This is a genomic window from Nonomuraea sp. NPDC054003 (assembly GCF_055585125.1).
The window spans coordinates 1-55241 of the sequence record NZ_JBVJKR010000017.1 but is presented as its reverse complement, the minus strand read 5'-3'; the positions used below and the strand labels follow the sequence as shown (position 1 = coordinate 55241).

Below are 55241 nucleotides of genomic sequence, written 5' to 3'. Positions count from 1 at the left end.
ACTCTCCCCACCCCGCACCGCCACCCCAACCAGCGACAACCCCTCCACGAAGCACCTGTCATAGGCCCCGCGAAGTGCAAATCCAAAGCCCTCAGCGGGCGTCTCGTGAGGTGTTGGTTCGGAGTTATCGGCGGGTGTCTCGTGAGGTGTTGGTTTGGGGTTATGGGCGGGTGTCTCGTGAGGTGTTGGTCTGGGTTTATCGGCGGGTGTCTCGCGGGGTGTTGGTTCGGGGTTTTCGGCGGGTGTCCCGCGAAGTGTCGGCCCGAAGTCCTCTGCAGGTGTCGCGTGTCGTGCTTGTCGGAAGTCCTCCGCAGGTGGCCTGTTTCTGGCCCGTCCGTCCTCGGCTGCTCCGTACGGTGCCTGCGAGGAGTCCGCCGCCGACGCCTGCCCGTCGTCGGCGATCGTCCGGTGACGCGTCCGTACGGAGTCTGTGGGGAATTCCTCGTCCGGGAGCACAGATTCGGCGAGTGGCAGGGCACGTCCCAGGAGCGCGCGCGAGCGGCGGACCCATCCCGCCACATCCCGCCGCAGTCGATCCTCGTCGCCCAGTTCCCGCAGCAACCCGGCCGCCGTCTCGAACTGCGCCAGCCCGTCGGCGGGCCGATCCAGCTCCACCAAGCACATCCCGAGCAGCCGCCGGCATCCGGCCAACAACCGGTCATGCCCGTCACCGAGCCCGTCGGCCACCCACACGGCCTCCCGCAGCGAGTCCAGCGCCTCCTCAGGCAACCGGCGGAGCAGCAGGTACTCGCCCAGGTCCCGCAGCCGCTCGGCCAGGTCCCGCCCGTGCCGCCCCGGTTCCAGGACGGCCAGCGCCCGCAGGTTCTCCACCGCCTCCCCGGCACTCCGCACCGCGGCCTGGAGATCCCCCCGTTCCCCGTGCACCCGCGACACCAGCCCGGCCGCCCCGGCCAGCACCGCACGCAACCCCGGCTCCTCCGCCGCGATCCCGCGCAGCCGCACGACCGCCTCACCGGCGACCACCACGGCCGCCTCTCCCCGCCCTTGCCGGTCCAGCCGCGACCCCAGCCGGTCGAGCCGCCGGCACACCTCCAGATCGGTGACCGCCACCCCCCGCACGGCCTCGACGACCTCCACCGCCAGCCCGGCCCCCAGCCCGACCAGCCGCTCCTCGTCCAACTCATCCAGCGGCCCCAGCACCCCACCCCCCACCAACGCCCACCCCTCACGAGAGCCAGGCGCGGAACCCCCCAACGACCCGTCACCCCCCGGACGCACCCCTCCATACGGCGAGGAACCACCCGACAAGCCCTCCCCACCCACGGGCGGTGCATCCTCCCCCACACCCAACGGCACACCAGCCCTTCGAGCACTCACGTACGGTGCGCCATCGTCCAGATACACCCTCGCAGCCCTCCCGTACGGCGGAGGGCCACTCGGTGAGGCACCTTCACGCACCCCCGGAGTTCCGTCGTCTGGCGGGGGACCGGTCGGTGGGGCGCCTTCACGTACCCCTGGAGTTCCTCCGTACGACGGGGTACCGGTTGATGGGGCACCTTCGCGCACCCCCGGAGTTCCGTCGTATGGCGGGAGATCGGTCGGGGCGCTATCACGAACCCCAGGAGCTCTGTCGTATGGCGAGGGACCGTTCGGTGGGGCGCCTTCACGTACCCCCGCAGCTTCTCCGTACGACGAGGTCTCGTAGGAAAGGCCGGGAGAGACCCCGGCCGGGTCGGGCAGCACGGAGAGGACCGCTTCCATGTCCCCGGCGAGCAGCACATCCCCGCCCGCGGCCAGGAACGCCGACACCGCCTCCCGCAGCCGCCCCGTCCCCGCCAGCGCGCACGCCAGGTTGTACTGGGCCCGCTCCGCGTGCGCCGCGTACCGCGGATCCTCCTCCACCAGGATCCTGAACCGCGCCGCAGCCTCCCGCGCGGGCCTGACCGCGAGCTCCGGCACCCCCGAAAGCAGCAGGCACGCCGCCTGGTTGAACAGCGCCTCCGCCTGCCCCTCCGCCTGCTCGTACGGGGGAGCGGCCGCGAAGATCTCGGCCGCCTCACCCGCCGCGGCCACCGCCTCGGGCAACCTCCCCGCCGCCGCCAGCCAGGCCGACGCCGTGGACAGCGCCGTGGCGACGTCGGCCCGTTTCCCGCCCCTGAGCCGCTCCACCAGCATCTCGGCCAGCGTCACCCTCAGCGCCCGCACCCCGGGATGCCCCGCCTGCCACGGCGGCAGCGCCGCGACCGCCCCGGCCACCTCCGGCTCATCCCGCAGCAGTTGCAGCACCGCGTTGAGCCGGTCGCCGAGCTGCTCGCCCGGCCCCAAGGCGGCCTCGCACAACATCCTGTCCAGCCGGTGCACGACCAGCGACCGCAGCGCGACCCGTACCCGCCCGTGATCCGCGCAGACCCGCAGCACGTCGAGCATCCGCGCCAGGTGCGCCGCCGTCCGCCCCGGATGATCGTGTACGGCGGTCACCAGCGACTCCAGCCCCGCCGCCTCCTCCAGCACCTGCCCGACCACCACGTCAGGCACATCGATCACCAGCCCGCCGGACAGCCGCTGCCCATCAGAGGCAAGCCGCCCGCTGGAGAACCACCCACCCCGCACGTCGGGGACCCGGCTGCCCTGCGCGTCAGGGGTCTGCTGCTGGGCGAGCCGCTCGTTCTGTACGGCGGGAACCTGCTGTTCGGAGGGCCGCTCGTTCTGTACGGCGGAGGCCTGTTGCTCGGGGGGCCACCCGCTCTGTACGGCGGGAACCCGCTGTTCGGAGGGCCGCCCACCCCGTACGTCCGGCGGGAACAGCCCCGCGACCCACGCCGCGACCTCGGCCCTCCGGTCCTCCTCCAGGCCGGGTACGACGGACAGCAGGGCCCGCAGTTCCCTCGGCGACGGCGCGAACAGCATGGCCACCGCCACCGCCGCGCCCGCCACGCCGTCGTCCGGCGCTCCCGGCGACGCCGACCACCGCTCGCGTTCGCGGTTCAGGAAGCGGTGGACCAGCTCGTTGCCTGGCCCCGCCTCATGGCCGCGCACCCGCATGAGGGCCGCCAGATGGACCCGCAGCGGGACCGCGTACAAGGGGTCGTCGAGCGGAAACGGGCGGATCCGGTCGAGTCCATCACCTGCCCCGGGCCGCGTGGCGAAGGCGCGGATGGCGGCGGCGGCGTGTCCGGCGCGTTCCGGAAGGGTCAGGGGATGGTCCTCCAGGCGGACGGTCGCGCGGATGAGGCGCTTGAGACGGCCGCCGGCGGCGGTGTCGAGCCGACGCCACCAGGCGGCCGGAGGCGGGGCGGCACCCACGGAGGTACGGGCCACCAGCAGGAGACGGATACGCGGGTTGTGCCGGTGGGCGGCCAGGCCGCGCACCAGCTCGGCCACCAGGGCGGCCGACGGCTCGGGGAAGTCGAGCACGAGCAGGGTGGGCCGCGGCGCGTCGAGCCGGACGGCGGGATTCGTCAGCGGTCCCACGAGAGCCGTCGCCGGCAGGAGCCCGGCGTCCCACCCGGCCGCCGACAGCTCCGCGCACAGCTCCACCGCCAGCCTGCTCTTCCCGGACCCGCCCGGCCCGGTGATCAGCGCGGCCGACAGCGGCTCGGGCCCGGCGGCCCAGTTCCGCAGCGCCGTCAGCTCCGCCTTCCTGCCGACGAACGGCACCACCGCGTGCCGCGCCACCGGCAACGACCAGTCCGGGCAGTTCTCCGGAGGCTCTCCCGTGGCCGGTTCCAGCAGGTCGGGGAGCAGGGCGACCCGCTCGTCCCCGGACACGTCCTCCAGCAGCCCCGACGCGGGAAGGGCGTCACCTTCCACCCACGCGCGAAAGGTGTCGTCCAGGAGCAGCGCCTCCACCGGTACGACATCCGCGTGCCCGGCCTCGTACCAGGAGACGACCACCCCCACGAGCTGACCCGTCGGCTCCGCCAAGAGGGCCGCGCCCGAGAAACCGAGCCTGAAGGCACCCGGCGGCGAGCCGGAGAACTCGACCCCCAGAGAAGCGGGCACCGTCCCGGCACCGGCGGCCGCCACCACCGAAACCAGCGGCTCGCCCCGCGAATCCACTCGGGCGAAACCCCGGACGACGCACCGCACCCCGTCCCCGGTCACCCGCCCCCACCGAACCGGCCCCAAGGACCCCTCCCAGGGCATCCCCGAAGCGTCCGACCCCGACGGGTCCGGCGAGCCGGGATCCCCTCCGCCCCCGCCCGCTCCCCGCGCTGGGGACGGGCGGGCCGCGCCACCACTCCCTCCAGGCGCCCCACCCACCGAAAGCCGGGACGGGCCCGACGAGCCGGGGTTCCGCCCGGACGGGGCCGGTGAGGGTGCCGGTGGGGTGGTGGGGACCTCAGGGATGTGGAGCAGGGCCGCGGCGAGGGGGCCGTGGCCGTGCCAGACAGGCTGGGCCCGGGTCCAGGGGCCGGTGCCGCGTACGTGGCAGGGGGCGGCGGGGTCGATCACCTGGGCGGAGGTCAGGATCAGGCCGGGGGCGACCACGTACCCGGAGCCGGTCACGCCCGTGAGGTCGTCGTGGCCGGAGTGCACCTGGACGACCCGCTCTGAGGCGACGCGTGCGGATCCGGAGTCGCGTGGTGGCCTGTCCATGGCGCCGTGTCCTGGAATGCCCTGCCCGGCGTCGATGTCGCCCCGGCTCAGGGAGAATTCCGCCACCCGCTCACTATCGCACTACGGCACCGAAATTTCCGGGCTTGTCAGGCCTTCTCACCTGTGAGCCAGGCCGCCAGCCCCAAGTAGACCAGCCCGCTGCCGATGTCGATCCGCCGCCGGGCCCGCACCGAGCGCCGCACGCGGGTGGCCAGCGCCGACGACAGCAGCGCGTACGTGCCGTCGGAGGCCATGCCCAGCGCCATCCAGAGCAGGCCGAGCACCAGCATCTGCGGCGCGACCGCCCCGGCGGCGGGGTCGGCGAACTGCGGCAGGAACGCCATGAAGAAGATCGCGGTCTTCGGGTTGAGCACGTTGACCACGAACCCCTCCCAGAACATCCGCCGCTTGGACTGCTCCGGCAGCTCGACCGTCTCCTCAGCGGTTCCCCGGGCCAGCAGCTTGCGGAGCCCGAGCCAGACGAGGTAGGCGACGCCCGCGTACTTGACGATCGTGAAGGCGGTCGCCGACGCGGCGAGCAGGGCGCTGACGCCGAGGGCGGCGGCGACCACGTGGACCACCGACCCGGCGTGCACGCCGAGGACCGAGACCAGCCCCGCCGCCCGGCCCTGGGCGACGCTGCGCGTGACGATGAAGATCACCGCCGGGCCCGGCACGAGCAGAATCGCCAGGGTGGCCGCGCAGAAGAGGGCAAGTGTGGAGAGATCCGGCATGTCGTCATCCTATGGAGCCCGTCAACGGGGTTAAAGGCTGTCGCGCAGGGCCGCGACCAGCACCTCGGTGGCCGACGGGTGCGGCGGGTGGCCGTAGACGGCGGCGAACACGTGCCGGGTGGAGCCCGGGACGCGGCGCGCGGTCACGTCCGGATGGCGGTGCGCGCGCAGCGCGAGCGCCGGCAGCACGGTGACGCCTATCCCGGCGGCCACCAGCGCCTGCACGGCCACGATATCGTCGCTGGTGAACGAGATGCGCGGCTCGAACCCCGCCTTGTCGCACAGGTCGAACAGATGGCTCCGGCACCGGTCACACCCCGCGATCCACGCCGCGTCCGTGAAAGCCCCCAGATCGGCCTCCGGCGAACCGGCATCCACGGACACCGGGCCCGGGGTGATCAGGTAGCTCGGCTCGTCCCACAGGTGGATCAGCTGCAGCCCGGGAGCCTCCGGCGCCGTGTCGTCGTACCGGAACATGACCGCGACGTCCACCCGCCCGGCCCGCAGCAGCCGCAGCGCCTCCGGCGGCTCGGTCTCGGTGAGTTCGAGCCGCAGCCCCGGGTGCGACTTCCGCAGCAGGGCAGCCGCCTCGGGGATGAACGTGCCGAGCGCCGAGGGGAACGCCGCCAGCCGCACCCGCCCCGTCTGCAGCCCGACGTGCGCGGCCAGCTCCTCGGCGGCGGCATCGAGCCGTCCGACGATGTCGCTCGCCCGCTCGGCCAGCAGCCTGCCGGCCTCGGTCAGCCGGATGCCGCGCCCGGCCCGCTGGATCAGCTTGGCGCCGGTCTCGGCCTCCAGCCGGGCGAGGTGGTGGCTGACGGACGGCTGCGCGTAGTGCAGCTCCCGTGCGGCCGCGGTGAGCGAGCCGGTACGGGCGACCGCGAGCAGGACGCGGAGCCGGGTGACATCCAGCATTCATCAATCGTATCTATAGGTCGGCTCGAATACTTCTGTTGGACCTATCGATGGTCGGCGCGAGACCGTAGGAAGAGGAAGCCGCACGACCTCGGGAGGATGCATGGACACCGTCACGACCGTACGGCCCGGCCTGGCCGAGCTGGTGGCGGGCGTCGGCGCGCTGACCGCGCGCCGCCTTCCCGCCCGCGACACCGCACTCGCCGTCGCTGACCTGATGCGCGACCGGCTGCCGAGCCTGGACATCCTGACCGCACAGGAGCGGCTGGGCTCGCCCGAGACGTACGTGTCATGGCCCCTGCACGCGCAGGACGACTTCTCGATCGTGGCCGTGGTCTGGCGGCCCGGCCAGGAGACCGCCATCCACGACCACATCTCGTGGTGCGCGTTCGCCGTGCTCAGCGGCAACGAGCACGAGACCCTCTACCGGGACGAGGGCGACCATCTGGTGGAGATCGGCCGCGCCGACAACCGGCCCGGCGACGTCAGCGGCTTCGCCCCGCCCGGCGACATCCACCTGGTGCGCAACACCAGCTCCGAGACGGGGGTGTCGATCCACGTGTACGGGGCCGACATCGGCAGGCTGGGCAGCAGCGTCCGCCGCGTGTACGAGCTGCCGGTCGTTCAGAGGTAGCCGGCGAGCCGGTCGGCCAGCTCCTCCGGCCGCGACAGCATGACGCTGTGGCTGCCGCCGATCTCGTCCGGTTCGATGCCCAGCCGCTCGCGCACCATCGGCCGGACGAACTCGGGCGGGAACCACCGGTCGTCGCGGCAGAGCAGGTAGCGGGTCGGCACGTCCGGCCACTTGTCCAGCGGCCACGGCTCCACGAGCGCCTTCTCAGCGTGCCCCCGCCCGTGCCGCAGCGCCTCGGCCGCGAGGTCGGCGGGCACGTCGTGCATGAACAGCGCGACCGGGTCGTCGATGTCCTTGTCGCCGAAGCCGCTCTTCTCCCACCAGTCGGCGGGCGGCTCACCGGGCGCCGGCACCATGCCCGCCAGCAGCACCAGCAGGTCGGCCTTCGCCCGGTCGCAGACGATCGGGGCGACGAACCCGCCCCATGAGTGCGCGACGACGACGAGGCCGTCCAGGTGTCCCACGGCCTTCCGCACCTCGGCGATCACATGGTCGGCGTGGTCGGTGAGCCCGGCGTCCGGATCGTCCAGCGGCAGGTCCACGGCCACCGTGCGGTGCCCCCGCCCGCGCAGGCAGGTCTCCAGCGGGCGCCACGGCCAGGAGGTGCCGCCGCCCCCGTGGATCAGCGCGAACGTCGCCATCACGCCCCCGTGGGCATCTGGCCGGGCAGGCGGGTCTGGAAGTCCAGCACCCCGGCCCACGTAGGCCGGACGGCGATGCGGGCCATGCGGACTCCCGGCCGGTCGGCCTCGGCCACGTTCCTGGCGCCCTGCTCGGGGCCCGCGTAGCGGTGGTGGGCGAGCGCGTACTCCGGCACGATGCCGTCGACGTCGGTCACCTCGGCCCGGCCGCGGATGAGCAGCACCTCCGGCGGGGTGGCCGTGGTGTCGATGGTGATGGCGACCTCGGGCCTGGCCCGCAGCGCGTTGATCTTGACCGCGCCGGCGAACGTGGCCATGACGACTTCCTCGCCGTTCCAGTGGAACAGCGTCGGGTAGACGCGTGGCGTCCCGTCGGCGGCGACGTACGCCACCCGGGCGAGTTCCTTCGAGACGAGCAGCCTGCGTGCGGTCGGATGCTCCAATAGCCGGACATCTCCCTGTGGAAGGGTGTCCAGAGCGTTCATGTCATGGCTCCAATCACGTGTTGGTCCTAAACTAGGACTAAAACGTACGAATTCGCAAGGATTTTCGATGCGAACCTACGACGACCCCTGCGGCGTCGCCCGTGCCCTCGACCACGTCGGGGAGCGGTGGGCGCTGCTGATCGTGCGCGAGCTGCTGCTGGGCCCCAAACGCTTCACCGACCTGCGCGCCGGCCTGCCCGGCGCGAGCCAGAACGTGCTCTCCCAGCGGCTGCGCGAGCTGGAGGAGTCCGGCGTGCTGCGCCGCCGCAAGCTGCCGCCGCCCGCCGCGAGCCGGGTGTACGAGCTGACGCAACGGGGGAGCGAGCTGGAGCCGGTGGTGCTGGCGCTGGCCCAGTGGGGCAGCCGGATGCCGCTGACCTCGACCGGGCCGCTGAGCGTCGACGCGCTCCTGTACGCCCTGAAGTCGACGTTCGACCCCGGGGCGGCGGACGGCTTCGAGGGCAGCGTCGAGCTGCGGCTCGGCGAGGAGAGCATCCTGGCGACGGTCTCGGCCGGGCAGCTCACCTTCGCCAGGGACGGCGCGGGAGGAGACGCCGTGCTGCGCGCCGACGCCGAGACGATCAGGAGCGTGGTGTTCGCCGGCCGGAACCTGGAAGAGTCCGAGGTGGAGGGGGACCGGCAGGTGGCTGAGCGGTTCGTCACGCTCTTCCCGCGCCCGCCGATGAGTTCCTGACGTCCGCCGGGTCCACTCCTCGCGAAGGAGGAACCACCCATGAAACCGATCACCGAGCTCGACGCCCGCTTCAGCGCGGGCGGCGCCGCCGCCACCACCTGGGAGGAGGCCGCCGAGCTGCTGGAACGCGCCGAGGTCTGGTGGCTGTCGACCGTACGCCGCGACGGCCGCCCGCACGTCACGCCCTTGCTGGCCGTCTGGCAGGACGGCGCGCTCCACTTCTGCACCGGCCCGGAGGAGCAGAAGGCCAGAAACCTGGAAGCCAACCGGCAGGTCGCGCTCACCACCGGCGCCAACACCCTGAGACAGGGCCTGGACCTGGTCGTGGAGGGCGTAGCCGAGCAGGTCACCGACGAGGGCGGGCTGAAGGCGCTGGCGGACGCCTGGGAGGCGAAGTACGGCCCCGACTGGCACTTCGACGTCCACGACGGGGCCTTCCACAACAGCGCGGGCGGGCGGGCCCTGGTGTTCGAGGTCGCCCCCGCGCGAGCCTTCGGCTTCCGCAAGGGCGACTACGCGCAGACCCGCTGGCGCTTCTGACTACGGCTGCGCCAGCTCCTGCAGGAAGAGCGCCTCGGTGGTCACCACCCGGCGCAGCTCCTCCAGGTCGACCCGCTCGTTCGGCGCGTGGCAGGCGGCGTCCTCGTCCTCGGCGCCGAACAGCAGGATCTCCGCCGCGGGGAACTGCTTGAGCAGCGTGTTGACCAGCGGGATCGAGCCGCCCGCCCCCACGTCGCGCGGCGGCCTGCCGAAGGCCCGCTCCATCGCTCTGTTGAGCGCGGCGCGCGCCGTGCCGCCCGAGTCGGCCTGGAAGCCCGAGCCGACCGTGAGGTCGCCGAACGACACCCGCACGCCCCACGGCGCCACCTGCTGCAGGAACTCCACCACCGCGTTGACCGTGGTCTTCGGGTCGCCCGCCGGCGGCACCCGCACCGTCACCCTGGCCCGCGCCACCGGCTGCACGGCGTTGACCGCACCCGAGACCGACGGCACGTCGAGCCCGGTCACGGTGATCGCGTACGAGGCCCACAGCCGGTCGGCCAGCGAGCCGGAGCCGACCAGGGACACGCCGTCGGCCACGCCCGCGGTCTTGCGGAACTCCTCCTCCGTCGGCCCCTGACCCAGGAAGCTGCCACGGGGCAGGCCGGGCACCCGGACGTCGCCGTTCTCGTCGTGCAGCGCGGCGCACATGCGCATCAGCGCCGCCAGCGCGTCAGGAGCGGCGCCGCCGAACGAGCCGCTGTGGAGCGGCTCGCGGAGCGTGCGCACCTCCATGGTGAAGGCCGCCATGCCGCGCAGCGAGGTCGTCACCGCCGGGTCGCCGACGCGCGGGTTGCCGGTGTCGGCCACCACCACCGCGTCGGCCCGCAGCAGGTCGGGGTTGCGCTCGACGAACGCCTCCAGCCGCTCGCCGGCGTATTCCTCCTGGCCCTCGATGATGACCTTGACGCCGACCGGGAAGCGGCCCTGGAAGACGCGGAGCGCGGCGACGTGCGACATGACGCCGGACTTGTCGTCGGCCACGCCGCGGCCGTACAGCTTGCCGTCGATCAGCGTGGGCTCGAACGGCGGCGTGCGCCAGGAGGCCGGGTCGCCCGCGGGCTGCACGTCGTAGTGGGCGTACAGCAGGACGGTCGGCGCGCCGGGCGGCGCGGGAGCCTCGGCGAACACGGCGGGGAAGCTGTTGTCGACCGGGACGCGCTGCACGCGCGGCAGGCCGGTGCTGCGCAGCAGCTCCTCCACCGCCGCCGCGGCGGCGTGCACGGGCTCCTCGGGGTGGCCGGGGAAGGCGACCGACGGGATGGCGGCCAGCCGCTTGAGCTCCTCGACGGTCTGCGGCATCGCAGCCGCAACGGCGCTCTCGATCTGCTCAGGAGTCACGGGACGGTCCCCCGGGGGTCTTCTCGATGGTCGGGCGTTCCATTGGATCACACCACCGCTCACAGCAGGTGAAAGGGTGTGACCACTGCGCCAGGGTACCTGCGGATTTCGTAGTTGTTACCGAAAAGTTCTGCGGATCTCGGTTCACGTCACTGGAGTAGCGACGCAATCCCTTGGCAAAGTGGCTGGTGAGGTTGCACACTGGTGTGCAGATCGAACGAGGGAAGATACACATGACGCAGCCGGAACACGACGTCCTGAAGGCCGCGCAGGACAACCTGTGGTTGCACTTCACCAGGCACAGCTCCTACCAGAAGTCCGAGGTGCCCACCATCGTCCGCGGTGAGGGCTCCTACATCTACGACATCCACGGCAAGCGCTACCTCGACGGTCTGGCGGGGCTCTTCGTCGTCCAGGCGGGCCACGGACGCGGCGAGCTGGCCGAGGCCGCCGCCAAGCAGGCGCAGGAGCTGGCGTTCTTCCCGCTCTGGTCGTACGCGCACCCCAAGGCCGCGGAGCTGGCCCAGCGCCTGGCGAGCCTGACGCCCGGCGACCTCAACCGCGTGTTCTTCACCACCAGCGGCAGCGAGGCCGTCGAGAGCGCGTGGAAGCTCGCCAAGCAGTACTACAAGCTCATCGGCAAGCCGCTCAAGCACAAGGTCATCAGCCGCCAGATCGCCTACCACGGCACCACGCAGGGCGCCCTGTCGATCACCGGCATCCCGGCGTTCAAGCAGATGTTCGAGCCGCTCGTGCCCGGTTCCGTGCGGGTGCCGAACACCAACCACTACCGCGCCGACGAGACCACCGGCGTCCCCGGCATGACGCCCGAGGAGTACGGCTACTGGGCGGCCGAGCGGGTGGCCCGCGCCATCGAGATGGAGGGCCCCGACACGGTGGCCGCCGTCTTCGCCGAGCCGGTGCAGAACGCCGGCGGCTGCTTCCCGCCACCGCCCGGCTACTGGCAGCGGCTGCGCGAGATCTGCGACGAGTACGACGTGCTGCTCGTCTCCGACGAGGTCATCTGCGCCTTCGGCCGCCTCGGCACCATGTTCGGCGGCGAGAAGTTCGACTACGTCCCCGACATCATCACCTGCGCCAAGGGCATGACCAGCGGCTACTCGCCGATCGGCGCGATGATCGCGCACGACCGCCTGTTCGAGCCGTTCAAGAACGGCGACGAGATCTTCGCCCACGGCTACACCTTCGGCGGCCACCCCGTCTCGGCCGCCGTGGCGCTGGCCAACCTCGACATCTTCGAGCGCGAGGACCTGCTCGGCCACGTCACCAGGAACGAGCCGCTGTTCAGGGCTACGCTGGAGAGCCTGAAGGACGACCTGCCCATCGTCGGAGACGTCCGCGGCTCCGGCTACTTCTGGGGCATCGAGCTGGTCAAGGACCGTGACACCAAGGAGACGTTCAACGCCGAGGAGTCCGAGCGGCTGCTGCGCGGGTTCCTGTCGCAGGCGCTGTTCGACGCCGGCCTCTACTGCCGTGCCGACGACCGCGGCGACCCCGTCATCCAGCTCGCGCCGCCGTTGATCGCCGGGCCGCAGGAGTTCGAGGAGATCGGCGGAATTCTACGAAGTGTGCTGAAGGAGGCGTGGGCGCGCCTCTGATCGACAAAATATCCGGTACGGGATCCCGTACCGGATATTTTTTTCTCCGAAAGGACAGACAGCCCATGAAGATCGGCGTACCTGCCGAGGTCAAGAACCACGAATACCGCGTCGCCGCCACCCCGGCCGGGGTGCACGAGCTGGTCGAGCGCGGCCACGACGTGACCGTCCAGCGCGGCGCGGGCGAGGGCTCGCACATCACCGACGAGGAGTATCTCGCCGCCGGAGCGAAGATCCGCGACAGCGCCGACCAGGTGTGGGCCGAGGCCGACCTGGTGCTCAAGGTCAAGGAGCCGATCGCCGAGGAGTACCACCGGCTGCGCGAGGGCCTGGTGATCTTCACCTACCTGCACCTGGCCGCCTCACGGCCGTGCACCGACGCGCTGCTGGCCGCCCGCACCACCGCCATCGCGTACGAGACCGTGCAGGTCAACGGGGCGCTGCCGCTGCTAGCGCCCATGTCGGAGGTGGCGGGCAGGCTGGCGCCGCAGGTGGGCGCGTACAACCTGATGCGGTTCAACGGCGGCCGCGGCGTGCTGCCCGGCGGCGTGCCGGGCGTGGCCCCCGCGAAGATCGTCGTCATCGGCGGCGGCGTCTCCGGGCTGAACGCCGCGCAGATCGCCGTCGGCATGGGCGCGGACGTCACCGTGCTCGACACCAACGTCGACCGGCTGCGCTTCATCGACGCCGTCTACCAGGGCAGGCTCAAGACGCTGGTGTCGACCGCGTACGCGATCGAGCGGGAGGTCCTGGCCGCCGACCTGGTCATCGGCGCGGTGCTCATCCCCGGCGCGAAGGCCCCGACGCTGGTCACCAACGAGCTGGTCGCCCGCATGAAGCCGGGCTCGGTGCTCGTCGACATCGCCATCGACCAGGGCGGCTGCTTCGCCGACTCGCGGCCGACGACGCACGCCGAGCCCACCTACCGGGTGCACGGCTCGGTCTTCTACTGCGTGGCCAACATGCCGGGCTCGGTGCCCAACACCTCGACCTACGCGCTCACCAACGCTACGCTCCCGTACGCGCTCAAGCTGGCCGACCTGGGCTGGAAGGACGCGCTCAGGGAGGACGCGGGCCTCGCGGGCGGCCTCAACACCCACGACGGCGCCCTCACCAACGAGCCCGTCGCCCAGGCCCTGCACCTGCCGCACACCAAAGTCGCCGACGTCCTGGCGGCCTAGAACCCGGGCATGCGGGCGTCGGCGCCGTCACGGGCGGCGCCGGACAGCCCGAGCCTGCCGCGCAGCTCGCGCGCCGTCGACAGCACGTGGGCGACCTCCACCGGGCTGGGCCACGGGGCGCTGCCCGGGCGCAGCAGCGTGCCGCGCACCGACGCGAGGTGCTCGACCGCGCTCGCGTGCAGCCCGCTCCGCGCCACCAGCCAGGCGATCACCTCGCCGTGGTCGAGCAGCGGCCTCGTCACCAGGTCCCAGGTGCCGAGGATCTCGTTCAGCTCCGCCACCTCAAGGGCCACGCCGCCACGGCGATCGGTCGCCAGCGCCGCCAGCTCGGCCCTGGCGGCCAGCTCCGGCTCGGCCGTCCGGTCCCAGACGGGCGGCGGCGGGTCGGTCAGCCACTCCTCGGCCTCGGCGCCCCGGCCCGCCGCCGACAGCAGCCCGGCCAGCTCCAGCGCCGCCCGGTGGTGGCCGGCCAGCGCCGCCTGCCGGAACCAGTGGCGACCGCCCTTCAGGTCGCCGAACTCGGCGATCAGCAGCAGCCCGAAGTTGAACGCCGACTCCGGGTCTCCGGCCGCCGCGCCCCTGCCGAACCAGTGGCTGGCGCCCTTCGCGTCGCCCAGCTCCACGCAGACGAACCCGGCCATCCGCTGGCCCTCCAGCCGCCCCGCGTACGCCGCCTGCTCGTACCAGCCCCTGGCGGTGCGCAGGTCGCGGCGCGACAGCGCGATGGCGCCGAGCTGGACCGCCGCGCCGGGATGCTCGCTCTTGGCGGCCAGCCGGTAGTAGGCCTCGGCGCCCTCCGGGTCGCGCCCGGCCTGCAGGAGCAGGCCCAGGCAGTAGGCCGCGCCGGCATGACCGGCCCGGCAGGCGGTCTCCCACCAGCGCACGGTCTCGGCGTCCTCGCCCGCCGAGTAGGCCAGGAAACCCAGGTCGTGCGCGGACGCGGCGTCGCCGCCCGCCGCCGCCTGCCGGTGCCAGTCACGCGCCGCCACGAGCTCGCCGGTGTCTTCGCAGATCAGCGCCAGCCTGCGCGCCGCCGTCCGGCTGCCCGCCTGAGCCGCGCGCTCGAACCAGATCCTGGCCCTGCCGGGGTCGCCGCGCTGCTCCTGCAGCAGCGTCGCCAGGTTGACCGCCGCCTCGGCGTCACCCGCCGCCGCCGCGCGTTCGTACCAGCCGAGCGCCTCGTCGAGCGTGCCGTGCTTCTCGTGCCACAGGCCCAGGTTGTAGGCGCTGTCGACGTTCCCGGCCCCGGCCGCGGACTCCCACCAGTGGCGGGCCGCGCCGCGGTCGCCGCGCTGGGCGTAGAGCCTGCCGAGCCGGTGCGCGGCCTGGGCGTCGCCCCGCTGCGCGGCCATCAGCAGCTCCGCCTCGTCACCCACGCGCGGCGCCGGGACGGCCGGCCTCGTCGCATCACCTTGCCAGAGCATGCCAGAAGGGTGGCATGTGATCGCCCGATTGCGAACCGTAATCGCCGAGCGCCTCAGGAGAACTTGATTATCCCGGTGAACATGCCCATGCCGCAGGCGTAGCGGAGCGTGCCCGGCGGCTGTGGCGGCAGCCGCACGGTCGCGGGCAGCGCCAGGTCCCGCCCGGCGAACGCCACGGTCTCCGTGCAGCCCCGGTCGACCAGCTTGAACACCACCTCGACCGGCACCCCGGCGGGCGCCTCCACCGCCGCCGGACGGTAGCCGTCGCGCAGCGCCCAGATGGTCACGACAGGGCTCCGCGTGCCGGTCGTGGTCGCGGTGGCGGGCAGCCAGCCCCCGAGGTTGACGCCCGTGCCGACCGTCCACAGCCCCGCCGCGACGGCCAGCACCGCCGCCGCCCTCGCCAGTCTCGTACGGGTGACGCGCCGCAGCAGCCAGCCCAGCAGCGCCAGCGCGGGCGCGGTGCCGAGGACGAACCCGGCCATCACGGCGGCCCCCGACAGCGCCGAGCCGCTGGTGATCGCGACCAGCTCCATGCCGATCGTCACCCCGCACGGCACCAGGATCGTGGCGGCTCCGAGCAGCGGCGGGCCCAGCCCGCCGAACGCGCGGCGCGGCGGCCGGCAACCGGGGCGGCGGTAGAGCCTGACCGCGAACGCGATCACCATGAGGCCCGCCGCCACCAGAAGCACCGCCCGCGCCTGCGGCGGCGGCTTCACCGCCGAGCCCGCGAGCCCGAGCAGCGCGCCCGCCGCCGTGTAGGACAGCAGCCGGCCCGTTAGGAACCACCCCAGCACCACCCGGTCGCGCTCCCCGGTCAGCCCGACGAGCAGGCCGCCCTGCACGGCCGTGCACGACGCGGTCCCCGCCACCAGACCGGCGACGAGACCACTGCCGAACAGGGCCGCCGCCTGCATCATCGTCCCCTCCGCCGAAGGTCTCCTCCGAACGTAACGGCCCTGGCCCGGACGCGGCCAGTGACAGTTCTTTCACCCTCCGTGCCGTTTACCTCCTTTGCTTCCGTTCGCCGTCCCGTACGCCCGAGGATGTGCGTCATGGACTGGCAGACCTGGCACGACGCGTACGACCTCCCTGGTTCGTGGCTGGCGCGGCGGCTGCGGGCCGTCCAGGAGCGGGTCGGGGCGGCGCTGGACGCCTGCGTCCCCGGCCCGGTGAAGGCGATCAGCCTGTGCGCCGGCCAGGGCCGTGACGTCCTCGGCGTGCTGGCCGGTCATCCCCGCCGTGCCGACGTACGGGCGCGCCTGGTGGAGCTGGACCCGGGCAACGCCGCGATCGCCCGGCGGGCGGCCGCGGCGGCGGGCCTGGACCAGGTCGAGGTGGTGACGGCCGACGCCGCCCGCACCGACTGCTACGAGGGCATGGCGCCCGCCGATCTGGTGCTCGCCTGCGGGCTGTTCGGCAACATCACCGACGAGGACGTCCGGCGCACCGTCGGCTACTGCGCGCGGCTCTGCGCCACCGGCGGCACCGTCATCTGGACCCGGCACCGCACCCCGCCCGACCTGGTGCCGCTGATCTGCGAATGGTTCGGCGAGCGCGGCTTCGAGCTCTCCTGGCTGTCGGACCCGGAGGCGGGGTTCGGCGTGGGCGCGCACCGCTTCACGGGGAGCCCCGAACCCTTGCCGCCGGGCGAGCGCATGTTCACCTTCGGGCCGTGAGGGTTCAGAAGACGCAGAACTCGTTGCCCTCGGGGTCGGCCAGCACCGTCCACTCCTCGCGCCGGTCCAGCACGGTCGCCCCGAGCCCGGCGAGCCTTCCGACCTCGGCCTCCCGGTCCTCGGCCTGAAGGTCGAGATGGAGGCGGTTCTTGCCCGCCTTGTGCTCCGGGACCCGCTGGAACCACAGCCGCGGAGGCCCGCCCTCCACCAGGACCGTGGGGTCGTCCTCGGGGTCGTCGATCCCCTGGGCGCGCAGCCTGGCCAGCTCGGCGTCGTCGTACGGAGCCACCTCGTAGCCGTCGAGTGCGGCGGCCCAGAACCGGGCGAGGGAGGCGGGGTGCGCGCAGTCGACCACCACGTCACGCAGTCCGGCCATCAGGCGGCCTGCTCCAGGCGGGAGCGGACGGCGGCGCGGTCGACGCCGAGGTGGTCGATCAGCTCCGCCACCGGGTCCGGGTGGCGCTGGTCGAGGAGGGCGAGCAGGAGGGCGCTCGGCCCGGTGCGGTCCCTGGTCTTGCGGGACGTGGCCTTGACGGCCTGGTTGATGACGGCGCGGGCGCTCGACGTCAGCGCGGTGCCCGGCAGCGACGGGTGCCTGCGCGGCCTGGCGTCCGCCACCGAACCGGGGTCGACGCCGATGGCCCGCAGCGCCGCCCGGTCCAGCTCGTCCAGCGCGGTCCTGGCCGCCTCCGCGCGGACCCCGAGCGCGCCGGCCGGCGGCCCCGACGGGTCGCGCAGCACGCCGAGCAGCAGGTGCTCGGTGCCCATCCGCCGGTCGCCGCGCCGCCTGGCCTCTTCCATGGCGGCCTTGACGGCCACCGCGAACGGGCTCTTCTCTATGCCGAACATGCCTGGCCTCACTTCCCGTACTTGGCGTGCACCGACTGGCGTGACATGCCGAGCGCGTCGCCGATCTGCTCCCACGTCCAGCCCTGCTCGCGGGCGAGCACCACGGAGACGGCCTCGACCTGCTCGGCCAGCCGGTGCAGGGCGCCGACGGCCCTCAGCCCTACGGCGGGGTCATTGGACCTGATGCGCTCAGAGAGTTCTCCCATGTCCACGCTGTCAGGCTAGGCTGACATTCCACGGCTGTCAACCTAGCCTGACGAAAACCTGTCCGGCCTGGTGCCGCTGATCCGCGACTGGTTCGAGGAGCGCGACCGGGTCACAGCCAGCCCGGTTTCACCAGGCCCGACTCGTACGCGATCACCACCAGCTGCGCCCGATCCCGGGCGTGCAGCTTCATCATCGCCCGGCTCACATGCGTCTTGGCCGTGGCCGGGGACATGAACAGCTTCGCCGCGATCTCGTCGTTGGTCATGCCGCCGCCGACCAGGGTGAGCACCTCGCGCTCGCGGTCGGTGAGCTGGTCCAGGTTCTCGGCGGCCAGCGGTTCCTTGGCGCGCGACGCGTACTCGGCGATCAGGCGGCGGGTCACGCTCGGCGACAGGAGCGCCTCGCCGGCCGCGACCACCCGCACCGCCTGGATGAGCTCGGCCGGCTCGGTGTCCTTGACCAGGAACCCGCTGGCTCCGCCGCGCAACGCCTCGAAGACGTACTCGTCCAGCTCGAACGTGGTCAGGATGATGATGTGCGGCCCCTCCGGCATCTGCCGGGTGGCGGTGAGCCCGTCCATGCCCGGCATGCGGATGTCCATGAGCACCACGTCGGGCCCGTGCTCGCGGGCCAGCCGGATGGCCTCCGCGCCGTCGGCCGCCTCGGCGACCACGCCCATGTCCGGCTGGGCGTCGAGCAGGGCCTTGAAGCCCGCCCGCACCAGCGCCTGGTCGTCGGCGAGCAACACCTTGATCATGCTTTCTCCTCGGGAAGGGGCAGGCGGGCCGAGACCCGGAAGCCGCGGCCTGATGGACCGGCCGCCAGCGTCCCGCCCAGCGCGACGGCCCGCTCGCGCATGCCGGGGATGCCGTTGCCGCTGCCCTCTCCGGCCAGCACGGGGGGTGTGGTGGAGCCGCCGTCGGTGACCTCGATGACCAGCTCGCGGGCTCCGTACGCGAGGAGGACCGTCACCGCCGCGCCGGGGGCGTGCCTGGCGGCGTTGGTGAGCGACTCCTGGACGATCCGGTAGGCGGCCCGCTCGACCTGCGGCGGCAGCGCGCGCGAGCCGGCGCGTTCCAGCGTCACGTCCAGGCCGGAGCGCTCGAGCAGCTCGTCGAGGCGGTCCAGCCCGGCGGTGGGGGAGCGGGGCGCGCCGTCGCGCAGCACGTTCAGCACCGAGCGCATCTCGCCGAGCACCTCCTTGGAGGCGGTCTTGATCGTGGCCAGCGCGGTCCGGGCCTGCTGGGGGTTGTCGTCGATGAGGTGCAGCGCGGTCGAGGCCTGCACGTGGATGAGCGAGATGTTGTGCGCCAGCACGTCGTGCAGCTCCTGCGCCATGGTCAGCCGCTCCTCGCTGGCCTGCCGCCTGTTCTCCTCCTCGGCCGCCCGCTGCTGCTGGGCGCGCCGCTCCCTGACGATCCTGGTCAGCTCCGCCACCACCATGAGGAGCAGGACGAACGCGGTCACCGCCAGGTCGTGGAAGAGCCCCGTCGGCTCGCCCGACCGGATGTAGCCGTAGGTGATGAAGACCACGATGGTCACCCCGGCCATCACCCATGCCTTGACCCGCTGCCCCAGAGTGACGAGGGAGAACAGCAGGATGATCGGCGACAGGTAGACGGGCCCGTACGGGTATCCGGACCAGGTGTAGGCGTAGGTGGCCGCGAGCGCGACGACGGCGGTCCCGACCGGATAGCGCCGCCGGAGCAGCACGCCCACCGGCCCCACCAGCAGCAGCGCGACCGCCAGCCAGTCCAGCGGCTCGCGGAAGTCGCGCTGCCCCCAGTACGCGCCGTACGAGAGCACGAGCTGGGCGGCCGCCACCACCAGCGCGTTGTACGGGTCCAGCACTGACTTCTTGCGCACGACCACCACGCTAGGCCCGGGTGTCGGCCGGCGCATCCCCCGGGTGTCGCAGGGGGCCCTACCGCCCGGGGCGTACCTAGGTCATCGTGGAGTCCATGCGCCACGTGATCGTTCCCGCAGCAGCAGTCCTCGTCACCCTGGCCCCCGCCGCCCCGGCGTTGGCCGGACCACATCACCAACCGCAGAAGGTCCCGGTCGCCGAGGGGTACGGAGGCGCGGTCGCGACCGTCGACCTCGACGCCTCCAAGGCGGCCGTCGACGTGCTCAAGAGAGGCGGCAACGCCATCGACGCCGCCGTGGCCGCAGGCGCGGTGCTGGGCGTCACCGAGCCCTACTCCGCCGGTCTGGCCGGCGGCGGCTTCATCGTCTACTACGACGCCCAGCGCCGGAAGGTGCACACCATCGACGGCCGCGAGGCCGCGCCCCGGGCCATGACAGCCACCTCACTGGAGGGCATCCCCTTCGAGGAGGCGGTCACCAGCGGCCTGTCGGCCGGCGTGCCTGGCGCGGTCGCGCAGTGGGACCTGGCCTTACGCCGGTTCGGCACGATGTCGCTGAAGCAGGCGCTCCAGCCGGCCGTCACGGTCGCGTCCAAGGGATTCGTGGTCGACCAGACGTTCCACGACCAGACCGCGCAGAACGCCGCCCGCTTCAAGGACTTCACCTCCACGGCGAAGCTCTACCTGCCGAACGGCGCGCCGCCGCCCGTCGGCTCCGTCTTCAGGAACCCCGAGCTGGCCGCCACCTACCGCGAGCTGGGCCGGCGCGGCACCGGCTGGCTGTACGGGGGAGAGCTCGGCAAGGAGGTCGTGGCCACGGTCAAACGCCCGCCGATCGCCCCCGGAGCCACCAGGAACGTCAGGCCCGGCCTGATGGAGCTGCGCGACCTGCGCGACTACCGCGCGCTGCTGCGCGATCCGACCAGGTCCGGCTACAAGGGCCTGACGGTGTACGGCATGGCGCCGCCGTCGTCGGGCGGCTCGACCGTGGGGGAGGCGCTCAACATCCTGGACGCGCTGCCCGGGACCGGGGTGCACGAGTATCTGGAGGCGTCCAGGCTGGCCTTCGCCGACCGCAACGCCTACGTCGGCGACGTGCCTGGCGTGCCGCTGAAGGAGCTGCTGTCCGACGGCTTCGCCAAGGAACGCGCCTGCCTGGTCGGCGACCGCGCCATCGCGCACCCGGCCGCTCCCGGCAGCCCCGACGGCTCGTACGAGACCTGCCCGGCGCCGCGGGGCACCGCCGCGGAGACCACGGCCGAAGGCCCGGAGACCACGCATCTGGTGGTGGCCGACCGGTGGGGCAACGTGGTCGCGTACAACCTGACGATCGAGTCCACCGGCGGCAACGGCATCGTGGTGCCGGGCCGCGGCTTCCTGCTCAACAACGAGCTGACCGACTTCACCTTCGGCCCGGCGCCGGGGGACCCGAACCTGCCCGCCCCCGGCAAGCGGCCGCGCTCGTCGATGGCGCCGACGCTGGTGTTCGACCACGGCAGGCCGGTGATGGCGCTCGGCTCTCCGGGCGGTTCCACGATCATCACGACCGTGCTGCAGATCCTGGTCAACCGGTACGAGTTCGGCATGTCGCTGCCCGAGGCGCTGGCCGCGCCCAGGGCGACGCAGCGCAACACCGCGCAGACGCAGGCCGAGCAGGGCTTCCTCGACCGCTACGAGCAGGAGCTGGAGGCCAGGGGGCACGACCTGGTGCTGAACCCGGAGATCGGCGCGGCCACCGCGCTGGAGTTCCTCCGCGGGGACCGCGTCCAGGCGGTCGCCGAGCCGTCCAGGCGCGGCGGCGGCAGCGCCCTGGTGGTCCACCAGCGCCGCTGAGCCGCGGGCATGACGAAAACCCGCCACGGTCCGTGGCGGGTGAGCCCCCCCGTCAGGTGAAGGGAGGTCTACCGCAGCAGGAGGAACGCCGCCACACCGATGACGGCGACGACGACGACCACCGCGATGATCGGCAGAACCGGCGACTTCTTGGCAGCGGAGGCGGCAGACTCCTGCTCGGACCGCTGCGCGAACGCGCGGAACTGCTGGGTGTTGCCCGCGGGATCGATATGCTGGTCAGACATGGCCAGCAGCCTAGCGTGATCGCCTGCCGCATTTGCGCGTTTTATCGCCTTCCCTGCGGCGGGCTGATTACGAGACCGGTCACGTGGGCGGATACTTTTAATCCATGCTCAAGACCCTGCTCTCGCCGCGCCTGCTTGGGCTGCACCTGCTCACGATCGGGGTCGTGATCGCGTTCATCATGCTGGGCCGCTGGCAGCTCGGCGTGTTCGAGGACTCGGGGAAGCCGGTGGTGACCACCGACCCCGCCCCGGTTCCCGTCACGGAGCTGGCCCCCCTCGGCGCGCAGATGCAGGGCACCTCCGTCGCCCGCAAGGTCACCGTCGAAGGCGTCTACGAGGCGGGCCGCCAGCTCCTGGTCGCCGACCGGCGGCCCGACGTCGACGCGCCCGGCGGCAAGGTCTCGCGCGACCACGGCTACTGGGTGCTGACCCCGATCAGGCTCGACGACGGCACGCTGATGCCGGTGGTGCGCGGCTGGGTGGCCGACGCCGCCGACCCCGCGGCCACGGCCGTGCCGGCGGGCCGGATGAGCGTGCCGGGCAGACTGCGCCCGCAGCAGGGCAGCGACACCGTCCAGCGCAGGCAGGAAGGGCTGCCCCCCGGCCAGGTGCAGACGGTGGCGACCGGCGAGCTGGTCAACCTGTGGCAGGGCGAGCAGGTGCGCAACGGCTACGTCGTGGCCGAGCCGCCCTCCGGGGCGCTCACCCAGGTCGTCTCGCCGCCGCCGATGGCCGGCGGCGAGGTCACCTGGCGCAACCTCGCCTACGCCGCCAACTGGTGGATCTTCGCGGGGTTCGCCGTGTTCATGTGGTTCCACTTCGTACGCGACGCCGTACGAGCGGATCGGGACCGTGAAGAGTCCCCCGAGATGGTTCTGGAAGGTTAACGGTGGAATCGGCTCTCAAGCCCTTCCGGGTGCTCGCCTACATCGTCGGCGTCATGCTGCTCGTGCTCTGCGGCGGCATGGTGCTGCGCTACGGCTTCGACATCCCCGGCCCGTCGAAGGTGATCTCGCCCATCCACGGCGGCCTCTACATGCTCTACCTGGTCGCGGTGATGAACCTGGGCATGAAGGCCCGCTGGGCGTGGCCCTACATGCTGGGCGTCATGCTCGGCGGCACCGTGCCGTTCCTGTCGTTCTACGTCGAGCGCCGGGTCACCCAGCGGGTGGCGACGGCGGCGGAGGCCTGAGGGCCCCCGCCGGATCGCCTCAGCGGCCGATGCCGCGCCGGCGGGCCCTCTTGAGCCGCTCGCGCTGCGACGGGTCGAGCATGAAGTAGCCGACCACCGGGGCGGCGACCACGCCGAGGACGACGAGCAGGGTCAGCCAGCCCGGAAGGAAGATCCACGAGAACAGGACTGCCACGCCGGCACCGATGGCGTACTTCTGGATTGGCGACATACTCAACATCCTCCGAACGCGGAGCGCACGCCCCGCCTCTCCCACATTCTGCGTCGTGCGGACAACGAGCGAGCCCACCGCCGGGGTTCCCCGATCACGATATATCGCAACGGGCCACTACGTCGAGCAACTGCCGCCGCAGCGCCTCCGGTGTGGGCCGCCCGGCCGGCGGCCCTGATAGCAATCCGACCAGATACGGCGCCAGCGGCCCCGCGCGCATCAGCGACGCGCCGGGAGCGGGCGGCCTGCCCTCCACGGCCAGGAACAACGTGGCCCCGAGCGCCCACAGGTCGCCCGCCGGGCCCGGCACGCCCTCCGGCGGCAGGTAGGCGGGCGGCGGCGCCGGCACCGGCGGCGGGATCAGCGCGGCCCGGCCCTCGGCGTCGATCAGCACGCTGCCCGGCTGCACCCCGCCGTGGTGCTCGCCGCGCCCGTGCCACGCGGCGAGCCGGTCGAGCACCGCCAGCCCCACGGCCGCCACCCGCGCGGGCGGCAGCGGCCCGTCGGCCGCGACCACCTGCTCCAGGGAGCGGTCCGACGCGAGCCGCCGCAGCGTCCACTCCAGCGCGTCCACCGGCGGCATGGCCGGCGTGAGCATCGCCCTGATCAGCGCCCGCAGCGGGTCCGAGGCCTCGGCCGGCGCCTGGCCGGGCGGCCTGCCCTCGACCGCGAAGTGCAGCGTGGCGGCCAGCGACCACAGATCGGCGCCCGGCCGCATCCCCATCGCGGGCAGCCCGAACCCGGTCAGCAACGCCCGCCCGGTCGGCGACAGCAGCACGTTGCCCGGCTGCACCCGCCCGTGCACGATCCCGGCCGCGTGCGCCGCCGTCAGCGCCGACAGCACGTACACGCCCACCCGGGCCGCCTGCCGCACCGGCAGCGGCCCTCGCCCGCGCACCGTCTGCTCCAGCGACGAGCCCTCCGCGAACGCCGTCACCAGCCACGGCTCGCCGCCCTCCACCGGCACGTCGAGCAGCGGCGCTATCGCCGGATGCACGAACCCCACCGTCCGGCGCGCCTCCCGCACCGCCGTGTCCAGGCTCCCCGCGGGGGCGCGCAGCCGCCGCACCACCACGTCACGGTGCTCCACCTCGTCGAAGGCCAGCAACAGCTCACCCCCGCCCAGGGGGTTCAGCAGCCGATAGCGCCCCGCGAGCTTCCCGGTGTCTCCCATGGCCACGTGCACCAGCGATACGCCTCCCGACGAGCTGTGTACCCCGTCAGGCAAGCCACGCCTCATGCGCGGCGTGCAACCTGCCCCACAGCTTCTCCTTCTCCCTGCCGCTCACGTCGTCCAGCGGCAGGGAGAAGACGTCGGCCAGCGCGGCGAAGTAGTCGCGGGCGCTGTCCAGCGTCACCCTGTCGGCCCCCACGCCGAGCCGCGACAGCACCAGCCCGCGCAGGCTGTCGATTCCCCGCGCGTCCCGCCGCTGCACCACCGCGACGCGCACGAACCCCGACTCCGGCGACGTGGTCAGGTGCTCGTGCTTGGCCGCGAAGTCCGCCATCTTGGCCGGTTCCATGCCGAAGTCCATGCGGATGAACGAGCCGCTCGGGTCGTGGTCCAGCCGCCACCCGCCGGGCGCCATGTCCGACGGGCGCAACCCGTACTCGTGCGGGCCCTGACGGTAGACGCCGGCGACCAGCGGGAGCGGCTCGTGCAGCCCGTCGCCCAGCCCCACGTCCGCCAGCCACGCGCCACCCGGGTTGGTCTCGTCCGGCAGCCCTGACACGGTCAGCACCAGGTGGTTGCCGGTGATCCCCGGCTCCTCGCCCCGGCCCTGCGCCCCGCCCACGTGCCGCGTCACCGCGTAGCCGAGCTTCGCCAGCAGCTCGGAGAACGCGCCGTTCAGGTGGTAGCAGTAGCCGCCCCGGCCGCCGAGGATCCGGCCCGCCGACTCCAGCGGATCCACCGTCGTGGGCCTGCCCAGCCAGATCTCCAGCACCTCGTACGCGACCCGTTCCACGTGCGCGGTGTGCAGGGCGCGCAGGGCGGCGGCGGAGGGCGCGGCGTGCTCCAGTCCGGGCAGGCCGAGACGGCGCAAGTATCCAGGGATGTCCACTGCCCAAGTCTGCACCGGATGTGCACGAATTGGGGAGTGCCGTCTGCACACCCCGCTTCTAGGCTCTCGATTGTGACGCAGCGGCGACGCATTCTCGTGGTGGAAGACGACCAGACGATCGCGCTGGCCGTACGCGACCGGCTGGCCGCCGAGGGGTTCCAGGTCAGGACGGCCGCCGACGGGCAGACCGGGCTCGCCGAGTTCGACCGGGCCGAGCCCGACCTGGTGATCCTGGACCGGCTGCTGCCCGGGCTCGACGGGCTGGAGGTGTGCCGCAGGATGCAGGCCGCCCGGCCGGTGCCCGTCCTCATGCTGACCGCGCTCGGCGAGGAGACCGACGTGCTGGTCGGGCTGGGCGTGGGCGCCGACGACTACCTGGCCAAGCCGTTCAGCATGCGCGAGCTGGTGGCCAGGATCCACGCGCTGCTGCGCCGGGTGGAGCGGGCCGGACAGCTCGCCGCCGAGGACACCGTGATCAAGGTGGGGGAGGTGCGCATCGACACCGCCGCCCGCCGGGTCTTCGTCCGCGGCGCCGAGGCCCAGCTCACCCGCACCGAGTTCGACCTGCTGCGCCGCCTCGCCGAGCGGCCGGGCCAGGTGTTCGAGCGGGAACGGCTGCTGTCGGACGTGTGGGGGTTCTCCGAGGCGGCCGCCACCCGGACGGTCGACAGCCATGTGCGGGCGCTGCGCCGCAAGCTCGGCTCCGACGTGGTCCGCACCGTGCACGGCGTCGGCTACGCGCTGGTGCGGCCATGAGACCGCTCGACTTCCTGGGCCGGATCAAGGTCAAGCTCGGCATCGTCATCGTGCTGGCCGTCGCCACCGCGTTCGTGGTGAACGAGGTCGGCATCAACTCGGGGCTCTCGCGCGAGGTGCGCATCGGCGTGGCCGTGGCGCTCGCCCTCATCATGGTGCAACTGCTCGCCATGGGCATGACCAGGCCGCTGCGCGAGATGGCCAGGGCCGCCCAGACCATCGCCAAGGGCCGCTACTCGCTGCGCGTCCAGGCCACCTCGCGCGACGAGGTGGGCGAGCTGGCGCGGGCCTTCAACGCGATGGCCGCCGACCTCGGCGAGGTCGACCGGCAGCGCCGCGAGCTGGTCGCCAACGTCAGCCACGAGCTGCGCACGCCCATCACCGGCCTGCGCGCCGTCCTGGAGAACGTCGTGGACGGCGTGTCCGCGCCCGACCCCGTCACCATGCGCACCGCGCTCGCCCAGACGGAACGGCTCGGCCGGCTGGTCGCCCAGCTCCTCGACCTGTCCCGGCTCGACTCCGGCGCGCGGCTCATCGAACCGGAGGCGGTCGAGCTCCGGCCCCTGGTGGAGCAGGCCGTCCTGGAGGCGGCGCTGGCGCGCGAGGACGTCCGGCTCGCCACCTCGGTCCCCGCCGGGCTCGTGGTCCTCGCCGACCCCGACCTGCTGGCGCAGGTCCTGGCCAACCTGCTCGACAACGCGGTACGGCACAGCCCGCCGGACGGCACGGTCACCGTGACCGCCTCGCCTTCCGGGGCCGGTGTGTGTCTCTCCGTCGCCGACCGGGGGCCGGGCATCCCGGCGCCGGCCAGGGCGCGCGTCTTCGAACGCTTCTCCAGACTCGACGCGGGGCGCACCGCCGACGGCGGGGGCGCCGGGCTGGGCCTGGCCATCGTCAAGGAGATCGTCGAACTGCACGGCGGTTCGATCCGCATCGACGACTGCGCGGGATGCCGCATGCTCGTCGACCTACCAGGGAGGACTGCGATGGCGCCCGGAGAGGCCCGCCCGCCACGTTCCCAAGATCCCGCGCCTTCCCCCATCACGGCATCCGCCTCCACCTCGACAGATCCAGCCACCGCCAACTCCGAACCGGCCGGCGCTGTGTCGGCTCGGGCCGTGCCTGCGAGGTCCGACGGCGTCGATGCCCTGCGCGTCGACTCCACGCTCACGACCGCTGGACGTGCCGAGGCTTCGGATGCCGACCCCGCGCCGCCCACGCGGGCCGGTTCGGAGTACGTCGGCTCGGGGCGGTCTGACGCGTCGCGTGCCGGGTCCGGTCTCGCGCACGCGTCCGGGTCGGTCGGCCCCATGGCGGCGCGTTCGGGGGGCGTTGATGCGCTCGCGGTGGAGGCCGGGCAGGAGGACTCGGCGAGTTCCGGGCGGCCCGGCCCTGCTGGGGCGGGCTCCGCGCTGGGTGGCTCCGGATGGTCTGACGCGTCGCGTGCCGGGTCAGATCTCACACACGCGCCCGGGTTGGCTGGCGCTCTGGCGGCGAGTTCGGGGGGCGTTGATGCGCCTGCGGCGGATGCCGGGCAGGCGGACTCGGTGCTGCCTAGTTCCGGGGGGTCCGATTCCGCGCGGGCGGGATCCGCGCTGGGTGACTCTGGACGGGTCAGCGCGCCGGGTGCCGGGTCTGGTCTCGCGCACGCGTCGTCCGGGCGGGTCGGCTCCGTGCCGGGAGGGGATGCTCTACGCGCCGGTTCCGCGCTCGAGGGTGCTGGGGGCGACCCTTCGGGTGTGGGTTCTGCGGCGGCCGTGCGGGTGGGGGCCGGGCGGGGTGACGTGGTGGGTGTCGGTGGGGATCCGGGGCTTCCTTCGGCGGGGCGGGGTGGCTCCGGGGTGGTGGGGGGCGTGCCGCCGGTGCCGGGGGATGACTCGCCGATCAAGGGGCTGGTCAAGATCGCGGCTGGGGGGATCGTCGGGCTGGCCGTGGGGTTCGTGGCCGGGCTGCTCGCCGCCGCTTTCGCGAGCGTGATCTTCGGGGACTCGGCCGCGGTGGTCACGCTCGTGTGCGTCACCGCGTTGTTCGGGGCCATCGGAGCGTCGCTGGGCGCCAACGCGGCCCGCCGCGCCGCCGAGCACGCTCACCTGGTCGCGACGTACGGGCCGGTCGCGCAGGCGTACGGATCGGCTGGTCCGGGCGGGGAGGCCGGGCCGGGCAGGCGTGCGCAAGCGGGTACGGGCGGGCAGACGTACGCGGCAGCCGGTGCGGGTGTGCAGGGGCACGGCCCGGTCAGTTCAAGCGGACAGGTGCCACCAGGCGGGCCGGCGTCCGCTGGACAGCGCGACACAGGAGCTGCAGGGCAGCTCGGGTCGGGATCCGCAGGACAGCATGGGGCGAGGTCCGTAGGACAGTACGGGGCGGCGTCTGTAGGGCAGCACGGATCGGGATCGGCGGGTCAGTACGGACTGGGATCAGGCGGTGCGTACGGGCCGCCGCCGGTTTATACGCCGCCGCCGCTTTTCCCGCGGCCGGAGCTGCCCGAGACGCCTCGGTGGCTGTTGCCCACGGCCGGAGGGGCGGGGGTGTTCGCGGCGATCGCGCTGCCCGATGCCCAGATCGGGCTGGGGATCGTGCTGGTGTGCGTGGTGCTCGGGGCCGCCGCGCTCCCGGCCGTCGTACGGCGGATGACGCCGTGGACGATCGCGTTCGGACTCACCTCGTACTGGCTGATCGCGATGGCGGCCGTCAGGGACGCCGACTGGCTGGTGACGATCCTGCTCCTGGCGGGGGCGGGGCTGGCGGCGCTGGCCGTGTCGGGTGCGGGGCTCGGATGGCTGGGCGTCATCAGGGGAGGCGCCTCCATCCTGCTCGCGTTCGGCCCGCTGCCCTGGTTCCTGGCCGCGCCGCTGAAGGGCCTGGCGGCCAGGCGGCGGATCCTGCCGACGCTGACCGGGCTCGGCATCACGGCGGTGCTGCTGGTGGTGTTCGGGCTCCTGTTCTCCTCGGCCGACCCGGTGTTCGCCTCCTACGTGGAGCGGCTGACCACCACGCCCGACTGGGCGGAGTCGCTGCCGGCGCGGATCGTGCTGTTCGCCGTGTTCGCGGCGCTGCTGGCGGCGGTGGTGCTGGTGGCGCTCCGGCCGGTCGCCGACCCGGTGGGCCCGGACATCAAGATGCCGGTGAGCAGGTCCATCTGGCTGGTGCCGCTCACCGCGGTCAACCTGCTGTTCGCGGCGTTCGTCGCGGTGCAGATCACCGCGCTGTTCGGCGGCGACGCGTGGGTGCTGAAGACGGCGGGCCTCACCTACGCCGAGTACGCCAGGCAGGGCTTCTTCCAGCTCGTCGTGGTCAGCCTGGCCGTGCTGGGCATCGTCGCGGTGGCCGCCGGCGTGATCAAGACCGAGCGGCGGGAGCGGTGGGTGCTCGCCGGGCAGCTCGGCGTGCTCTGCGGGCTGACCATGGTGGTGCTGTTCTCCGCGCTGCACCGGATGGACCTCTACACCGACGCGTACGGGCTGTCCCGGCTGCGGCTGTCGGTGGAGGCGACGGTCTACTGGCTGGGCGCGCTGTTCGCGCTGGTGCTGCTGGCCGGGGCGGGGCGGCTCGCCGGGCGCGGCTCGGGGTGGCTGCCGCGCACCATCGTCCTGGTGACCGGGCTGGCCCTGGGCGCCTTCGCGGTGGTGAACCCGGACCTGCGGGTGGCGGAGTCCCAGGTGGCGGTGCGCGGCGTGCAGAAGCTGGACTCGGACTACCTCGGCGACCTCGGGGCCGAGGCGGTCCCGGCGCTGGACCGGCTGCCGGAGCCGCTGCGCAGCTGCGTGCTGGCCGACGTCGTGGCGGCGAACGGGCTGGACCGGCCCGACTCGTGGAACGGCTGGAACCTGGACAGGACCGCGGCCCGCGCCCTCCTCGCCGAACGCCCGATCATCGGCAAGGATCTCTCGGACCCGACGCTGACGCGTTCTGACGGGTCGTGTTTCGTACAGGCTCCTGGTGGTTGAATCTTGGGGTGATGTTCGACGTAGTCATCAGCGGCGGGCGGGTGCTCGACGGCACCGGGGCTCCCCCGTACCGGGCGGACGTGGGGATCACCGGTGACCGGGTCACGGCGGTCGGCCGGCTCGACGGCGCCGGGGCGGCCGCCGAGATCGACGCGGCCGGGCGGCTGGTGGCTCCTGGGTTCGTCGACTGCCACGTGCACGGCGACGCGGTGGTGTTCGACCGGTCGGTGCAGCTCGCGGCGCTCCGGCAGGGCGTGACCACGTTCGTGCTCGGCCAGGACGGGCTGTCGTTCGCGCCCGGCTCGGCCGAGACCGTGGCGTACGCGTCCCGCTACTTCGCGGCCGTGAACGGCCCGCTCGGCGAGGGCCCGCTGACCGTGGCCGAGCTGCTCGGCGGCTACGACCGCGCGGTCGCGCTGAACACCGCCTACCTGCTGCCGCACGGCACGATCCGCTACGACGTGATGGGCGCCTCGCCCGCCCACGCCTCCCGCGACGACCTGGCGCTCATGCTGGCGGCGGTCGAGCGCGGCCTGTCCGAGGGCGCCGTGGGGCTGTCGAGCGGCCTGGAGTACCTACCGGGACGTTACGCGGGCGCCGACGAGCTGGCCGAGCTCTGCCGCCCGCTCGGCGGTCTCCCGTACGTCACCCACATGCGCGCCTACGGCGCCAGGGCCGAGACCGGCATCAGTGAGGTGGTGGAGATCGCCACCCGGTCCGGCGCGGCCGTGCACGTCTCCCACCTGCACGGCCCGGCCGACCTGCTGCTGCCGCTGCTCGACCGGGCGCAGGCCGGGAGCGTCGACCTCACCTTCGACACCTACCCCTACCTGCGCAGCAGCACGATCCTGGCCATGGTGGCGCTGCCGCCCCAGGTGCCCGCCGCCGACACCGAGAGGGCCCTGGAGATGCTCCGCTCCGGCGAGCTCGACTCCTGGTGGCCGGAGCTGGAGCGGACCTGGCCGCGGCTGACGGTCTCGCACGCGCCCGGCCTGGAATGGTCCGAGGGCATGACCATGGTCGCCGCGGCGGAGCGCGCGGGGGTGGAGCCGGCCGAGTTCTGCCGCCGCCTGCTCGTCGAGACCCGCCTGGAGGCCGGCTGCGTGTCGGCCCGCCCCGACGAGGGCCCGGCGGGGGAGGAGTCGGTGCGCCGCGTGCTGCGCCACCCGTCGCACACCGGCGGCTCCGACGGCATCTACGTGGGCGGCCATCCGCACCCGCGCGGCTTCGGGGCGTTCGCCCGCTTCCTCGGCCGTCATGTCCGCGAGCTCGGCGACTGGACGTGGGAGCAGGCCGTGGTCCACCTGTCGTCCCACCCGGCGCGGCGGTTCGGGCTGGCGGACCGGGGGCTGCTGCGTCCCGGGTTCGCCGCCGACGTGGTGGTGCTGGACCCGCGCACCGTCGCCGACAGAGCCACGTACGAGGCGCCGCGCACGCTCGCCGCCGGGATCGGCGACGTGCTGGTGTCGGGGGAGCGGGTGCTGGCGGACGGCGAGCTGACCGGGGCCACTCCCGGCAGGGCCCTCCGGCCAAGATCCGCAGGATAAGGTCAGAACCGGGCAGAGGGGGAGTGCGTGCCGGAGATGCTGGGGCGTTCGGTGTTCGGCGGGGAGCTGGGCTTCCCGCTGATGGTCGTGCACCGCGACGCGCTGCACCACAACATCGCCACCATGGCCGCCTTCGCCCGCGACCACGGCATGGAGCTCGCCCCGCACGCCAAGACCCACATGTCACCCGAGATCTCCGCCCGCCAGCTCGACGCGGGCGCGTGGGGGCTGACCGTGGCCACGCCCGCGCAGGCGCGGACGGTGCGCGGGTTCGGGGTCAGCCGGATCATGGTGGCCAACCAGGTCGTGGACCCCGCGGGGCTGCGCTGGGCGGCCGCCGAGCTCGACGCGGACCCCGGGTTCACGCTGATGTCCTTCGTCGACTCCCCGGCGGGAGCCGACCTCCTGGCCGCCGCCGCCGGCTCGCGGCCGTTCCAGGTGCTGGCCGAGCTGGGCCACCCGGGCGGCAGGGCGGGGTGCCGTACGCTCGACGACCTGCTGACGCTGGCCGCGCACGTCCAGCGGACCGACGGGGTCGAGCTGGTGGGGGTCGCCGGGTACGAAGGATCGCTCGGCACGGCGCAAGAAGTCCGGAAATATCTGGATCTGTTGCAGGAAGCCGTCGAACACCTCCGCCTCCGCACCCCCATCCTCACCGTCGGCGGCAGCCAGTGGTTCGACGTGATCGGCCGCCACCTGGTCGCCACCCATGCCAGGGTCATCCTGCGCAGCGGCGCCTACGTCACCCACGACGACGGCTACTACCGCGAGCGCACCCCGTACAACCGGATCGACGGCGAGCTGCGCCCCGCACTGGAGGTGTGGGCGCACGTCCTGTCGACCCCCGAACCCGGCCTCGCGGTGGTGGGCATGGGCAAGCGCGACGCCCCGTACGACGAGGGGCTGCCCGTGCCCAGGCGAGGCGGCGTCACCGTCGTCAAGATGCAGGACCAGCACACGATCGTGCGCGCCGACGGGCTCAAGCCCGGCGACCTGCTCGCGTTCGGCATCTCCCACCCGTGCACCGCCTTCGACAAGTGGCGCGAACTGCCCCTGGTCAACGGCGACTACCGGGTTGCCGGCACCATCACCACCCGTTTCCAGGAGCAGCCGTGAAGAAAGAGCTGAGAACGACCGAGGGCGCCGCCCCCATCGGCGCCTACTCGCAGGGGCTCGTCGTGGGCGACTTCGTCTACACCTCCGGCATGGGCCCGCTCGACCCCCAGACCGGCGAGCTCGCCGGCGACGACATCGTCACCCAGACCCACCAGGTGATGCGCAACCTCGGCGCCATCCTGGCCGCCCACGGCCTCGGCTTCGACGACGTCGTCAAGGCGACCGTCCACCTCCAGCACCTCAAGCGCGACTTCGCCGCCTACAACGAGGTCTACCAGTCCTACTTCACCCAGCCCTACCCCGTACGCACCACCGTCGGGTCGCAGCTGCTCGACATCCTGGTGGAGATCGACTTCGTCGCGCACAAGAGCGCCTGAGGGACGCCCGTCGTGGACAGTTCGGTGTTCGCCTTCGTCGAGGACCTGCGCGGCGAGGGCGTCGAGCGGGTGCTCGACAGGATCAGCGGGTACGGCGCGGCCGGCGTCACGGTCGGCGCCGTCCACCACGCCGCCCGCGACGTCACCCCGCACGGGCTGTCCCGGCTGACCGTGCGCCGCGACGGGGCCCACTTCCCCCCGCCCGGCGACCTGTTCTCCGGCCTGCGGCTGCGGCCGCCGGCCGGACACCAGGACGCCTTCGACGGGCTGCGCGAGGCGTGCGGCGAGCGCGGCCTGCGGCTGCACGGCTGGACCGTGTTCCTGCGCAACGCCACGCTCGGCGAGGCGCACCCCGACGTGACTGTGCGCGACTGCTTCGGCGACCGCGGCTCGCCCGCCGACCTGTGCCCCGCCCATCCTGACGCGCGCGCGTACGCCGTCGCCCTCGCCAGGGCGGTGGCCAGGCTCGGCGTCGACTCCGTGGTGGCCGAGTCGCTGCACTTCAGGCCGCTGCGGGCGGAGCGCTCGTTCGTGCCGCTCGGGCCGATGGACGCCTACATGTTCGGGCTCTGCTTCTGCGACTACTGCATGCGCCGCGCCGCCGACCTGGGCGTGGACGCCGAGGTGGCGCGCGAGGAGTGCGCCAGGATCCTCGGCGGCGTACTCGACGGCGACCCGCCCGCGCAGGGCGAGGTGACCAGGGCCGCGCTCACCGCGTACGCCGGACCCGACGTCGTCGCCTACGCCCGCGCCCGCTCCGAGACCGTCACCACCCTCGTCTCCGAAGTGGCGTCGGCCGTCGGCGACGAGGGGTCGAGACTGGTGTTCGCCGACGCGACCGGCGGCGTCAAGGGCTACCGCGACGGGCTGCCCACCCCCGGGCTGGCCGCCCACGACGCCTGGCAGCTCGGCGTCGACCTGGTGGCGCTCGGCGACCTGGTGCCCGCCTTCGCCGTGCTCGCGTACGCGCGCGACGCCGCCAGGGTGGCCGACGACGTCGGCGCCTACCTGCGCTCGGTCGGCAAGGACCGCGAGGTGCGCGCGGTGCTGCGGCCCGGCTACCCCGACACCGACTCCGCCGACCGGCTGGTCGCCAAGGCCCGCGCGGCCAAGGCGGCGGGCGCGTCGGCGGTCGACTTCTACGCCTACGGCCTCATGCCGCACCCGGTGCTCGACCGCATCCCGGCCGCCCTCTCGGAGATCCGCTGACCTGACGTACGGCACGCTCCCGTCGTACGCGGCCTTCAGCCGACCCCGTCCAGCACCGCCGCGACCGCGTCCCGCGCGAACCCGTCAGGCAGGGGTATCCCCCGGAACACCGACCTGACCCACACCGCCCCGGCCAGCAGGTCGACCACGAGCATCGGGTCGACCGACTCCTTCAGCTCGCCCCGCCGTACCGCACGCTCGAAGATCTCGCGTTCCCTGGCGAACCGGTCGGCGAAGAACCGCCGCGCGTCCAGCTCCGGATGCTCCACCGCCGCGCCCAGCGCGGCCACCGCGACATCCGCGGCCGGCGGCTCCGACAGGAGCCGCACCACCCCCTCCACCAGTGCGACCAGATCGCCGCGCAGGCTTCCCGTGTCGGGCGCCGTGAACCCCAGCAGGTCGGCCTCGACCAGCGCCGCGCCCAGCAGCGCCGCCTTCGACGGCCACCACCGGTAGATCGTCGTCTTGTTCACCCCGGACCGCTCCGCCACGCCCTCGACGGTCAGCCCCGCGTAGCCCTTCTCGGCCACCAGACGCAGCGTCGCGTCGAAGATCTCCTGCTGCTTCCTCGGCGCCATGCGATCATTTTCTCCCGGCGAACGCGGTGGCCACGCCAAGACCGAGATAGACGACACCGCTCACGTACCTCAAGGTCCTGGCCCTGCGGGCGAGCCGGCCGCCCAGAGCGCCCGCCGCGACCGCGTACACGACATCCGAGATCAGCCCGAGCAGCAGCAGCGTGAGGCCGAGCACCACCACCTGCAGCGCCGGCGACCCCGCCGACGGGTCCACGAACTGCGGCAGGAACGCCAGGAAGAACAGCGTCACCTTGGGGTTCAGCACGTTGACCAGCACGCCCTCCAGGAACACCTGCCGCAGCGGCTGCCGGGGCGGCTCCCGCGTCGTCTCGTCGTCCTTCGCGGTGAACGCCCTGATCGCCAGATAGACGAGGTAAGCGACGCCTGCCCACTTCACGATCGCGAACAGCGTCGCCGACTGCGAGATCACGTACGACAGCCCCAGCGCCGCCGCGGCGATGTGCACCAGCGTGCCCGCCTCCACCCCGAGCGCGCTCGCCAGCCCCGCCGACCGGCCCTGGGCCAGCCCCCTGGCGGTGATGTAGAGGTGGTTGGGCCCCGGGACCAGCACCAGGGCGAGCGAAGCGGTGGCGAACAGCAGGAACGTCGTGAGGGAGACCATGCGCTGACTGTACGAGCACGTTTGGTCCCCATATAAGGGCCAATCCGCCCCGCTTGAGGTGGGCCAATCGATTGTCGGCCCCGCATGGCATAGTGACGGCGTGAACGGTTCTCTCGTCGGGCGAGCGACCGAGCTTTCCCGGCTCGTCCGCGTGCTCGAAGCGGCCGCGGCCGGCACCGCCGGGGTCGCGCTCGTCGGCGGCGACGCCGGCATCGGCAAGACCCGCCTCACCACCGAGCTGGTGGCCGAGGCCCGCGAGCGCGGCTTCCGCGTGCTCGTCGGCCAGTGCGCCGAGCTCGGCGACACGCTGCCCTACCTTCCGCTGGCCGACGCCCTGCGCGGCGCCGAGCCCGCGGTGGCCGCGGCCGCCGCCGCCCACCCGCTGCTCGGCCAGCTCCTGCCCGGCACCGAGACCGCCCCGCAGGCCGGCCTCACCCAGCAGCGGCTGTTCGGCTCGCTGCTCGGCCTGCTCAACGAGGTCCAGCCGGTGCTGTTCGTGATCGAGGACCTCCACTGGGCCGACCGGTCCACCCGCGACCTGCTCGTGTTCCTCAGCCGCATGGTGCAGACCGAGCGGGTCTGCGTCGCCGGCACCTACCGCACCGACGACATCCACCGCCGCCACCCGCTCCGCTCGGTCCTGGCCGAGCTCAAGCGCCTGCCGACCGTCACCAGCGTCGAGCTGGGCCCGCTCGGCGCCGGCGAGATGTCCGACTACGTGTCCACGCTCGGCTCCGTCGCCGCCCGCGACCTCGGCCTGATCATCAGCCGTGCCGACGGCAACCCGTTCTACGCCGAGGAGCTGTTCGCCGCCCTGGCCGAGGGCGACGACCTGCCCGACGGCCTGGCAAGTTTGCTGATGTCCCGGGTCGAGGTGCTCTCCGAGCCCGGCCAGCGGGTGCTGCGCGCCGCCGCCGTCGCCGGCCGCCGCGTCGAGGACGAGCTGCTGCGCGAGGTCTCCGGGCTGCCGCTGCCGGAGTTCGAGGAGGCGGTGCGGGAGATCGTCTCGCGCGGGCTGCTCCGCGTCCACGGCCAGGGTTACGCGTTCCGCCACGCCCTGCTGCAGGAGGCGGTCTACAACGACCTGCTGCCCGGCGAGCGCACCCGGCTCCACGCCGCCTTCGCCCGCCTGCTCACCTCGCCCGCCGAGCTGGCCCACCACCACCTCGCCGGCCACGACCTGGCCGGCGCGCTGGCCGCCTCCGCCGAAGCCGGCCGCCAGGCCGAGCGCCTCGGCGCCCCCGCCGAGGCCCACAACCACTACGACCGCGCGCTCGGCCTGTGGGATCGCGTCGACCGCGCCGAGGAGCTGGCCGGCGAGACCCGCGAGACGATCGCCCTCCGCAGCGCCGTCGCCGCCGCCGACAGCGGCGACAACCACCGCGCCGTCACCGCCCTGCGCGCCCTGCCGCAGACCTCCGAGGTGAGCGAACGGCTCGCCTACTACCTCGCCGAGATCGACCACCTCGACGCCGCCGTGGTGGCCGCCGAACACGCGGTCGCGACCGCGTCCGACCAGGTCGCGCTGGCCAGAGCCCTGGCCACGCACGCCCGCGCCCTCCTGTGGACCCCACGCCACGCCGAGGTCGAAGAGCTCGCCCACCGCGCCCTCGACACCGCCCGCCTCGCCGGCGCCAAGGACGCAGAGACGAGCGCCCAGATCATCCTCGCCATCTACACCGAGCTCCACCACGGCCTCACCAAGGCCCACGACCTGGTGCGGCTCGTCACCACCGAGCGCACCGGCGACCTGGCGATGGACCTGCGCGCCCGCTTCCACCACGCCCGCATCCACTACGACCAGGGCCTCATGGCCGAGGCGGCCGAGGTCGCCGACGCCGGCATCCGCCTCGCCTACGAGACCGGCCTCAACTGGAGCACCTACGGCACCGAGCTGCGCTTCCTCCGCTTCCTCATCCACTACGCCTCCGGCGACTGGGACCAGGCCGAGGCGGTCGCGTCCGGCTTCGCCGCCCGCGTCGGCACCATCCCGGAGGCCACGCTGTCGTCGTTCGCCCTGTTCATCGAGGTCGGCCGAGGCAGCCCCGCCGTGGAGAGCCGCCTGGAGTGGCTGAGCCCGTTCCGGCACGACCAGTTCATCGCCTACATGTTCCGCGGCCTGGCCGCCGAGCACGCCCTCTGGAAGGGCGACCCGGCCGCCGCCCTCGACCACGTACGCGCCGCCCTCGACGCCCTGCTCGCCGGCGACGCCGCCAGCATCCGCATCGCCGCCGTCGGCCTCTGGGCCCTCGCCGAGCTCGGCACCACCGACGGCGCCGACGACCTCCTCGCCACCGCCCGCCACGCCGTCGAGTCCGGCATCGTCGGCGAACGCGTCCAGATGGGCCCCGAGGGCCAGGCGTGGGCGCTGCGCGCCGAGGCCGAATGGCACCGCGTCCACGGCCGCCCCGACCCCGAGCTGTGGCGCCAGGTCGCCGGCGCCTTCTCCTTCTTCCCTTACGAGGAAGCCCGCGCCCGCTGGCGCCTCGCCGAAGCCCTCCTCGCCTCAGGCGACCGCGACGCCGCCGAGGCCGAATGGTCCCGAGCCGACGCGACCGCCACCCGCCTGCGCGCCGAGCCCCTGCGCCGCGCCCTCGCCGACCTGGCCCGCCGCGCCCGCTTCGGCGGCGGGGGCACGGACGGCCTGCTCACCGCCCGCGAGCACGAGGTGCTCGGTCTCGTCGCCGAAGGGCTGACCAACAAGGAGATCGCCGCCCGGCTTTTCATCGCGCAGAAGACGGTCAGCGTCCACGTCTCCAACATCCTCGCCAAACTCGACGTCTCCACCCGCACCCAGGCCGCGGCCATCGCCCGCCGCGACGGCCTCATCCCGTGACGAGGTCCCGCACCACCTGGATCAGCTCGGCCGGATCGAACGGCTTCGTCAGATAGGCGTCGACCCCGATCTCCCTGCCCCGGCGCTTGTCGTCGTCCTGCGCCCTGGCCGTGATCAGCACCACCTTGATGTGCCGCGTCGCCTCGTCGTTCCGCAGCCGCGCCGCCGTCGTCCACCCGTCGAGCATCGGCATCATCACGTCGAGCGTGATCAGATCCGGCCGCACCTCCAGCACCCGATCCAGGCAATCCTGCCCATCGGTGGCCGTCTCCACCTCGAACCCCTCAAGGTTGAGATTGACGGCGATGAGCTGACGAATGACCTCGTCATCGTCTACGACCAGAACTTTGCCAAGAACGTCACCCACGGCGGTCAAGCTAGCGGTAGCGGGGCGGTCACGTGGGGTTTTCTGTGGATGTGTTGGCGGACGGTTATCTGGTGCGGAGTGGGTGCGGGATACTGGTAGCCTTGGTTCTCGTTGAGCCCCCTTAGCTCAGGGGATAGAGCACCGGCCTCCGGAGCCGGGTGCGTAGGTTCGAATCCTACAGGGGGCACTCACGATCAGCCGGGCCGGACATTGTCTGACCTGGCTTTTTGCTTTGTTTCCGTATCCATGTGACCTTGCCATCCTGCGACACCGTGAGACGAGATGCGCGAGTCATGGAGCGATTCCTTGATCATCGGTCGTCCTCTCGGGCGCGGTCCATCCGCTCGATCGACACTTCGTCGTAGGCGGCCATGCAACGGTGGTAGAGCCGCTGCAGCACCTCCACGCTGTGCCGGCCCTTGGGCTACCTGAGCCGCGGGCACACCGACAGGAGTCGGCGCAGGTCGTGCCGACCATCGTTGAGCTTGTGGACCGCTGGCGGCGAGTTGGAGGCGACGTTGGCTTGCCCTGATTCGCCAGGTTGCCAGATAACCGGGAAACGAAGCTCCACCCGTCGGCGACGCCGGATTGTGAGGCCGGCGCCGCCGCGGGTGGCCAGGTCAGTCGCGTGTGGAGCCGCCTGTGGCAGACGTATTCAGCTGCGCGCTCGTCCGGCCGGTGAGCTCCTCGAGGGAGACGCTGTGCCGTGACCCGTCCTGAAGGATTGCCGTGACGCTCTTGACACCGCCACGAGGTGAAACTCTCTCGCGCTGCTCCGTCGTCGGCGCGTCCGGCCACCAGGCCGCGAAGTAGCCGCCGGTGACGGTCGCGGTCACACTGCCTTTCGCCTCCGTGGAGAGCTCCAGACCCACCACGTCGGCACCGACCCTGCCGGTCACGGTACGCACGCTCTCCTCACTCGTGCTCATGACCGCGCCGAGGGCGGCCCGCGCCGACTCCGCGGGAACCGGCGGAAGCGGTTGTGCGTCGGGCCCCGGTGTGCTGCCGTGCGAGCCGACGAGGTCGCCATCGTGGAGCAGGCAAGTGATCTCGGCCAGGTAACTGCTGTCGTCGTTGACGTAGACGAGCGTCCACGGCCCCCGGCCCTCGGTCACCACGGGCCGGAAGCCGAGCTCGCGCCCGGTTGTGCGCTTGGCGGTGTCTCGGGCGTTGTCGAGGCACTTCTCCTGGGCGTCGGCGGCCCGGTCACCGCTCACCGTGTGCGGCGTCGCGGTCCACGCTGCCATCGCCGAGCCGCCGCCGAACACGCCGGGCAGCAGCAGCGCTGCCGTGATGCCGACGGCCACCCCTGCGCCGACAGCGGTGAGGCGCCTGGTGGTGAGCAGGCGCGGGCTGCTGGTCGTCGGTACGGGTGCCTCCATCGGGTCGGTGGCCACCACCCGGGCCAGCAGGGCCCGAGCCTTAGGGTCGATGTTGGTATCCAGGTCAGCGGGAGTGACGGCCGGGTCGAAGTCGCGCAGGGCGTGGTCGAGGGTGTCGTTCATCGCATGCTCCGGGAGTCCACGGTGGCGGTTGCCACGGGCTGGGTTGTAGTGGCGGGGGCCGCGTCGGCGTGGCGGCGCAGAGCACGCCGGGCCCGGGTGAGCCGAAGCCGGAACGCGACGGGAGAAATGCCGAGCACCCGCGCGGCCTGTGGGGCTGTGAGGCCGTCCCACACGGCCAAGGCGAGCGCCTCCTGGTGGAGCGGACTGAGCCGCCGCCACGCCTGGACGAGGTCGAGCCGGCGTGCCACCGACTCGGGGTCCAGCCGGGCCGCCGCGGCGCCGGTCAGCTGGCTGTCGGCGATGCGAACGGTGAGCGCCTGCCGCCGCTGGTCGGCCCGCAGCCCATTGCGCAGAGTGAGGTGCGCCACGCCGAACAGCCAGGCCCGCGCCTCCTCCGCCGCCGGCGGCACGTCATCTAGGCGCCGCCAGGCGACGAGGAACACATCAGCGACCACGTCCTCGGCGTGGGAGGGGTGGACGCGACGCTCGACGAACCGCAGCAACGCGGCATACGTCTGCTCGTAGAGGTGGGCGAAGCGCTGGGTGCGCGGCGGCCCCGTGTCGGTGACGTTCATGTCTAGGTCATGTCCGGCAGGCTCACAGGTGTGTCATGACCCGTCACGACGAGGCGTCGGTCACGGCCTGCTCCGTGCTCTCGCCGGTGACATCGTGTGCCGCCCTGGCCGGCAGCGTCGGCCACATCCGGATCGCCATGACGGCCGATAGGGCCGCAAGCACTGAGATTACTTCCTCGCGAACCACTGGCAGTTCTTCCGGGCTCAACACGGCGGCCTGGAAGGGCAGGTCCTGACGGGTCATGGCGCCGATCCCTGTCGGCTCGCCTTGATGGAGAACATCAGCGGGATGCGCGGCCGGCCCTCCGGCAGCCGGTAAACCGGGCCGTAGGCCTCCAGGTTGCCGAAGCGCCTGAAGAGCGTGTGGTCGTGCTCGTGCAGGAAGTCGATGCGCAGCCCGGCCCAGGCCAGTGCGGAGATCACCTCGCCCAGGGTGTGCTGGAACTGGACGGACGTGGTGTTGGCCAGTTCTTCGGAGCCGGTGTAGGTGTACGGCTCGTCCCAGATCTGCGGATCGCTCCTGAAGTAGTCGAACGTGACGGTCGACCCCTCGGCGTCGTCCAGCATGTCGGTGAAGGGGTGGAACTCCGACAGGTACAGGAATCCGCCCGGGTTGAGCAGGGTGGCCACCACCTCGGCCCAGCGCCGCATGTCGGGGAGCCAGACGAGCGCGCCGATCCCGGTGTAGACGATGTCGTAGGCGCCGCCCAGCGCGGCGGGGGCGTCGTAGACGTCCGCGGCCACGAAGCGGGCTTTCAGGCCGCACTCCTCGGCCAGGGCGGTGGCGGTCTCGATGGCCTTCTCCGACAGGTCGAGCCCGCAGACCTGGGCGCCTCTCCTCGCCCAGGCGAGGGTGTCGAGCCCGAAGTGGCATTGCAGATGCGCCAGCGACTTGCCGGCGACGTCGCCGACCTCTTCGATCTCGAAGTCCCGCAGCGGGTCGCCGCCCGCCTTGAATCCGGGGACGTCGTAGAAGTCGCTGGCCACGTGGATGGCCACGCGTTCGTCCCAGTTGGCGCGATTGACGGCCAGGTAGTCGATCTCGCTCATGGCGGTCGAGCCTAGGGTCCCGCCCGGCGGTGACCCAACCGGATATCGCCAGCCTGAGCGCGGTGATAGGGAATGCATAGGACGCCTGGCTACCATCGCGATCATGCAGGTTCCTGGTCCGCACTATTCCCCGTTTCATCCCCACAGCCGGCCGATGCCGCCCCCTGCTCCGCCCGTCAACCGGGCGCTCGCCGGTTCCGCTCTGGATCTCCTCAGTCGTGATCGCGATCGGCGCTTTCCTGCCGTGGAGCAAGATGGGTGCGCGGTTCGGCGATCGAGGAGGTGACCGGGTTCGAGGATGCCGGCGTGGCGCCGCTTTTCGTCGCGTGGCTCGGTGCCATGTTCGCGGTCGCGGCACTGACCGCGGGCAAGACGACGAACGAGGCCGAGGTCGTGCCGGGGGCGGTCGGCTTGATTCTCTGCGGATCCAGTTGGCTCCTCACCGTCCGGAACTCTGACGAGGCTGTTCTCCGATGGGTCAGCGACGGGCTCTTCGTCTCCCTGGCCGGCTCGGTCGCGCTGTTCGTCATCGGCTTCATGGCGATCGTCCATGACCGCCGGTGGCGCAGGGCGGCGGTGACACGGCCGGCTTGACGGTCACGCCGCCTGCCATCGTGGGAAGGGCGCTCGTCCCTGCGAAGGCCGGATGTCGTGGTTGCCGGCGAACAGGCGGGCGGGATCGTACTGTCGTTTGACCGCCGTGAGTCGCTCGCGGACGGCCCTCGGACAGATCGCGGCGCCGTCCTCCTCGGTGGCGGAAACCTGGCGGGAATGAGGGTGGCCGGTCGGACAGTGCTTGTGTATGGACATGTCACTGCGCGCCCGGATACGTGACGGGGATGCCGAGGCGTTCGAGGTGCTCTTCGAGGAGATGGCCCGGCCGGTGTTCAGTCACGCCTTCCGATTGACCGGGAACTGGTCGGCCGCCGAGGACGTGCTCTCGCTGACCTTTCTTGAGGCGTGGCGGCTGCGGCATCGGATCGACGCCGACGGCGGGTCCCTGCGGCCGTGGGTGCTGGGGATCGCGACCAACGTGGCGCGGAATCTGCGCCGGGCGGCGAGGCGGTACGACGACGCGCTGGCCAGGATGCCCAGAGGCGACCCCATCCCGGACTTCGCCGACCAGATCATCGGCCGCATCGACGCTGCCGAGCAACTGGCCGCGATCCAGCAGGCCTACGGCTCGCTGCGCCGCCAGGAGCAGGAGGTGTTCGCGCTCTGCGTGTGGTCGGGGCTTGATCACGCCGAGGCGGCCCAGGCGCTGGGCGTCGCCGTGGGGACTGTCAGGTCCCGCCTGTCCAGGGCTCGCAAGAAGCTGGAGAAACTCGCCGCGGAACGGCAACAGGCCTCCGGGTCGCGACAGGTAAAGGGTGACCACGACAGCGTGGTCCGGTCCGTACGGGAGGAGAACCGATGAACAAGGCCGAGCGCGAGTCCCTGGCCGGGTTGCTGCCGTTCGAGGCGGAACCGCAACTCCCGAACGGCCGGCAGCGTCTACTCAAGGAGTTCGTCATGGTGGAAATCCGCAGGTCGGCCCCTCGGCGGCGCCTGGTCCGTCCCGCCCTCCTGGCCCCCGCACTGGCCCTGGGTGTCGCGGTGGCCGTGGGCGTCCCGGCTCTCCTCGGCGGTGGGACACCCGCGTACGCGGTGTCGAAGAACGCTGATGGGACGCTCACCATCACCATCAACCAGGCCAAGGACCCCAAGCCGCTGGAGGCCACGCTCCGAGGCATGGGAGTGAACGCGGTCGTCGACTACATCCCGGGAGGGAAGCGATGCTCGCCGCAGCCGCGTAGCACGAGCTTCCTGTCCCGGCAGGAAGCGCAGAACCCGGCCGACGGCAGGCCGTTCCACATCTGGCCGCCCAACATGGACGAACCGGGGTTCCGCATCGACCCGGCCGCGATCAAGCCCGGGCAGACGGCGGTGCTGGAGTTCAGCGTCTCCGCCGACGAGAAGACCGCCGGCATCTGGGCGAACATCTCCAACGGGCCCGTCGCCGCCTGCACGCTCGTGGACAGCGACGAGGCGCCGCTCGGCCCCCCGCCCGGCTGGGACGACTGACCGGGGGCACACACGATCAGCCAGGTCAGATGCCGTCTGACCTGGCTTTTTGCTTGTTTCCTCAGTCGTGCCTCGCCATCCTGAGACGCTGCCGGATCCTCGCGGCGATCAACGCCGTGCACACCACCACCCGGGACGTCCGCGAGACCAACTGGCGGGCAACAGTGCCGGTGGACAGGTCGCCCAGTACGGACACGGTCCGGCGGGCTCGGCCGGTACAAGCGCGATGTAAGGATACGGACCATGTCAGATGCCACGCAGTACCCCCTGGAACCGGGCCCGGAGCAGGTGCGCCTGATGGGCGAGGCCGTGCTGGCCTTCGTCGAGGACTTCCTGCGCGACCTGCCGGAGCTGCCCGCCTTCGACCCGGCTCGCTCCGCCGCCCTGGCGGGGGCGCTGCGGGAGCCCGCCCCTGAGCTGGGCAGCCCGCTGTCCGGCCTGCTGTCCACGCTGCACACGGCGGCCCGCGACGGCGCCGCCAGCGCCGGGCCCGGCTATCTCGCCTACGTGCCGGGCGGTGGCCTGTACGCCGCCGCGCTCGCCGACTTCCTGACCGCGGCCATGAACAAGTACGTCACCGTCTGGCAACTGGCCCCGGCCTGCGCGCAGATCGAGGCCACGGCCGTCCGCTGGCTCTGCGACCTGTTCGGCTACCCCGAGGAGGCGCGCGGCATCCTCACCTCAGGCGGCTCCATGGCCAACTTCTCGGCCATCGTGACCGCCCGCGTCGCCCGGCTCGGCGAAAGCTTCCTCGACGGCACCGTCTACGTCACCGACCAGACCCACGCCTCCTGCGCCAAGGCGGCCCTGCTGGCGGGCCTCCCGCGCGCGCACGTACGGGCCGTGCCGGCGGGCACGGACCTGGGGATGGCCCCGGACGCGCTGGCCCGGATGATCGCGGACGACCGGCGGGCCGGGCTGCGGCCCTTCCTCGTGATCGGCAGCGCGGGAACGACGAACACCGGAGCGATCGACCCGCTCGCCGAGCTCGCCGCCGTCGCGAGAAAGGCCGGGGCGTGGTTCCACGTCGACGCCGCTTACGGTGGCCCGTTCCAGCTCACCGAGCGCGGACGCGCCCGGCTGCGCGGCATCGAACTGGCCGATTCGATCACCCTGGATCCGCACAAGGCCCTGTTCCTGCCGTACGGGACCGGCGCGCTGCTGGTGCGCGACGGCGCCCTGCTGCGCCAGGCCCACCACATGGACGCCGCCTACCTGCAGGATCTCGGCGACGAGGACGACATCCCCAACTTCACCGAATACTCCCCTGAGCTGACCCGCGACTTCCGCGGCCTGCGGCTGTGGCTGCCGATCAAACTGCACGGCCTTGACGCCTTCCGCCAGGCTCTGGACGAGAAGCTCGACCTGGCCGAACTGGTGCACGACACGCTGCGCAAGAACGGCTTCGAGGTCCCGTGGCGACCGAGCCTGACCGCCGTCGCCTTCCGCTGGGTGCCCGAGGAAGGCGACGCCGACGCCTTCAACGCCGAGCTGCTGCGCCGCGTGACGGCCCGGGGCGGTGCGCTGCTGTCCAGTACGCGGATCGACGGCCGGTACATGATCCGGGTGTGCGTCGTCAGCCACCGCACCCACCGCGACCGGGTCGAGGAGCTCCTGGACATCGTCAGCGAGACCTGCGCCGCGCTACGGGCCGAACACCCGGCGGGTCCCCAGTGAAGCAGGCGTAAGGCTCCGGTCGTAGGTGTGGTTGTCGACGCGGGGACGATGCCCTCCGTATGGACCGATGAGGTTCTGCGGTGGAGGCGGTCTCCATACGTACGAGCCAAGCAGCCGGCAGAGGAGACAGCAGTGGACGACATCGAACAGCAGACCGCGAACGGCAAGGTGCTCTGGCACTTCACCATGTCCCTGGACGGGTTCGTGGCCGGGCCGAACCACGAGATGGACTGGATGATGACCGGCATCTCACCCCAGCCGGGCGCGATCGAGGAGTACGTCGCGACCACCGGCGCGATCCTGGGCGGCCGGCGCGGCTGGGACGCCTTCCCGGATCCCGGCATGGTCTACGGCGGCGCCTGGACCGGCCCCATCTTCGTGCTCACCCACCATCCCGAGGACGCCAAGCCCGCCGACGGCGTCACCTTCCTGGACTGTGACGTGGCCGAGGCGGTACGGATCGCGCTGGCGGCGGCCGGCGGGAAAAACGTCGAGGTGCATTCGCCGACGATCGGCGGCCAGCTTCTCGAACGCGGGCTGCTCGACGAGATCGACCTGCACATCGCGCCCGTGCTGCTCGGCGACGGCATCCGGCTGCTGGACCTCCCCGGTGGCCGGCCGCACTACCTCCACCGCCTCGGCGTCGATGACCCCACGGCCGAGCTGGGTGTACGGTACCGGCCGGTCAGGGCGTGACCGGCCCTGTATTCGATTCTCATACGCTTGAACTTTCAGAGCCTTCGCTCACGTACCATCGGCTGACGGATCCGCAGTAAGGCCATATCGGTCGTGACCGGAGAATCCAACGAGCGGCCGACCCAGGAGTACGCTGGCCCTGCCGTCAGTGTGCATCCCGCCGTTCGTGCTGGAGGCCCGCATGAGCTCTCCGGATCCACGCCCTCATCTGGGCGGGGATTACTCCGGCATCGACCCCGGCTTGATGGACCTTTTCGAGCCGGCTCTCGGCCGTACGGGCGCGACCATCGAAAGCAGTGAACCGCAGATCAGGCGTACCCTTCAGCAGTTCGACCTGGATACCTCATATCTGACCGCGTTCAGGGAAGCCGCCAACTGGATCAGCGCGAAGCGTCCTGAATTACGCCGGCGCAAGGAGACCATCTCCGCCGAAAAGGCGGACTGGGGTGCTCCCGGCCAGGCTGTCAATGGGATGGTCGCGTTCGACGAGGCCCGCTACAGCAAGGCCTTCAACGATCCCGATGTCTACGCCGCTGTCAGCCACCTTTCCGCCGACGGCAAGATCAGCGACTCCGCCCTCGCTGCGCTGGAAAAGCGAGCGCAGGACCCGGAGTTCGCCACGAAGCTCATGCATGCCCTCGGCCCGGAGACTTACCTGGCGCTCATGCGCAGGACGGTGTCTCAAAGGGATGAGAAGCGCCTTGAAGCCGCTCTGAGCAAGGCTCTCGGCGCGGCGAGTCCCCGCCTGGGCGCCGACTGGCGGAAAAGCTTGACGGCCGACCTCGATCGGGAGGAGTATTTCGCGCTCGCGCGGGCGCTCAAACATGGGACGTTCGACCACGGCTTTCTGTTGTACGTGGCCAGGAAAGTGGATTCAGCGTCGCGGGCCGAAAAGGATCCGTGGTTCGCGGGCCGGCAGGTGAGAACGCCTTTGCGCGAGGCGATGTACCAGTCCGCGATGAAGGACGTTTTCGAGGCGCTGGGTCGGCATCCGAAAGCGGCCCAGGAATTCTTCGCCTACGACAGGTCGGCGCTGAGGTTCTACGTGATGGAGAAGCCGCTGAAGGACGGTGGTGTGGCGCTGGGCCGGGCGCTGGAGGCGGCCACGATGACGTACCGCGACCATGCGGGCACCGCCCTGGACCCGTCGCGCGGCTACCTCTCGGCCGGACTCGCCTCCGACCTCGTGCATCTCCAATTTGAACGGATCAAGGCGGACGAGCGCCCTTCCTTGGTGGCTGCCGGGTCCATCGGGCGGATTCTGGCGGCGTACATATCCGACGTGAACCGGGTTGCTTTTGTCGGCCTCGAACAACCAGGCGTGTTCATGGAGGACTATCCGAACCTCCCAGGGCGGGAGGACTGGGGAGCACGGTTCAACAAAGGCGAACTCCGCGCCGTGATGCAGGAGGCGTTCAAGGAGGACGAGAAGGCATTCGGAGTGGTGACCTCGGCTCAAACGGCATGGAGCGACAGACTCCTCAACCATGGCGCCGGTCAGGTGGCCGCAGGTCAGGGCGCCGACAGCTTGAACACCGCAGGGCTGGAGATCGGTGCGGGATTCGGCCTGATCACCGACGCGGCCGGTCTCGCCCGTATCGAGAAGGGGCACGAGCTCGACGAGACCCAGAAACGGAACATGAAGATCCTCATGGCCGTGGTCAACACCGGTCTGGCTATCCCGCAAGCAGGGTCATGGCCCATCGGGGCGAGTGTGACGGGCGCGTGGACCGGCATGATCGAAGACGCTGTTCAGGGCAACGCGCGAAAGGAAGCCGTATTCGCCGCCAACAGCACCGTCGAACAGACTCGGTTCCTCGTCCATCAACTCACTGCTCAGGCCATGTTCGACCATGGTCTTTTCGGAGCGGCCGACCCACCCGCGAAGACTCACCCATGGGCGTCACTCAGCGACGTCGAACCCGGTGACGATCCGCGCAGCGCACCGAACAACTTCCTCAAGCCAGACGGCAAGACGCTGATGTCGTTCGACGAGATGAGCGCCGGCGATGGTCGACGCTACGACGCCTACCACACCTGGCTCTATAAACGTCCTGAGGACAACCCGTGGAAAACACTCGGAGTTCAAACCGCTCTCGACGACGGTTACACCACCGGATTCGTGCGGTATCAGTGATCAAAGTCAGTCGGATGGCCATCCTGGGATGCGCCCTCATCAGTACTTCCGCTTGCATGGGCGGAACCAGCAAGGTCGACGCCACCCCGCTGCCCACGGTTTATGCCCCACCCTACATATGCGATCATGTTCCCAAAGTGGCGGTCGAGCGGGTGACCGGAGTCGTCGATCCACTCGTTACCGGTTCTCTCCCTCTCCCGAGTGAGGACCGCCCCGTCGTGGGCGCTTGCTCTGCCTTCGAGCCGACCGGCGAGCGTCGGGCAGTACTCCGCATCATGCTTGACACCGGCGGAAGTCGTGGCCAGATAGAGAATCAGTTGCGCGACGGAGTCTCCAAGCAACTACCGGAAATCGTCCCCGACGGCTTCGGCTTCTACACAGTGGACCCGAATGAGGAAACCCGGGCGGGCGCGATGATGGTGAAAGGCAAGGCGCGTTTGTCGATCGAACTCGTGAAGGGCGTCAAGGGGCGCGACAACGCCGCCGACGTCGTCGCCCTCATGAAGCTCATCGCCCCCAAACTCATCCCGGCCGCCGGCACCGACGAGAATGGCTGACCTGATGACGGACATGGTGCCCAACCCGCTCTACGAAGCATTACGCGAAGCAGAGCAGAAGATCACCCCGCTCATCGAGAACGCGACCCGGGCGATCGAGCAGTCCTACAAGGAGTTCCACTCCGGCCGAATCTGGGTGGGCCCGACGGCCAAGCTCTTCGACGCCCAGCTAGAACTCCACCGCTCCCGCGTGGTCCGCGCCGGTGCCGACATTCTGGAGGACATACGCGAGAAGATGGCCGGTCTGCCGCGCCAAGTGGACGAGAAGCAGGCGCTGGCCCTCACGCGGCAGTACGACTTACGGTAACGGCCGCGCTGACGAGTCCGCTTCGGGGCGGCTGTCGAGACGGTTTACCTGCGCTGACCTGGGAGAAGTTCCAGGTGAGCGCGGATGCCGAGGAAGTCCGCGCGATCGCCTCGGCGGACGGCCGGACCCACAGTCGCTCAAGGAGTTTCGATGACCGACTCGACGACGAACCGGTCCAGGCCGCGGGTCGGCTGGATCGGGACCGGTCGCATGGGAGTCGCCATGGCCGCGCGGCTCGCCGACGCCGGTGTGGACGTGACCGCCTGGAACCGCACCATCGCCAAGGCTGAGCCGCTCAAGGAGCACGGCGCGTCGGTCGCGGAGTCGCTCGCCGCGTTGCGCGACCGGGACGTGGTGTTCACCACGGTCTCCACGTCGTCCGTCCTCGAACAGGTGCTGTTCGGCGACGACGGGCTGCTCACGGGCGACGCGGCGCCGGGAGTAGTGGTCGACTCCTCGACCGTGTCCGTGGAGTCGTCGGCCGAGGTGCGCCGGGCTTGTGAGGCGAAGGGTGTCGCCTACCTGGCCGCGCCGGTCAGCGGCAACCCCAAGGTGGCGCGGGCCGGCGCGCTCAGCCTGGTGGTGTCCGGTCCCCGGGAGACCTATGACCAGGTCGCCCACCTGCTGCAGTCGCTCGGCAGGTCCGTCACCTACGTGGGGGAGGGCGACACCGCCCGGCTGGTGAAGATCGCGCACAACCTGATGCTGGGCGTGGTGACCCAGACGCTGGCGGAGATCACCGTACTGGCGGAGAAGGGCGGCGTCCCGCGGCACGCCTTCCTGGCGTTCCTCAACGACAGCGTCATGGGCTCGGCGTTCACCCGCTACAAGTCCCCGGCGTTCGTGCACCTCGACTACACGCCGACCTTCACGCCGCCCCTGCTGCGCAAGGACTTCGACCTGGGCCTGGCCGCCGCCCGCGCCCTGGACGTGCCGATGCCGGTCACCGCCCTCACCGCCCAGCTCGTCCAGGCCAGCGTCGGCACCGGCCGGGTGGCCGAGGACTTCGCCATCCTGCTCGACCTGCAGGCGGCAGCCTCGGGGCTGGATCTCAAGCCGGAGGACGTCGCGGTGGACGACGGTCTCGGAGACCGTTCATGACCGCCGCGTGCTGCCTCACGGGCCTGATGGGCGCCGTTGCGTCAAGACCGGTGAGTTCGATGTGAACCCTTTGCGGTGAAGGCCGACGATCTTTCCGTACGGTTTCCGCCGCCCTGTCCGCGTCCCTGATCGCATCGATAGTCCGATTCGTTGGCCGGTGAAGGGACTGACCGGCCGGACGTAGGACGCATCTCCGTTCGGGCGCTGGTTCAGCGCGTTTCGCGAGACTCACTGGTCCAGTGCCATGGAGAGCCCAGGCGGTTGACGATAGGCGCCCACTCAGGCTTCCTTGTCGTCACCGCGCTGACGGAGCGCGCGCTCGGCGATCCCGCTGGAGAGCTTGCCCGTCACCGATCTGGCCCGGTCAAGGGTCTCGTTGCCGAGGCGCCTGGCGGCATCGATACCGTCTGCTCCTGTCTCGAGCGCCTTGTCCTTCACCTCCTTGGCCGCGTCCGCCCATCGTCTCGCCTCCGATGACTTCCGAACGCGCTCGATCCCGAGCCGCCCGTGGAAGTCGATGACGGCGCGCGAGACATGGTTGCTCGACTGCACTACAGCCGGGGCCTTGGCCGGATGCATCAGCACCTTGGCGTTGGCCGTGCCGGCAGCCGCATCCATGCGGGCCATCAGGCGTTCGGTGCTCCGTGAGATGAGTTCCAGCCGGTCCTTCCGGGCAGCCCTCAATCCGAGACGATGCCCGTCCAGTTCCCCCGGAGACGCGTCCAGCACCCGGTCGAGTTCGAGCACAGCGATCGCGTCCTGCAACTGGAAGCAGCGAGCCAGCACAGCGAGCCACTCCTGTCCCTTGGACTCTGCTTCCTTGGCTGCCTTGGCGAGATCAACGATCTTGGTCTCGCCCTCCAGCTTTTCCGCGAGCGCGTCGAGTTGACGCAATGCATACGCCTGGGTTTCTGCGATCGTCGCCGGCGCGGTCTGTACCTTCGACCACGTGATTTCGTCGACCCGGCCCCTCGTCTCCCGGATGGTCATGGCCTCCTCGATGACGAAGCCCACTCCGATCATGCGGGCCAACACGGCGTCCTTCTGGGCGCGCAGCACATCGTCGACCTTCTCTTCGATGGTGACGAGATAGTCGGTGATCTCGTTCATGGTCACCTGCATCGCAACCTGTGCCATGATCACTGCAGCACCAGCCAGAAGCGTCGGGTTGGGCACCACAGATCCGGACCCCTTCGTGATCTGGAGCCATGATTTGATCGAGCCTGGCTGCCCCACCATTGCGTGGCTGACGCCTGGGGTCTTGCTTTCCATCAGCCCGAATTTCTTGACAAGCTGCGCGGACTCCTTGGTCAGTTTCACCCAGCGACCTGAGTTGGCGGCAATCTCAGAACCTGCCCGCACGGCTCCGGCTCCGCTACTGAGAACAGATCCGAGCCGTTGCACTCCGAGGTCTTTCGACGGCAGTCCCTCGGAGTTCAGGAAGCGTTCGACAGCGGTCGGATTCCCGATGACCGCCAGGCCGTCGCCGTCACTGATCAGTTGAATACCGTTATCCATCACCGGCTCCTGAAAGATGGGCAGGGAAAGGGGCTTTTCGCAGTCGAGGGGGAGTCGGGATGCGTGGGGCGATCGCGGGGGTGGTGTCGAGGTCTTCTAGGACGGGAGTTCCTACGCTCACCGTCCGACGGAGGACCTCGACGTGCCCACGCTACCTTCGACGCCCCTGGCCTGTCCGCGTTCTGCCACCTCAGGGAGTTCGAATCGGAGGTCGTCGGGGCAGCACGTACGCGACAGGATAGATTCCGGACATCATTTTCAGAAGGGCGAGCTCCCGAACACGAGCGTGCTTGACGACGCGGATATCGGGCAGCTCGGCTGCCGAAGCTGTTCGAGGAGGCGACCCAACTGCCGGAGGCCGCTGATGACGCCTCCTGAGGGGATCACCATGGACCAAGAACAAGGTGTGATCGTAAGCCGTGCGGCACGGCAGGTGATAGACAAGGGCGTCTTAACCGGAATGTCCTCGTTTGCTCCAGGACTGCAATCCTGGACACCAAAGGCAGCTGATGAGCTGTACGAGCGATTCGTGATGAATTTCGACGCATCCTCCGACGCGTTCCTGGTCAAGCTGAAACGGCAGATCTCCGAGGGCTCGGATGAGGCGATCGTGCTCGCCGCCGAGTTGCTTTTCCTCAATATGCTGCCGCTCACTTCCGACACGATTGGCGCCGAACGCAAGCTCGAGATCGTACGCACCGTGTTGTCGTGGGCCTCGCAAGCCGTGGACATCCCCCAGGATCTGGCGGCTGCGGCGTCTCCGGGCTACATGAAGGGCGGAACGGCGTTCAAGAGCTACCGGTGGGCGCAACTGGCCTTGCTGATCCGGCTGGCCAGACTCCTGATCGGCCTGCCACATGATGAACGCGAAGCCGCTCTCCGCGATCCATGGCGCTTCCGCGAGTTGGCGCAGGAGGTGCTCGCCGATTACGACGGCAAGTTCCGCGCCCAGGCACAGCTGCACGTCCTGCTGTTCTTGATGTTTCCCGACGTGTTCGCGCCCGTCTCGGTGGCCGGGAACAAGAAGCGGATCCGTGACACCTTCGCCGATCGCTTGTCCGAGCCGACCGGCGATATCGATCGGGACATCTTCGCCATCCGCCAGTCGCTCGAGCGTGAGAGCGGTGAACCGGTCGATTTCTACGACGAGTGCTGGCGCTCCCAATGGGAACCACCAGCTTCGCCTCGGTCGCAGAAGGGTTGGCTGGTGCGAGGAGCCAATGTCCGTGGCACCAACGCGATTCCCCGTTGGCTGGACGAAGGCTACTGCTCGGTCTCCTGGGCCGACATCGGCGAGATCCCGAGTGGTGCGTCACGGCAGATCGTCAGAGAGGCGGTCGAGGCCGCAATGCCGGATGCCAAACAGGGCACGAAGGACTCCGCGGTCAGTCAACTGTGGCGGTTCCTGAGCGACTTCCAGCCCGGTGATCTGGTCGCGACCGTCGACGGGGACGCTGTCTACGTCGGGGTCATCACCAGCGACGCGTACTACGACACCACAGAAGGCAGGCCGATCGCCCGGCGTCGCCGGGTGGACTGGAATCGCGAGCCGCTGAGCCGCAAGTCCCTCCCGGAGGAGGCGCAGGCGAAGCTCAAGGCCGTGACGACGATATCCGACCTGACGCCCGTGATGGCTGCCCTCGCCACCGACGCCGGCATAGAGGAGCAGCTCACCCCGGAGCTCGTCGACCAGGACGAAACCCAGGAGTTCATCGTCCCTCAGCTGAGTCAGGAGTTCGCGGACAAGCTGCTGCTGCCGCGTGAGTGGCTTCAGGAGACCGCCGACCTGCTGACCATGAAACGGCAGATGATCATGTACGGCCCGCCGGGCACCGGCAAGACCTACCTGGCGACCAAACTCGGTGAGGCGTTGGCCGGCCCCGACCGCACCAGCCTGATCCAGTTTCATCCTTCGTACGGGTATGAAGACTTCATCGAAGGATTCCGTCCCCGCCTGGAGGCAGGTGGGACGATCGGGTTCGACCTCGTTCCCGGCCCGCTCAAGAACGCCGTCGCCATCGCCGAGCAGGAGCCCGATCGGCCATACGTCCTGGTCATCGACGAGATCAACCGTGCCAACCTGGCCAAGGTCTTCGGCGAGCTGTACTTCCTGCTCGAATACCGGGCGCGGGAGATCACCCTGCAGTATTCCCCCACGGAGCCGTTCAGCCTGCCGAAGAACTTGTTCATCATCGGCACGATGAACACGGTCGACCGCTCTGTCGCCCTGGTCGACGCGGCCATGCGGCGCCGCTTCGTCTTCCGCGCGCTCGCCCCGAACCGGCCACCGATCGACGGACTGCTCCGCCGCTGGCTGCACCGTGAGCGCCTGCCCGAGCTACCGGCCCTCCTCCTGGAGGAGGTTAACCGCCGACTGGACGACCCGGACCGGGCAGTGGGCCCCTCGTACCTGATGACCCGGAACGTCGCCACGCGGCGGGGACTTGAGCTCATCTGGACCGCGGAGATCCTGCCTTTGCTTGAAGATCAGCTTTACGGGAATGTCGATGACATCGAGGCCGAATTCGGCCTGCCCGTCCTGCTCTCCGCACTGGGGCTTGAGCTCTCGTGACCTTATGTCTGGAGCTCGGCGAAGCCGCCACTGCGCCAGTCCGGCCCCTCACACCCGCGCAGGTCGCCACCCTCGCCGCGGTACCGGAGCTGGTGACCGTAACTCCTGCCGGCGCGGGCCTGTGGCGGCTGGCCGGACGGCAGCGGGTCGGCACGGTACGGCTGGGCGCCGGCGAGGGGATGGTGGAGCTGCGGATCCACCCTAAGTTGCCGATCCGCAGACTGCTGGCGCTGCTTGACGCATCGGACATCTGGCAGCCTCAGCAGGTCACAGCTGCCCGCGATGACCTGCTCGTCCCCGCGCTGGCCGACCTCCTGGCCCGCGTCGCCGACCGGACCCTTCGCGGCGGTGTCCTCCATGGGTACGTGCACCACGAGGACGCCTTGACCATGGTCCGCGGTCGGATCCGTACCAGCGCTCACATCAGCCGACGCGTCGGACTGCCCATGCCTCTCGAGGTCGCGTACGACGACCACACAGCCGAGATCCCCGAGAACCAGATCCTGCTGGGTGCGCTCGACCTGGCCGGGTCTCTGCCGAACGTCGGCGGCCGGACCAGGCAACTGCTCCGTCATCTCGGTGCCCGCCTGATGGACGTCACCCCGGTCCGCCCCGGCATGCCCCTCCCAGCATGGCGGCCCACCAGGTTGAACGAGCGCTACGTCCCCGCACTGCGCCTGTCCGAACTGCTGCTCTCCGGAGCGTCACTGCAGCAGAGGGGGACAGGAGCCGTTCAAATGGATGGGTTCATTCTCAACATGGCCCAGGTCTTCGAACGCTTCCTCACGAGGCGGCTCGCTACCGCGTTCAAGCCGTACGGGCTGCGCTGCGAAGCCCAGCAGCAACACCGTCTCGACCGGCAAGGACGCGTGCCCTTCCGGCCGGACATCATCGGGTATGGCGGAGGGCGGCCCGCCATGGTCATCGACGCCAAATATCTTTCGCTGAACGGCTCCCCACCGACCGAGCACCTCTATCAGCTCATCGCCTACTGCACCGCCCTTGGTCTGCGTGATGGACACCTGGTCTATGCCGGAGGCACGACCGAGGCCGAGCCGTACCGGATCACGCACTCCGAGATCACCGTCCACGCGCATGTCCTGGACTTGGACCAGGAGTACGGCCGCGTCCAAGATCGTGGTGTATGAGGTTCAACCACTCTGCGATCTAAATCCTATTTAAGCAGCAATAGCACTATTAGTCACACTTGCATCA

General features: G+C 71.3%; 52 protein-coding genes and 1 tRNA gene (1 of these 53 running past the window's edge). 28 read left to right on the top strand and 25 right to left on the bottom strand.

The genetic code is table 11. From position 1 onward, the window contains the following. The 3 genes in view from ACZ6YG_RS36120 to ACZ6YG_RS36110 are tightly spaced (at most 41 nt apart) and all read right to left on the bottom strand, a layout consistent with a single transcriptional unit that may run on beyond the window. Positions 1-4626, bottom strand: the 5' portion of a protein-coding gene (locus ACZ6YG_RS36120; RefSeq protein ID WP_466020462.1) for a hypothetical protein. 2577 nt of this gene lie to the left of the window's left edge; the window shows 4626 of its 7203 coding nt (coding positions 1-4626); the start codon lies at positions 4624-4626; its stop codon lies beyond the left edge, outside the window. 41 nt (positions 4627-4667) lie between these two features. Then, the gene (locus ACZ6YG_RS36115; protein WP_271279121.1) at positions 4668-5294 is read right to left on the bottom strand and encodes a LysE family translocator; all 627 of its coding nucleotides are present in this window, start codon (positions 5292-5294) and stop codon (positions 4668-4670) included. A gap of 30 nt (positions 5295-5324) precedes the next feature. Beyond that, a complete protein-coding gene (locus tag ACZ6YG_RS36110; RefSeq protein ID WP_466020461.1) occupies positions 5325-6209 on the bottom strand; it encodes a LysR family transcriptional regulator in 885 nt (294 codons plus the stop codon). 103 nt (positions 6210-6312) lie between these two features. Here ACZ6YG_RS36110 and ACZ6YG_RS36105 point away from each other — a divergent pair, with 103 nt between their 5' ends. Beyond that, positions 6313-6843, top strand: coding sequence for a cysteine dioxygenase family protein (locus tag ACZ6YG_RS36105; RefSeq protein ID WP_148034143.1), 531 nt, complete (start codon positions 6313-6315; stop codon positions 6841-6843). Here ACZ6YG_RS36105 and ACZ6YG_RS36100 read toward each other — a convergent pair. Together ACZ6YG_RS36100 and ACZ6YG_RS36095 are read right to left on the bottom strand one after the other, a co-directional pair. Then, complete coding sequence (locus ACZ6YG_RS36100; RefSeq protein WP_466020460.1) at positions 6834-7484, bottom strand: alpha/beta fold hydrolase; 651 nt, start codon at positions 7482-7484, stop codon at positions 6834-6836. The two genes, ACZ6YG_RS36105 and ACZ6YG_RS36100, sit on opposite strands and share 10 nt — an antisense overlap. Next, positions 7484-7969: a pyridoxamine 5'-phosphate oxidase family protein gene (locus ACZ6YG_RS36095; RefSeq protein WP_148034141.1), complete on the bottom strand. Its 486-nt coding sequence runs from the start codon at positions 7967-7969 to the stop codon at positions 7484-7486. Before ACZ6YG_RS36095 ends, ACZ6YG_RS36100 begins: the two co-directional genes overlap by 1 nt. 67 nt (positions 7970-8036) lie before the next feature. Here ACZ6YG_RS36095 and ACZ6YG_RS36090 point away from each other — a divergent pair, with 67 nt between their 5' ends. Together ACZ6YG_RS36090 and ACZ6YG_RS36085 are read left to right on the top strand one after the other, a co-directional pair. Continuing rightward, a complete protein-coding gene (locus ACZ6YG_RS36090) occupies positions 8037-8663 on the top strand; it encodes a winged helix-turn-helix transcriptional regulator (protein WP_466020459.1) in 627 nt (208 codons plus the stop codon). Positions 8664-8702: 39 nt separating this feature from the next. Then, on the top strand, positions 8703-9203 hold the full coding sequence (locus ACZ6YG_RS36085) for a pyridoxamine 5'-phosphate oxidase family protein (RefSeq protein WP_466020458.1): 501 nt from the start codon (positions 8703-8705) through the stop codon (positions 9201-9203). Here the strand turns inward: ACZ6YG_RS36085 and ACZ6YG_RS36080 are convergent, their stop codons facing one another. After that, a complete protein-coding gene (locus tag ACZ6YG_RS36080) occupies positions 9204-10544 on the bottom strand; it encodes a M20/M25/M40 family metallo-hydrolase (protein WP_148034138.1) in 1341 nt (446 codons plus the stop codon). It lies immediately after the preceding gene. Positions 10545-10777: 233 nt separating this feature from the next. On the opposite strand from ACZ6YG_RS36080, the gene ACZ6YG_RS36075 reads away from it, so the two are divergent. Both ACZ6YG_RS36075 and ald read left to right on the top strand, forming a co-directional pair. Then, positions 10778-12163 (top strand): aspartate aminotransferase family protein, encoded by a 1386-nt coding sequence (locus ACZ6YG_RS36075; RefSeq protein WP_466020457.1) that lies wholly within the window; start codon positions 10778-10780, stop codon positions 12161-12163. A 65-nt stretch (positions 12164-12228) separates the two neighbouring features. Further along, a complete protein-coding gene (gene ald / locus ACZ6YG_RS36070) occupies positions 12229-13344 on the top strand; it encodes an alanine dehydrogenase (RefSeq protein WP_466020456.1) in 1116 nt (371 codons plus the stop codon). Here ald and ACZ6YG_RS36065 read toward each other — a convergent pair. Together ACZ6YG_RS36065 and ACZ6YG_RS36060 are read right to left on the bottom strand one after the other, a co-directional pair. Continuing rightward, positions 13341-14768: a tetratricopeptide repeat protein gene (locus tag ACZ6YG_RS36065; protein WP_148034135.1), complete on the bottom strand. Its 1428-nt coding sequence runs from the start codon at positions 14766-14768 to the stop codon at positions 13341-13343. The genes ald and ACZ6YG_RS36065 overlap by 4 nt on opposite strands. A gap of 53 nt (positions 14769-14821) precedes the next feature. After that, positions 14822-15688, bottom strand: coding sequence for an urease accessory protein UreH domain-containing protein (locus tag ACZ6YG_RS36060; RefSeq protein WP_466020455.1), 867 nt, complete (start codon positions 15686-15688; stop codon positions 14822-14824). Positions 15689-15823: 135 nt separating this feature from the next. Between ACZ6YG_RS36060 and ACZ6YG_RS36055 the strand changes: the two genes are divergently transcribed. Next, a complete protein-coding gene (locus ACZ6YG_RS36055; RefSeq protein WP_466020454.1) occupies positions 15824-16447 on the top strand; it encodes a methyltransferase domain-containing protein in 624 nt (207 codons plus the stop codon). A 4-nt stretch (positions 16448-16451) separates the two neighbouring features. Here ACZ6YG_RS36055 and ACZ6YG_RS36050 read toward each other — a convergent pair whose 3' ends face one another. The 5 genes from ACZ6YG_RS36050 to ACZ6YG_RS36030 form a co-directional block, all read right to left on the bottom strand. Then, positions 16452-16823, bottom strand: coding sequence for a VOC family protein (locus ACZ6YG_RS36050; protein ID WP_397198438.1), 372 nt, complete (start codon positions 16821-16823; stop codon positions 16452-16454). Then, the gene (locus tag ACZ6YG_RS36045) at positions 16823-17296 is read right to left on the bottom strand and encodes a Clp protease N-terminal domain-containing protein (RefSeq protein WP_466020453.1); all 474 of its coding nucleotides are present in this window, start codon (positions 17294-17296) and stop codon (positions 16823-16825) included. Before ACZ6YG_RS36045 ends, ACZ6YG_RS36050 begins: the two co-directional genes overlap by 1 nt. An 8-nt stretch (positions 17297-17304) precedes the next feature. Next, positions 17305-17502, bottom strand: a complete 198-nt coding sequence (locus ACZ6YG_RS36040) for a helix-turn-helix domain-containing protein (RefSeq protein WP_466020518.1) — start codon at positions 17500-17502, stop codon at positions 17305-17307. Positions 17503-17612: 110 nt separating this feature from the next. Further along, positions 17613-18260: a response regulator gene (locus ACZ6YG_RS36035; RefSeq protein WP_148034132.1), complete on the bottom strand. Its 648-nt coding sequence runs from the start codon at positions 18258-18260 to the stop codon at positions 17613-17615. Next, positions 18257-19369, bottom strand: coding sequence for a sensor histidine kinase (locus tag ACZ6YG_RS36030; protein ID WP_466020452.1), 1113 nt, complete (start codon positions 19367-19369; stop codon positions 18257-18259). The genes ACZ6YG_RS36035 and ACZ6YG_RS36030 overlap by 4 nt, the downstream gene beginning before the upstream one ends. Before the next feature lie 95 nt (positions 19370-19464). Between ACZ6YG_RS36030 and ggt the strand changes: the two genes are divergently transcribed. Continuing rightward, positions 19465-21201 (top strand): gamma-glutamyltransferase, encoded by a 1737-nt coding sequence (gene ggt, locus ACZ6YG_RS36025; protein WP_466020451.1) that lies wholly within the window; start codon positions 19465-19467, stop codon positions 21199-21201. Positions 21202-21269: 68 nt separating this feature from the next. Here the strand turns inward: ggt and ACZ6YG_RS36020 are convergent, their stop codons facing one another. Next, complete coding sequence (locus ACZ6YG_RS36020; protein WP_187281371.1) at positions 21270-21446, bottom strand: hypothetical protein; 177 nt, start codon at positions 21444-21446, stop codon at positions 21270-21272. A gap of 104 nt (positions 21447-21550) precedes the next feature. Here ACZ6YG_RS36020 and ACZ6YG_RS36015 point away from each other — a divergent pair, with 104 nt between their 5' ends. Both ACZ6YG_RS36015 and ACZ6YG_RS36010 read left to right on the top strand, forming a co-directional pair. After that, a complete protein-coding gene (locus ACZ6YG_RS36015; RefSeq protein WP_466020450.1) occupies positions 21551-22333 on the top strand; it encodes an SURF1 family protein in 783 nt (260 codons plus the stop codon). Positions 22334-22335: 2 nt separating this feature from the next. Beyond that, positions 22336-22638 (top strand): DUF3817 domain-containing protein, encoded by a 303-nt coding sequence (locus ACZ6YG_RS36010; protein ID WP_187281369.1) that lies wholly within the window; start codon positions 22336-22338, stop codon positions 22636-22638. Positions 22639-22657: 19 nt separating this feature from the next. On the opposite strand, the gene ACZ6YG_RS36005 is transcribed toward ACZ6YG_RS36010, so the two are convergent. The 3 genes from ACZ6YG_RS36005 to ACZ6YG_RS35995 all read right to left on the bottom strand — a co-directional run bounded on the left by ACZ6YG_RS36005 (position 22658) and on the right by ACZ6YG_RS35995 (position 24912). Beyond that, positions 22658-22849 (bottom strand): hypothetical protein, encoded by a 192-nt coding sequence (locus ACZ6YG_RS36005; RefSeq protein WP_148034129.1) that lies wholly within the window; start codon positions 22847-22849, stop codon positions 22658-22660. Positions 22850-22943: 94 nt separating this feature from the next. Next, positions 22944-24023, bottom strand: coding sequence for a protein kinase domain-containing protein (locus ACZ6YG_RS36000; RefSeq protein ID WP_466020449.1), 1080 nt, complete (start codon positions 24021-24023; stop codon positions 22944-22946). Between the two features lie 46 nt (positions 24024-24069). Continuing rightward, positions 24070-24912 carry an arylamine N-acetyltransferase family protein gene (locus tag ACZ6YG_RS35995; RefSeq protein WP_466020448.1) on the bottom strand — a complete coding sequence of 281 codons (843 nt, stop codon included), beginning with the start codon at positions 24910-24912 and terminating at the stop codon, positions 24070-24072. A 72-nt stretch (positions 24913-24984) separates the two neighbouring features. On the opposite strand from ACZ6YG_RS35995, the gene ACZ6YG_RS35990 reads away from it, so the two are divergent. The 6 genes from ACZ6YG_RS35990 to ACZ6YG_RS35965 are packed head-to-tail and all read left to right on the top strand — an operon-like array spanning position 24985 to position 33864. After that, a complete protein-coding gene (locus ACZ6YG_RS35990) occupies positions 24985-25668 on the top strand; it encodes a response regulator transcription factor (RefSeq protein WP_187281367.1) in 684 nt (227 codons plus the stop codon). Next, on the top strand, positions 25665-29615 hold the full coding sequence (locus tag ACZ6YG_RS35985; protein WP_466020447.1) for a DUF4153 domain-containing protein: 3951 nt from the start codon (positions 25665-25667) through the stop codon (positions 29613-29615). Before ACZ6YG_RS35990 ends, ACZ6YG_RS35985 begins: the two co-directional genes overlap by 4 nt. Positions 29616-29626: 11 nt before the next feature. Continuing rightward, positions 29627-31162, top strand: a complete 1536-nt coding sequence (locus tag ACZ6YG_RS35980) for an N-acyl-D-amino-acid deacylase family protein (RefSeq protein WP_261808823.1) — start codon at positions 29627-29629, stop codon at positions 31160-31162. A 36-nt stretch (positions 31163-31198) separates the two neighbouring features. Then, complete coding sequence (locus ACZ6YG_RS35975) at positions 31199-32278, top strand: alanine racemase (protein WP_466020517.1); 1080 nt, start codon at positions 31199-31201, stop codon at positions 32276-32278. Next, the gene (locus ACZ6YG_RS35970) at positions 32275-32655 is read left to right on the top strand and encodes a RidA family protein (protein WP_148034124.1); all 381 of its coding nucleotides are present in this window, start codon (positions 32275-32277) and stop codon (positions 32653-32655) included. The genes ACZ6YG_RS35975 and ACZ6YG_RS35970 overlap by 4 nt, the downstream gene beginning before the upstream one ends. A gap of 12 nt (positions 32656-32667) precedes the next feature. Next, positions 32668-33864, top strand: a complete 1197-nt coding sequence (locus ACZ6YG_RS35965; protein WP_466020446.1) for a hypothetical protein — start codon at positions 32668-32670, stop codon at positions 33862-33864. A 35-nt stretch (positions 33865-33899) separates the two neighbouring features. On the opposite strand, the gene ACZ6YG_RS35960 is transcribed toward ACZ6YG_RS35965, so the two are convergent. Next, complete coding sequence (locus tag ACZ6YG_RS35960; RefSeq protein ID WP_466020445.1) at positions 33900-34442, bottom strand: TetR/AcrR family transcriptional regulator; 543 nt, start codon at positions 34440-34442, stop codon at positions 33900-33902. A 4-nt stretch (positions 34443-34446) separates the two neighbouring features. Next, a complete protein-coding gene (locus tag ACZ6YG_RS35955) occupies positions 34447-35064 on the bottom strand; it encodes a LysE family translocator (protein ID WP_148034121.1) in 618 nt (205 codons plus the stop codon). A 100-nt stretch (positions 35065-35164) separates the two neighbouring features. On the opposite strand from ACZ6YG_RS35955, the gene ACZ6YG_RS35950 reads away from it, so the two are divergent. After that, entirely contained in the window at positions 35165-37900 is a 2736-nt protein-coding gene (locus tag ACZ6YG_RS35950) for a helix-turn-helix transcriptional regulator (protein WP_466020444.1), read from the top strand. Here ACZ6YG_RS35950 and ACZ6YG_RS35945 read toward each other — a convergent pair. Then, positions 37890-38267: a response regulator transcription factor gene (locus ACZ6YG_RS35945; protein WP_148034913.1), complete on the bottom strand. Its 378-nt coding sequence runs from the start codon at positions 38265-38267 to the stop codon at positions 37890-37892. The two genes, ACZ6YG_RS35950 and ACZ6YG_RS35945, sit on opposite strands and share 11 nt — an antisense overlap. 115 nt (positions 38268-38382) lie before the next feature. Between ACZ6YG_RS35945 and ACZ6YG_RS35940 the strand changes: the two genes are divergently transcribed. After that, positions 38383-38454: transfer RNA gene (locus tag ACZ6YG_RS35940), tRNA-Arg, on the top strand. Positions 38455-38887: 433 nt separating this feature from the next. On the opposite strand, the gene ACZ6YG_RS35935 is transcribed toward ACZ6YG_RS35940, so the two are convergent. Genes ACZ6YG_RS35935 through ACZ6YG_RS35920 form a run of 4 tightly spaced genes read right to left on the bottom strand, consistent with a single transcriptional unit; the run spans position 38888 to position 41397 of the window. Next, the gene (locus ACZ6YG_RS35935; RefSeq protein ID WP_466020443.1) at positions 38888-39772 is read right to left on the bottom strand and encodes a hypothetical protein; all 885 of its coding nucleotides are present in this window, start codon (positions 39770-39772) and stop codon (positions 38888-38890) included. Continuing rightward, the gene (locus ACZ6YG_RS35930) at positions 39769-40347 is read right to left on the bottom strand and encodes an RNA polymerase sigma factor (RefSeq protein ID WP_466020442.1); all 579 of its coding nucleotides are present in this window, start codon (positions 40345-40347) and stop codon (positions 39769-39771) included. The genes ACZ6YG_RS35935 and ACZ6YG_RS35930 overlap by 4 nt, the downstream gene beginning before the upstream one ends. A 43-nt stretch (positions 40348-40390) precedes the next feature. After that, positions 40391-40591 carry a hypothetical protein gene (locus ACZ6YG_RS35925; protein ID WP_466020441.1) on the bottom strand — a complete coding sequence of 67 codons (201 nt, stop codon included), beginning with the start codon at positions 40589-40591 and terminating at the stop codon, positions 40391-40393. Continuing rightward, positions 40588-41397 carry a class I SAM-dependent methyltransferase gene (locus ACZ6YG_RS35920; protein ID WP_466020440.1) on the bottom strand — a complete coding sequence of 270 codons (810 nt, stop codon included), beginning with the start codon at positions 41395-41397 and terminating at the stop codon, positions 40588-40590. Before ACZ6YG_RS35920 ends, ACZ6YG_RS35925 begins: the two co-directional genes overlap by 4 nt. Before the next feature lie 258 nt (positions 41398-41655). On the opposite strand from ACZ6YG_RS35920, the gene ACZ6YG_RS35915 reads away from it, so the two are divergent. From ACZ6YG_RS35915 to ACZ6YG_RS35875, 9 genes are all read left to right on the top strand, one after another. Beyond that, positions 41656-41991: a hypothetical protein gene (locus ACZ6YG_RS35915; protein WP_466020439.1), complete on the top strand. Its 336-nt coding sequence runs from the start codon at positions 41656-41658 to the stop codon at positions 41989-41991. A 208-nt stretch (positions 41992-42199) separates the two neighbouring features. Next, a complete protein-coding gene (locus ACZ6YG_RS35910) occupies positions 42200-42814 on the top strand; it encodes an RNA polymerase sigma factor (protein ID WP_364225939.1) in 615 nt (204 codons plus the stop codon). After that, positions 42811-43461, top strand: a complete 651-nt coding sequence (locus ACZ6YG_RS35905) for a hypothetical protein (protein WP_466020438.1) — start codon at positions 42811-42813, stop codon at positions 43459-43461. The genes ACZ6YG_RS35910 and ACZ6YG_RS35905 overlap by 4 nt, the downstream gene beginning before the upstream one ends. 243 nt (positions 43462-43704) lie before the next feature. Next, the gene (locus ACZ6YG_RS35900; protein ID WP_466020437.1) at positions 43705-45138 is read left to right on the top strand and encodes a pyridoxal phosphate-dependent decarboxylase family protein; all 1434 of its coding nucleotides are present in this window, start codon (positions 43705-43707) and stop codon (positions 45136-45138) included. Between the two features lie 132 nt (positions 45139-45270). Beyond that, positions 45271-45834: a dihydrofolate reductase family protein gene (locus tag ACZ6YG_RS35895; protein ID WP_466020436.1), complete on the top strand. Its 564-nt coding sequence runs from the start codon at positions 45271-45273 to the stop codon at positions 45832-45834. Positions 45835-46000: 166 nt separating this feature from the next. Then, positions 46001-47971: a hypothetical protein gene (locus ACZ6YG_RS35890; RefSeq protein ID WP_466020435.1), complete on the top strand. Its 1971-nt coding sequence runs from the start codon at positions 46001-46003 to the stop codon at positions 47969-47971. A gap of 14 nt (positions 47972-47985) precedes the next feature. Further along, the gene (locus ACZ6YG_RS35885) at positions 47986-48528 is read left to right on the top strand and encodes a hypothetical protein (RefSeq protein WP_466020434.1); all 543 of its coding nucleotides are present in this window, start codon (positions 47986-47988) and stop codon (positions 48526-48528) included. Between the two features lie 4 nt (positions 48529-48532). Continuing rightward, a complete protein-coding gene (locus ACZ6YG_RS35880) occupies positions 48533-48835 on the top strand; it encodes a hypothetical protein (RefSeq protein WP_466020433.1) in 303 nt (100 codons plus the stop codon). Between the two features lie 150 nt (positions 48836-48985). Further along, the gene (locus ACZ6YG_RS35875) at positions 48986-49936 is read left to right on the top strand and encodes an NAD(P)-dependent oxidoreductase (RefSeq protein WP_466020432.1); all 951 of its coding nucleotides are present in this window, start codon (positions 48986-48988) and stop codon (positions 49934-49936) included. 279 nt (positions 49937-50215) lie between these two features. Here the strand turns inward: ACZ6YG_RS35875 and ACZ6YG_RS35870 are convergent, their stop codons facing one another. Continuing rightward, entirely contained in the window at positions 50216-51454 is a 1239-nt protein-coding gene (locus ACZ6YG_RS35870) for a hypothetical protein (protein ID WP_466020431.1), read from the bottom strand. A gap of 364 nt (positions 51455-51818) precedes the next feature. Here ACZ6YG_RS35870 and ACZ6YG_RS35865 point away from each other — a divergent pair, with 364 nt between their 5' ends. Both ACZ6YG_RS35865 and ACZ6YG_RS35860 read left to right on the top strand, forming a co-directional pair. After that, the gene (locus ACZ6YG_RS35865) at positions 51819-54026 is read left to right on the top strand and encodes an McrB family protein (RefSeq protein WP_466020430.1); all 2208 of its coding nucleotides are present in this window, start codon (positions 51819-51821) and stop codon (positions 54024-54026) included. Continuing rightward, positions 54023-55174, top strand: a complete 1152-nt coding sequence (locus ACZ6YG_RS35860) for an McrC family protein (RefSeq protein WP_466020429.1) — start codon at positions 54023-54025, stop codon at positions 55172-55174. Before ACZ6YG_RS35865 ends, ACZ6YG_RS35860 begins: the two co-directional genes overlap by 4 nt. Positions 55175-55241: the final 67 nt, after the last annotated feature.

Excerpts from the sequence above, each read along its gene's own strand:
- ACZ6YG_RS36115 (WP_271279121.1), bottom strand. The coding sequence starts at position 5,294 with ATGCCGGATCTCTCCACACTTGCCCTCTTCTGCGCGGCCACCCTGGCG.
- ACZ6YG_RS35975 (WP_466020517.1), top strand. The coding sequence starts at position 31,199 with ATGCTGGGGCGTTCGGTGTTCGGCGGGGAGCTGGGCTTCCCGCTGATG.
- ACZ6YG_RS35985 (WP_466020447.1), top strand. The coding sequence starts at position 25,665 with ATGAGACCGCTCGACTTCCTGGGCCGGATCAAGGTCAAGCTCGGCATC.
- ACZ6YG_RS36045 (WP_466020453.1), bottom strand. The coding sequence starts at position 17,296 with ATGTTCGGCATAGAGAAGAGCCCGTTCGCGGTGGCCGTCAAGGCCGCC.
- ACZ6YG_RS36015 (WP_466020450.1), top strand. The coding sequence starts at position 21,551 with ATGCTCAAGACCCTGCTCTCGCCGCGCCTGCTTGGGCTGCACCTGCTC.
- ACZ6YG_RS36100 (WP_466020460.1), bottom strand. The coding sequence starts at position 7,484 with ATGGCGACGTTCGCGCTGATCCACGGGGGCGGCGGCACCTCCTGGCCG.
- ACZ6YG_RS36095 (WP_148034141.1), bottom strand. The coding sequence starts at position 7,969 with ATGAACGCTCTGGACACCCTTCCACAGGGAGATGTCCGGCTATTGGAG.
- ACZ6YG_RS35885 (WP_466020434.1), top strand. The coding sequence starts at position 47,986 with ATGGCCATCCTGGGATGCGCCCTCATCAGTACTTCCGCTTGCATGGGC.
- ACZ6YG_RS35925 (WP_466020441.1), bottom strand. The coding sequence starts at position 40,591 with ATGACCCGTCAGGACCTGCCCTTCCAGGCCGCCGTGTTGAGCCCGGAA.
- ACZ6YG_RS36055 (WP_466020454.1), top strand. The coding sequence starts at position 15,824 with ATGGACTGGCAGACCTGGCACGACGCGTACGACCTCCCTGGTTCGTGG.
- ACZ6YG_RS35875 (WP_466020432.1), top strand. The coding sequence starts at position 48,986 with ATGACCGACTCGACGACGAACCGGTCCAGGCCGCGGGTCGGCTGGATC.
- ACZ6YG_RS36050 (WP_397198438.1), bottom strand. The coding sequence starts at position 16,823 with ATGGCCGGACTGCGTGACGTGGTGGTCGACTGCGCGCACCCCGCCTCC.
- ACZ6YG_RS35905 (WP_466020438.1), top strand. The coding sequence starts at position 42,811 with ATGAACAAGGCCGAGCGCGAGTCCCTGGCCGGGTTGCTGCCGTTCGAG.
- ACZ6YG_RS36040 (WP_466020518.1), bottom strand. The coding sequence starts at position 17,502 with ATGGGAGAACTCTCTGAGCGCATCAGGTCCAATGACCCCGCCGTAGGG.
- ACZ6YG_RS35980 (WP_261808823.1), top strand. The coding sequence starts at position 29,627 with ATGTTCGACGTAGTCATCAGCGGCGGGCGGGTGCTCGACGGCACCGGG.
- ACZ6YG_RS35880 (WP_466020433.1), top strand. The coding sequence starts at position 48,533 with ATGACGGACATGGTGCCCAACCCGCTCTACGAAGCATTACGCGAAGCA.
- ACZ6YG_RS35960 (WP_466020445.1), bottom strand. The coding sequence starts at position 34,442 with ATGGCGCCGAGGAAGCAGCAGGAGATCTTCGACGCGACGCTGCGTCTG.
- ACZ6YG_RS36085 (WP_466020458.1), top strand. The coding sequence starts at position 8,703 with ATGAAACCGATCACCGAGCTCGACGCCCGCTTCAGCGCGGGCGGCGCC.
- ggt (WP_466020451.1), top strand. The coding sequence starts at position 19,465 with ATGCGCCACGTGATCGTTCCCGCAGCAGCAGTCCTCGTCACCCTGGCC.
- ald (WP_466020456.1), top strand. The coding sequence starts at position 12,229 with ATGAAGATCGGCGTACCTGCCGAGGTCAAGAACCACGAATACCGCGTC.
- ACZ6YG_RS36005 (WP_148034129.1), bottom strand. The coding sequence starts at position 22,849 with ATGTCGCCAATCCAGAAGTACGCCATCGGTGCCGGCGTGGCAGTCCTG.
- ACZ6YG_RS36075 (WP_466020457.1), top strand. The coding sequence starts at position 10,778 with ATGACGCAGCCGGAACACGACGTCCTGAAGGCCGCGCAGGACAACCTG.
- ACZ6YG_RS35920 (WP_466020440.1), bottom strand. The coding sequence starts at position 41,397 with ATGAGCGAGATCGACTACCTGGCCGTCAATCGCGCCAACTGGGACGAA.
- ACZ6YG_RS35935 (WP_466020443.1), bottom strand. The coding sequence starts at position 39,772 with ATGAACGACACCCTCGACCACGCCCTGCGCGACTTCGACCCGGCCGTC.
- ACZ6YG_RS35865 (WP_466020430.1), top strand. The coding sequence starts at position 51,819 with ATGACGCCTCCTGAGGGGATCACCATGGACCAAGAACAAGGTGTGATC.
- ACZ6YG_RS36110 (WP_466020461.1), bottom strand. The coding sequence starts at position 6,209 with ATGCTGGATGTCACCCGGCTCCGCGTCCTGCTCGCGGTCGCCCGTACC.
- ACZ6YG_RS35955 (WP_148034121.1), bottom strand. The coding sequence starts at position 35,064 with ATGGTCTCCCTCACGACGTTCCTGCTGTTCGCCACCGCTTCGCTCGCC.
- ACZ6YG_RS36020 (WP_187281371.1), bottom strand. The coding sequence starts at position 21,446 with ATGTCTGACCAGCATATCGATCCCGCGGGCAACACCCAGCAGTTCCGC.
- ACZ6YG_RS35930 (WP_466020442.1), bottom strand. The coding sequence starts at position 40,347 with ATGAACGTCACCGACACGGGGCCGCCGCGCACCCAGCGCTTCGCCCAC.
- ACZ6YG_RS36065 (WP_148034135.1), bottom strand. The coding sequence starts at position 14,768 with ATGCTCTGGCAAGGTGATGCGACGAGGCCGGCCGTCCCGGCGCCGCGC.
- ACZ6YG_RS36000 (WP_466020449.1), bottom strand. The coding sequence starts at position 24,023 with ATGGGAGACACCGGGAAGCTCGCGGGGCGCTATCGGCTGCTGAACCCC.
- ACZ6YG_RS36090 (WP_466020459.1), top strand. The coding sequence starts at position 8,037 with ATGCGAACCTACGACGACCCCTGCGGCGTCGCCCGTGCCCTCGACCAC.
- ACZ6YG_RS36035 (WP_148034132.1), bottom strand. The coding sequence starts at position 18,260 with ATGATCAAGGTGTTGCTCGCCGACGACCAGGCGCTGGTGCGGGCGGGC.
- ACZ6YG_RS35870 (WP_466020431.1), bottom strand. The coding sequence starts at position 51,454 with ATGGATAACGGTATTCAACTGATCAGTGACGGCGACGGCCTGGCGGTC.
- ACZ6YG_RS35910 (WP_364225939.1), top strand. The coding sequence starts at position 42,200 with ATGGACATGTCACTGCGCGCCCGGATACGTGACGGGGATGCCGAGGCG.
- ACZ6YG_RS36105 (WP_148034143.1), top strand. The coding sequence starts at position 6,313 with ATGGACACCGTCACGACCGTACGGCCCGGCCTGGCCGAGCTGGTGGCG.
- ACZ6YG_RS35900 (WP_466020437.1), top strand. The coding sequence starts at position 43,705 with ATGTCAGATGCCACGCAGTACCCCCTGGAACCGGGCCCGGAGCAGGTG.
- ACZ6YG_RS36060 (WP_466020455.1), bottom strand. The coding sequence starts at position 15,688 with ATGATGCAGGCGGCGGCCCTGTTCGGCAGTGGTCTCGTCGCCGGTCTG.